Source organism: Streptomyces sp. NPDC056948 (assembly GCF_042674225.1).
Taxonomy (GTDB): Bacteria; Actinomycetota; Actinomycetes; order Streptomycetales; family Streptomycetaceae; genus Streptomyces; species Streptomyces purpurascens.
In genome coordinates this window covers 1-51,008 of the sequence record NZ_JBHUQX010000008.1, presented here as the reverse complement: position 1 = coordinate 51,008, position 51,008 = coordinate 1, and the positions used below count along the sequence as shown (strand labels likewise).

The window sequence follows — 51,008 nt, the reverse complement described above, 5'->3', positions numbered from 1 at the left end:
CGCCCGCGGCCGTACGGGGACCGAAGCCCCCAAGTCGCTACGCCCCCGGCGAACACTCCCATCTCCGGGATTCCCCGAAGGGACCCGCGCGTTAGGGTCCATGAATACGAGGGCAGTGGAGTCTGCGAACGGCTCCAGCCCCGCAGGGAAACGTGAGACGGCCCGGCGCCGTCGTAAGACGAGCAGGTGGATACGTGACGAATCTGATGCCCTCAGCCGCCGGCGACCCTTCCATCGGTGGTGGCCTCGGCGACCAGGTCTACAACCGGCTGCTCAACGAGCGGATCATCTTCCTCGGCCAGCCGGTCGACGACGACATCGCCAACAAGATCACCGCACAGCTGCTGCTCCTTGCCTCCGACCCGGAGAAGGACATCTACCTGTACATCAACAGCCCCGGCGGTTCGATCACGGCCGGCATGGCGATCTACGACACCATGCAGTACATCAAGAACGACGTGGTGACCATCGCCATGGGCCTCGCGGCCTCGATGGGCCAGTTCCTGCTCAGCGCGGGCACCCCCGGCAAGCGCTTCGCGCTGCCGAACGCCGAGATCCTGATCCACCAGCCCTCCGCCGGCCTCGCCGGCTCGGCCTCGGACATCAAGATCCACGCCGAGCGGCTGCTGCACACCAAGAAGCGCATGGCCGAGCTGACCTCGCAGCACACCGGCCAGACGATCGAGCAGATCACCCGCGACTCGGACCGCGACCGCTGGTTCGACGCCTTCGAGGCCAAGGAGTACGGCCTCATCGACGACGTGATGACGACGGCCGCAGGTATGCCGGGCGGCGGCGGCACCGGGGCCTGAGAGGTCCCCACGGGGCCTGTGGCGCCCCGTGAGGCCCACGGAGCCCTCCCGGGCCCCACAGCGACCCCAGACAGCCCCAGCCGACCGCCTCAGCCCTTCTCAGGAGACACCGTGAACCAGTTCCCCGGCAGCGGGATCTACGACCGTATGAACGCCGTGCAGGACATGAGCGCCTCTCAGGGCCGCTACACCGGCCCGCAGGCCGAGTCCCGCTACATCATTCCGCGCTTCGTCGAGCGCACCTCCCAGGGCATCCGCGAGTACGACCCGTACGCGAAGCTCTTCGAGGAGCGCGTGATCTTCCTCGGCGTCCAGATCGACGACGCCTCCGCCAACGACGTCATGGCGCAGCTGCTGTGCCTGGAGTCGATGGACCCCGACCGTGACATCTCGGTGTACATCAACAGCCCCGGCGGCTCCTTCACGGCGCTCACCGCGATCTACGACACGATGCAGTACGTGAAGCCGGACATCCAGACGGTCTGCATGGGCCAGGCCGCCTCCGCCGCCGCCGTCCTGCTGGCCGCCGGTACGCCGGGCAAGCGCATGGCCCTGCCGAACGCGCGCGTGCTGATCCACCAGCCGTACAGCGAGACCGGCCGCGGTCAGGTGTCCGACCTGGAGATCGCCGCGAACGAGATCCTCCGGATGCGCTCGCAGCTGGAGGACATGCTGGCCAAGCACTCCACCACGCCGGTCGAGAAGATCCGTGACGACATCGAGCGCGACAAGATCCTCACGGCCGAGGACGCGCTGAGCTACGGCCTGATCGACCAGGTCATCAGCACCCGGAAGATGGACAACTCGAGCCTGCGCTGAGGCGAGAGGCTGTATCGTCTGCCGCCCCTTGGCACGGTTTGGCACGGTCCACGTCAAAGTGAACCGCGCCAAGGGGGGCCCGAACGAGGGGCCCGGCAAGGTACCGTCGGACATAAGGCTGCACCAGGAGCCGCTGGACGTGGACGTCCAGTCGTCTCCCAGGCGAAGGGGAAGCACACCGTGGCACGCATCGGTGACGGCGGCGATCTGCTCAAGTGCTCGTTCTGTGGCAAGAGCCAGAAGCAGGTCAAGAAGCTCATCGCAGGGCCTGGTGTGTACATCTGCGACGAGTGCATCGACCTCTGCAACGAGATCATCGAGGAAGAGCTGGCGGAGACCAGCGAGGTCCGCTGGGAGGAACTCCCGAAGCCCCGCGAGATCTACGAGTTCCTCGAGGGGTACGTGGTCGGCCAGGAAGCCGCCAAGAAGGCGCTCTCCGTAGCGGTGTACAACCACTACAAGCGCGTCCAGGCCGGTGAGAACGGCGGGGCGAACGGCCGTGACGACGCCATCGAGTTGGCGAAGTCCAACATCCTTCTCCTCGGCCCCACGGGCTCCGGGAAGACCCTCCTCGCGCAGACCCTCGCGCGCATGCTGAACGTCCCCTTCGCGATCGCCGACGCCACGGCGCTGACGGAGGCGGGATACGTCGGCGAGGACGTCGAGAACATTCTCCTCAAGCTGATCCAGGCCGCCGACTACGACGTCAAGAAGGCCGAGACCGGGATCATCTACATCGACGAGATCGACAAGGTCGCGAGGAAGAGTGAAAACCCGTCGATCACGCGCGACGTGAGCGGCGAGGGCGTCCAGCAGGCCCTGCTGAAGATCCTGGAGGGCACCACGGCCTCGGTCCCGCCGCAGGGCGGCCGCAAGCACCCCCACCAGGAGTTCATCCAGATCGACACGACGAACGTGCTGTTCATCGTGGGCGGTGCCTTCTCCGGCCTGGAGAAGATCATCGAGTCCCGGGCGGGTGCCAAGGGCATCGGCTTCGGCGCGCAGATCCGCTCCAAGCGCGAGATGGAGTCCAAGGACCAGTTCCAGGAGGTCATGCCGGAGGACCTGGTCAAGTTCGGCATGATCCCCGAGTTCATCGGCCGGCTCCCGGTCATCACCTCGGTCCACAACCTCGACCGCGAGGCCCTGCTGCAGATCCTCGTCGAGCCGCGCAACGCGCTCGTCAAGCAGTACGAGCGCCTCTTCGAACTCGACGGTGTGGAGCTGGACTTCGAGCGCGAGGCCCTCGAGGCCATCGCCGACCAGGCGATCCTCCGCCAGACCGGCGCGCGTGGCCTGCGGGCCATCATGGAGGAGGTCCTCCAGGGCGTGATGTACGAGGTCCCGTCCCGCAAGGACGTGGCCCGGGTCGTCATCACGGCGGACGTCGTCCAGTCGAACGTCAACCCGACGCTGATCCCGCGGGATGCGCGGGGGCGCGGGCCGGGCGAGCAGAAGACCGCCTAGTCACCCACTGCACGCGAAAGGCGCCCAGCACTGCTGCCGGGCGCCTTCGTCGTGGTCCGGGTCAGGCCGGGACGCGGACTTCCTTGCGGGCCTTGGTGGTGAGGTCGATCGCCACGTCCTTGGTGACGCCCTGCGCCGCCTCACCCGGCGACACGAGGGCGATCGTGCTGTAGTCGGCCCACGCGCAGAACCAGTTGGTCTTCTCCTTCTTGGTCAGCTCGTCCTGAGCCTTGACCGACTGGCACTTCATGACGGCGCCGTCGAGATCCGCCTCCTCGGGCTCGCCGATCAGCTCGGGCTTTGCGGACCCGGAGGCGGATTCCTTCTCGGAGGACTTCTTGAAGTTGGCGAGGAACAGGTCCAGGGTCGCCTCCGGGTCGGAGATCTCACCGTAGGCACCGGCCACCGTGAGCGTCTTGGCCGACGCCATCTTCGCCGCGGACGACGGATCGTCGGGGTCGTATTCGCTCAGGTCCACGTTGGAGTAGAGGGCCGCCGAGGTCTTGGCGTTCTTCACGCCGCTCTTCTCCAGCTCCGACTTCTCGTCGTCACCGGTGGTCTGCCCGTCCTTCGTGGTGCGCTTGTACTCGCTGAGCACGGTCGACGGTGTCGACAGCTTGTGCGGCCCGTCGTCCTCCAGACCGCCACCACCCCCGCCGATCACGAAGTACGCGCCCACGCCGATGGCCGCGACGACCGCGACCGCGCCGAGGATGATGCCCGTCTTCTTCTTGCCGCCGCCCGGTGCCGGGGGCTGCGGGACGCCGTAGGGGGCCTGGCCGTAGGGCGGCTGCTGGCCGTACGGGGGCTGCTGTCCGTAGGGGGCGCCCTGCTGCGGCGGGACGCCCTGCGGGGCCTGCTGCGGGTAGCCGTAACCGGGCTGGGGCGGAGGGGCCTGCTGGGGGTAGCCGTAGCCGGGCTGGGGCGCCTGCGGCGGCTGGCCGTACGGACCGGGCTGGCCGTACGGTCCGGGCTGCTGGGGCTGCCCGCCGTACGGGCCCGGCTGGTTGTAGCTCATGTTCTGGGTTCCCCTCCAGATGCTTATGTGTTCCAGACATCCTGGCGCAGACCCGTCGTGTGCATGGCATCGGGGCCCCCACCGTTACAAAGCAAACGCGTTTCGGGACAGGGGAGTGACACCTCTAAACTGACCCCCGTGACCGAGAACGCTCAGCAGCAGCCACCAGCGCCCAGCACCGACCTGCCGACCCAGTACGCGCCGGCCGACGTAGAGGGGCCGCTGTACGAGCGCTGGGTAGAGCGGGGTTACTTCGAGGCGGACGAGAAGAGCGACAAGCCGCCGTACACCGTCGTCATCCCGCCGCCGAACGTCACGGGCAGCCTGCACCTCGGGCACGCCTTCGAGCACACCCTCATCGATGCCCTGACGCGTCGTAAGCGCATGCAGGGCTTCGAGACGCTCTGGCAGCCCGGCATGGACCACGCCGGTATCGCCACGCAGAACGTCGTGGAGCGGGAGCTCGCCAAGGAGGGCAAGTCCCGGCACGACCTGGGCCGTGAGGCCTTCGTCGAGCGGGTCTGGCAGTGGAAGGGCGAGTCCGGCGGCCAGATCAGCGGCCAGATGCGCCGCCTCGGCGACGCCGTCGCCTGGTCCCGTGAGCGCTTCACCATGGACGAGGGCCTGTCCCAGGCCGTCCAGACCATCTTCAAGCGGCTCTACGACGACGAGCTCATCTACCGCGCCGAGCGCATCATCAACTGGTGTCCGCGCTGTCTGACGGCCATCTCGGACATCGAGGTGGAGTACCAGGACGACGACGGCGAGCTCGTCTCCATGAAGTACGGCGACGGGGACGACACCATCGTCGTCGCCACCACCCGCGCCGAGACCATGCTCGGTGACACGGCCGTCGCCGTTCACCCCGGGGACGAGCGGTACAAGCACCTGATCGGCAAGCTGGTCAAGCTGCCGCTGACCGACCGCTCCATCCCGGTCGTCGCCGACGAGCACGTCGACCCGGAGTTCGGCACGGGCGCCGTCAAGGTGACCCCGGCGCACGACCCGAACGACTTCGAGATCGGCCAGCGCCACGACCTCCCGGCCCTGACGATCATGGACGAGCACGCGGTCATCACGGCCCACGGCCCCTTCCAGGGCCTGGACCGCCTGGAGGCCCGCTCGGCCATCGTCGCCGCGCTGCGCGCCGAGGGCCGGATCGTCGCCGAGAAGCGGCCCTACGTCCACTCGGTCGGCCACTGCTCACGCTGCAAGACCACCATCGAGCCGCGGCTGTCCATGCAGTGGTGGGTCAAGGTCGGTCCGCTCGCGAAGGCAGCCGGTGACGCCGTCCGCGACGGGCGCGTCAAGATCCATCCGCAGGAGATGGAGAAGCGCTACTTCGACTGGGTCGACAACCTCCACGACTGGTGCATCTCGCGGCAGTTGTGGTGGGGCCACCGCATCCCGGTCTTCTACGGGCCGAATGGCGAGGTCGTCTGTGTCGGCCCCGACGAGGAGCCGCCCGGGACCGAGGCCGAGGGCTGGCGTCAGGACACCGACGTCCTCGACACCTGGTTCTCCTCCGGCCTGTGGCCCTTCTCGACTCTCGGCTGGCCCGAACAGACCGAGTCGCTCGCGAAGTTCTACCCGAACTCCGTCCTGGTCACCGGCTACGACATCCTCTTCTTCTGGGTCGCCCGGATGATGATGTTCGGCCTGTACGCGATGGACGGCACCCCGCCGTTCCACACCATCGCCCTGCACGGCATGGTCCGCGACCAGTTCGGCAAGAAGATGTCGAAGTCCTTCGGCAACGCGGTCAACCCGCTGGACTGGATGGACAAGTACGGCAGCGACGCCCTGCGCTTCACCCTCGCGCGCGGTGCCAACCCTGGCGTCGACGTCCCGATCGGCGAGGACTGGGTCCAGGGGTCCCGCAACTTCGCCAACAAGATCTGGAACGCCACGCGCTTCGCGATGATGAACGGCGCGACGGTGGACGGCCCGCTGCCGGACCCGGCGAAGATGTCGTCGACCGACCGCTGGATCCTCTCCCGCCTCAACTCGGTCGTCGCCGAAGTCGACGCGTTCTACGAGGACTACCAGTTCGCGAAGCTGTCCGACTCCCTGTTCCACTTCGCGTGGGACGAGGTCTTCGACTGGTACGTCGAGCTGTCCAAGACGACGTTCCAGGCGGGCGGCGAGGCGGCCGAGGTCAGCAAGCGGGTCCTCGGCGAGGTCCTCGACGTCACGCTGAAGCTGCTGCACCCGGTGGTTCCCTTCGTCACCGAGACCCTGTGGACCACGCTCACCGGCGGCGAGTCGGTCGTCATCGCCGAGTGGCCGAGCGACAGCGGTTTCCGTGACAAGGGCGCCGAGCAGGAGATCGAGTCGCTCCAGTCGGTCATCACCGAGGTCCGCCGCTTCCGCGCCGACCAGGGCCTCCAGCCCGGCCAGCGGGTTCCGGCCCGGCTGACGCTGGACGGCACGCCGTTCGCGCCCCACGAGGCGGCCATCCGGCAACTGCTCCGGCTCCAGCCTGAGGGCGACGCCTTCACGGCCACGGCGACCCTCCCGGTCGCCGGCGCCGAGGTCGCCCTCGACCTCTCCGGCACGATCGATGTCGCGGCGGAGCGCAAGCGCCTCGCGAAGGACCTCGCGGCGGCGGAGAAGGAGAAGGCCCAGGCGACAGGGAAGCTCGGCAACGAGGCGTTCCTGGCGAAGGCCCCCGACCACGTCGTGGAGAAGATCCGCACCCGCCTCGCCAAGGCGGAGGAGGACATCGCCCGCATCCAGGCACAGCTGGACCGCCTGCCGCAGGCGTAAGGGTTCGTACGGTGTGTGAGGCCCCCGGTGCCGTCAGGCCCGGGGGCCTCAGGCGTAGCTCAGGGGCACGGACTCAGGGGCGCGGGGAACTGCGCGACAAGCCACGACGAACCCGCACAAACACGACGACACAAACCACCCCCGACCATTGTCACTGCCCCTCCGTAGACTGGGCCCCGTGAGCGAGCTCCCTCCAGACCACAGCGACGACCAGCCCGACCCCCTCGACGACTTCGACGAGATCATCGCGGAGGAGACCACCCGCGACCCCGACCTCGCGGTCATCGAAGCCGGCAGCCGAACCCTCCGCACCCAGGGCGGCCCGCCCGAGGCCGACATCCCGGCCCGGCCCGCCGACCCCGAGGTGGACAAGGCCCTGCGCGAGGTCGAGGCGGAGCTCGCCTCGCGCTGGGGCGAGACCAAGCTGGAGCCCTCCGTCAGCCGCATCGCCGCGCTGATGGACATCCTGGGCGAGCCGCAGCGGTCGTACCCGTCGATCCACATCACGGGGACCAACGGCAAGACCTCCACCGCCCGCATGATCGAGGCCCTGCTCGGTGCCTTCGAGCTGCGCACCGGCCGCTACACCTCGCCCCACGTGCAGTCGATCACAGAGCGCATCAGCCTCGACGGCGCCCCCATCTCCGCCGAGCGGTTCATCGAGACGTACCAGGACATCAAGCCGTACATCGAGATGGTCGACGCGCAGCAGGAGTACCGGCTGTCCTTCTTCGAGGTGCTCACCGGCATGGCCTACGCGGCCTTCGCCGACGCGCCCGCGGACGTCGCCGTCGTCGAGGTCGGCATGGGCGGCTCCTGGGACGCCACGAACGTGATCGACGGTGACGTCGCCGTCGTCACGCCCATAGACCTCGACCACACCGACCGGCTCGGCACCACACACGCCGAGATCGCCACGGAGAAGGCCGGCATCGTCAAGCAGGACGCGACCGTCATCCTGGCGCAGCAGCCGGTCGAGGCGGCGCAGGTGCTGCTGAAGAAGGCCGTCGAGGTGGACGCGACCGTGGCCCGGGAGGGGCTGGAGTTCGGCGTCGTCGACCGGCAGGTGGCCGTCGGCGGGCAGCTCGTGACGCTGCGTGGGCTGGGCGGTGAGTACCCGGAGGTGTATCTGCCGCTCCACGGCGCGCACCAGGCACACAACGCGGCCGTCGCGCTCGCCGCCGTCGAGGCGTTCTTCGGGGTCGGCGCGCAGCGGGCCGAGCCGCTGGACCTGGACGTGGTCCGCAAGGCGTTCGCGGCCGTGGCCTCGCCGGGGCGGCTCGAGGTCGTGCGGAAGTCGCCGACCGTCGTGCTCGACGCCGCCCACAACCCGGCGGGCGCCCGGGCGGCGGCCGAGGCGATCGGAGAGGCCTTCCAGTTCAGCCGCCTCATCGGGGTCGTCGGCGCGAGCGGCGACAAGAACGTACGGGGGCTGCTGGAGGCCTTCGAGCCGGTGTTCGCCGAGGTCGTGGTCACCCAGAACTCCAGCCACCGCGCGATGGACGCCGACGAGCTGGCCGGTATCGCCGTCGAGGTGTTCGGCGACGACCGTGTGCAGGTCGAGCCGCGGCTGCCCGACGCGCTGGAGGCCGCCATCACGCTCGCCGAGGAGGAGGGCGAGTTCGCGGGCGGCGGTGTGCTCGTCACCGGTTCCGTCATCACGGTCGGCGAGGCCCGGCTGCTCCTGGGGAAGGGCTGAGACCCGTGCGTACGCTCTGTTCTTCGACCCTGATCGGCGAGTTCTTCGTCATCGGCTTCGCCGGTCTGGTCGCCATGAAGGATCCCGATCTGTCCATGACGACGGTGTGGACGGTCAGCGGTGTCGCGATGTTCCTGTGCCTGGTGCTGTGCGGACTGGTGACGCGCCCCGGCGGGGTCGTGCTCGGCTGGGCGCTGCAGCTCGCGCTCATCGCGTCGGGCTTCGTCGTGCCGATCATGTTCTTCCTGGGCGCGATCTTCGCGGCCCTGTGGTGGGCGTCCGTGCACTACGGGCGGAAGGTGGACGAGGCGAAGGCGAGATTCGCGGCCCAGGCGGGCTCCTCCACACCTGACGCTGCGTAACGAGCGCCCCGACACGCCGGGTAATCTCGTCTTTCCGTAAAACCTTGACGCATAAGGAGCCCGTCGTGACCCAGCGCACCCTCGTCCTGCTCAAGCCCGACGCCGTCCGGCGTGGCCTGACCGGCGAGATCATCGGCCGCATCGAGCGCAAGGCGGGCTGGCGGATCACCGCGCTGGAACTGCGCACCCTGGACCAGGACACGCTGGAGCAGCACTACGGCGAGCACAAGGGCAAGCCCTTCTACGAGCCGCTGGTGGAGTTCATGGCCTCCGGTCCGGTGGTGGCGCTGATCGTGGAGGGCGAGCGGGTCATCGAGGGGCTGCGCGCGCTCGCCGGCCCGACCGACCCGATCGCCGCAGCGCCCGGTTCCATCCGCGGCGACTACGGCGTCATCGTCCGCGAGAACCTGATCCACGCCTCGGACTCGGAGGAGTCCGCCGATCGTGAAGTGAAGATCTTCTTCCCGGGTCGCGCCTAAAGCGCGAAGGGCGATCAAAGTCCGGGAGCGGCGCTCCCGGACTTTCCTGGCATATACGTGCCGATCGAGGGAACGATCGCCCCCGAACGCCCGTCTCCACAAGCGAACCCGCACAGCATCTGCTGACATTGGCGGAGACCCTCCCGCAGTGTTCGCGAAGGCGCGTCTACGATGGAAGCCTTCACGTCACAGCACCCACCTTTGCCTACCTGAAAAGCCCTCAAAAGCTAGTGGGAAGGCCAGACGAATCCTGATGGGGAACTCAATGTCGTTCATCGGCCGTGACATGGCTGTCGACCTCGGGACCGCCAACACGCTGGTGTACGTCAGGGGTCGCGGGATCGTACTCAACGAACCGTCCGTCGTCGCGATCAACACCAACACCGGTGGCATCCTCGCGGTCGGGGCCGAAGCGAAGAAGATGATCGGGCGCACGCCCGGCAACATCGTTGCCGTACGTCCTTTGAAGGACGGCGTGATCGCCGACTTCGAGATCACCGAGCGGATGCTCCGCTACTTCATCCTGAAGATCCACAAGCGGAGGTATCTGGCTCGTCCGCGGGTCGTCGTCTGTGTGCCCTCGGGCATCACGGGCGTCGAGCGCCGCGCCGTCATCGAGGCGTCGTCCCAGGCCGGCGCCCGTCAGGTGCACATCATCGAGGAGCCCATGGCCGCGGCCATCGGCTCCGGCCTGCCGGTCCACGAGGCCACGGGCAACATGGTGGTCGACATCGGCGGCGGCACCACGGAGGTCGCGGTCATCTCCCTCGGCGGCATCGTCACCGCCCAGTCCATCCGCGTGGCGGGCGACGAACTGGACAACGCGATCATCCAGCACATCAAGAAGGAGTACTCCCTCCTGCTGGGTGAGCGGACGGCCGAGCAGATCAAGATCACGATCGGTTCGGCGTACGACCTCGACTCCGACGAGCACACCGAAATCCGTGGCCGGGACCTGGTGTCCGGGCTGCCGAAGACCGTCGTCATCTCCGCCGGCGAAGTCCGCAAGGCGATCGAGGAACCGGTCAACGCGATCGTCGACGCGGTCAAGACGACCCTCGACAAGTGCCCGCCGGAGCTGTCCGGCGACATCATGGACCGAGGAATCGTTCTGACCGGCGGCGGGGCGTTGCTGCGGGGCCTGGACGAGCGGCTGCGCCGGGAGACCGGCATGCCGATCCATATCGCCGAGGATCCGCTGGACAGCGTGGCGCTCGGTTCCGGTAAGTGTGTCGAGGAGTTCGAGGCGCTCCAGCAGGTTCTGGACGCCCAGCCGCGCAGATGACATAACTCTTCGATTCCGCCGTACGGGACGATCTCCTCTCGTGCGGCGGATCGTTGATATAGAGGCATAAGCTCCCACAAAGCAGCCCCTTGGGTTTCCCTGGGGCTCCCCGAATTCCTATGAGGAAGGGCACGGCCGCCGCACGTGAGGGACACACGAGAGAGTCGGCTGCTCCTGGTGCTGCTGATCGCCATCGCGTTCGCTTTGATCACGGTGGACATCCGCGGTGGGGAGGACTCGCCCGTCGACGGTGCCCGGCAGGGCGCGGCGACGGTCTTCGGCCCGATCGAGAGCGGTGTCTCGGCCGCGGTCGACCCGGTCGGCAACGCGGTCTCCGCCATCCGTGAATCCGGCGAACGGCACGATCGGCTCGCGGTGCTGGAAGAGGAGAACGCGGCCCTGAAGGCGAGGCTCGGCAGCGACGACCGCAGCCGCAGCCGCCTCAAGCAGCTCGACAAGATGCTGAAGGTCGCAGGCACCGGCCAGTACGGCATCAAGGGCGCCCAGGTCATCGCCATAGGGGCCGCGCAGGGCTTCTCCTGGACCATCACCGTCGACGTCGGCGCCAACGACGGCATCAAACGCGACATGACCGTCCTGAACGGGGACGGGCTGGTCGGCCGGGTCACCACCGTCGGGCCCAACACCGCCACGGTCCTGCTCGCCAGCGACCCCGACTTCACGGTCGGCACCCGGATGGAGGCCGGCGACGAGCTCGGCTTCGCCTCCGGGCAGGGCGACCGCCCGCTGCGCGTGGAACTCCTCAACGGCAAGGCGGAGGTGAAGAAGGGCGACCGTCTGGTCACCTTCGGCTCGCAGGCCGACCGGCCGTTCGTGCCCGGTGTGCCCGTCGGCGTGGTCTCGCGTGTCGACCCGTCCGGCGGCGGCCTGACCCGCACGCTCTATGTCACGCCGTACGCGAGCTTCACCAAGCTCGACATCGTCGGTGTCGTCGTCGACGTCCCGAAGAAGGACCCACGCGACACGGTGCTCCCGCCCAAACCCAAGCCCACCCCCAGGCCGACGGTGACGGTGACCGTGACGCCGTCCGCCGAGGCACCCGCAGACGGCCAGAACCAGCAAGAGCAGTAGGAGCTGTCACCTCATGCGCGTCAACCGGATCCTGCTCTCCTCCGCCCTGGTCGTCGTCGCCCTGGTGATCCAGGTGAGCGTCCTCGCCCGCCTGCACCTGCCGGGCGCGGTGCCCGACCTGATGCTCCTCACCGTCCTCGGCCTAGCCCTGGTGTACGGCCATGTGGGTGGCGCCCTCGTCGGCTTCGGCGCGGGCCTGCTGGCCGACCTCGCTCCACCCGCCGACCACGCCGCCGGGCGGTACGCCCTGGTGCTGTGTCTCATCGGCTATCTCGCCGGCCTGGTGAAGCCGGAGACGGGACGGCTGAAGTCCGCCACCGGCCCCATGGTCGTGGTGGTCGCCGCCGCCATCGGCACGACCCTGCTGTACGCCGGGGTCGGCGCCCTCGTCGGGGACACCGCCGCCCGCCATGTGGGCCTGGGCAGCCTGCTGTTCACGGCCGCCCTGTACGACCTGCTGCTCGCCCCGTTCGTCGTGCCGGGGATCATGGCCCTGGCCCGCCGCGCCGAGAACGATCCGCTCGCCGACAACGGCTCCGGCGCCAAGGCCACCGACATCTCCTCCGGCTGGCTCTCCGGCGGCACGGGCCTGAAGATCGGCAGCCAGCGGAACGGGCTGCGGGTGAAGGCGGCCCGGGCCCGGATGGCGCGTGCCGGGCGCATCAAGGGGGTCAAGCGGCTGTGAACGCAGGGGACTTCATCCCGTCATCACAGACTCGTACGCGTAGGGAGAGGGGGAGGCAGCACCCGTGACCAACATTCCCGAGACCGGTCGGAACACCCGGGTCCAGATCCGGCTCGTCGTCATCCAGGTTCTCGTCCTCTCTCTCCTGCTCACGCTCGGCGGACGCCTGTGGTACCTCCAGATCCGTGAGGGCGCGGCCTACGCCAAGGAGGCGTCCGGGAACCACGTCCAGCAGGTCGTCCAGCCCGCCGTCCGGGGTTCGATCCTGGACGCGCGCGGTGTGGCCCTCGCCGACAACGAGACCCGGCTGGTCGTCTCCGCCTCGCGCACCGACCTGCTGAAGATGCCGGACGACGGCAAGGACGTCCTCGCCAAGCTCGCCAAGGTCCTGGGCATGAAGCCCAAGGAGGTCATGGCGAAGGTCCGGCTGTGCGACTCCGAGACGCCCCAGCCCTGCTGGAACGGCTCGCCGTACCAGCCCATCCCCATCACGGACGAGGCCACCCCCAAGCAGGCCCTGCAGATCCGCGAGCGCGCCGAGGACTTCCCCGGCATCACCGCGGAGCCGGAGGCCATGCGCCGCTACCCCAGCCCGGGCAAGGCCAACACCGCCCAGGTCCTCGGCTACCTCTCGCCGGTCACCGACGGGGAGATCAAGCAGGCGCAGAACACCAACTCGCCGTATCTGCGCTCCGACCAGGTCGGCCGCTCGGGTCTTGAACGCCAGTACGACAAGCAGTTGCGCGGCAAGGCCGGCGTCACGCGCTACGAGGTCGACAACCTCGGCCGCGTCATCGGCCAGGCCGAGGCCGACCCCACCCACCCGGGCGACAACCTCGTCACCAGCATCGACTCGCGCGTCCAGCGGATCGCCGAGTACCAGCTCAACGAGGCCATGAAGGAAGCCCGCAAGCAGAACGACCGGAACACCGGCACCAACTACAAGGCCGACTCCGGTGCCGTCGTGGTGATGGAGGCCAAGACCGGCCGGGTCGTCGCCATGGCGTCCAACCCGAACTACGACCCGAACGCCTGGGTCGGCGGCATCTCCGCCAAGGACTACGCGCGGCTCACCGGCAAGAGCTCCAACTACCCGCTGCTCAACCGCGCGATCCAGGGCCAGTCGGCGCCCGGCTCGATCTTCAAGGTCGTCCCGACCGCCGCCGCGATCAACGCCGGCTACTCCTTCGACGGCCCCTATCAGTGCTCCAGTTCGTTCTCCCTCGGCGGCCAGGTCTTCAAGAACTTCGAGTCCAAGGGATACGGCCCGATCAGCCTCGGCCGAGCCCTGGAGGTCTCCTGCGACACCGTCTTCTACCGGCTCTCCCACGAGGAGTGGAAGCGCGACGGCGGCGCCAAGCCGAAGAAGAAGACCAACGACTGGTTCTACAAGACCGCCCACCAGTTCGGCCTCGGCAAGGAGACCGGCATCGACCTGCCCAACGAGGTCACCGGCCGCATCCCCGACCGCCAGTGGAAGCAGGACTACTGGAAGGCCAACAAGGACGTCTGGTGCCGTACCGGCAAGCGCAACGGCAGCTACGCCGAGAAGATCGCCTACGAGAACTGCCTCGAAGGCAACCGCCTGCGCGCCGGTGACTCCGTCAACTACTCCATCGGCCAGGGCGACACCCTCGTCACGCCGATCCAGATGGCCACCATCTACGGGGCCATCTCCAACGGCGGCACCCTCTACGACCCCTCCGTCGGCAAGGCCGTCATCAGCGCGGACGGCAAGACCGTCACGCCGATCAAGCCCCAGTCGCACGGCAAGCTGCCGATGACGAAGACGACGCGCGACCGGATAGACGATGCCCTCGCGGGAGTCGCCACCCGCGGTACGGCCGCCTGGAGGTTCGGCGGCTGGCCGCAGGACAAGATCCCGATGCACGCCAAGACGGGTACGGCCGAGGTCTACGGCAAGCAGACGACCTCGTGGTTCGCCACCTACACCAAGGACTACACGGTCGTCATGACGATCGCCCAGGGTGGTACGGGCTCCGGCGCCTCGGGCCCCGCCGTCCGCAACATCTACAACGCGCTCTACGGCGTCTCCGAGGAAGGCGAGATCAACAAGAAGAAGGCCCTGCTGCCCACCCCGCAGGAGGCCCTGCCGAAGGTCAGGACCGACGGCACCATCTCCTCCCCGAAGGTCTCCAAGGACCCGGCCAAGGACCAGAAGGCCGAGAAGAAGGACCCGAACGCCCCGGCCGGCCCGCTCCAGCCGGCGACGGCGGCCCCGCCGACGCCGGAGAACCGTGACACCCGAAGGCGGCGGCGCCGGAAGGGAAGCCGGAGGGTGGCGACATGACCGGCGGTGTGAACAGCTTCCAGGTCTCCGGCTACGGGCCCGAGCGCTCCGGCTGGACCCGGCTCCTCGCCCGTGACTCGGTCGTGCGGCGGCTCGACTGGCCGATCCTGCTGTCGGCGCTGGCCCTTTCGCTGCTCGGCACGCTCCTCGTCTACTCGGCGACCCGCAACCGCACGGAGCTCAACCAGGGCGACCCGTACTACTTCCTCATCCGGCACCTGCTGAACACCGGCATCGGCCTCGCTCTGATGGCCGGCACGATCTGGCTCGGCCACCGCGCCCTGCGCACGGCCGTGCCGATCCTGTACGGCCTCTCGGTCCTGCTGATCCTGCTGGTGCTCACCCCGCTCGGCTCCACCATCAACGGCGCCCACTCGTGGATCAAGCTCCCCGGCGGCTTCTCCCTGCAGCCCTCGGAGTTCGTGAAGGTCACGATCATCCTGGGCATGGCGATGCTGCTGGCGGCCCGGGTCGACGCGGGCGACAAGCAGTTTCCCGATCACCGCACGGTCGTGCAGGCCCTGGGCCTGGCCACCGTGCCCATGCTGATCGTGATGCTCATGCCCGACCTCGGGTCGGTCATGGTCATGGTCATCATCGTGCTCGGCGTGCTGCTCGCCTCCGGGTCGTCCAACCGGTGGGTGTTCGGACTGATCAGTGCGGGCGCCATCGGCGCGATCGCCGTCTGGCAGCTCGGGGTGCTCGACGACTACCAGATCAACCGCTTCGCCGCCTTCGCCAACCCCGAGCTCGACCCGGCGGGCGTCGGCTACAACACCAACCAGGCCCGGATCGCCATCGGCTCCGGCGGACTGACCGGCTCCGGCCTCTTCCACGGCTCGCAGACCACCGGCCAGTTCGTGCCGGAGCAGCAGACGGACTTCGTCTTCACCGTGGCGGGAGAGGAACTGGGCTTCCTCGGCGGCGGCCTGATCATCCTGCTGCTCGGCATCGTCCTGTGGCGGGCCTGCGCCATCGCCCGGGACACCAGCGACCTGTACGGCACGATCGTGGCCGCGGGCATCGTCGCCTGGTTCGGCTTCCAGACGTTCGAGAACGTCGGCATGACGCTCGGCATCATGCCGGTCACCGGCCTGCCGCTGCCCTTCGTGTCGTACGGCGGTTCGTCGATGTTCGCCGTGTGGATAGCGGTCGGGTTGTTGCAGTCGATCCGGGTGCAGCGGCCGATGTCGGCCTAGCGGCCTGAACGGGGGAGCGGAATGTCCGGGGAGTATGTGGCCCACTGTCCGGTTACCGAGGAGTTGGCGGGTCATCTTCTCGCGCTGGCGGAGCTGGACCTGACCGACGATGACGCCATCGAGGCGAGGACGCGCGAGGCCGGCTGGCCCGACTGGTCGCGGGCGGTGCGTGGACCGGCGTACGAGGACATACCCGATGTCCCCGAAGCGACCCACGTCACCCCGCAGGGCCACTTCGTCACCTGCGACGGCGACGGCTCGCTCTACCTGCCGTTCGCCTACCTCTACTCGGTCGACGGCGGTCTGCTCGACGAGGACTGCTGGGGCCCCCTGCCCGGCTGGACCAGCGAGGAGGGTGCCTGGCGGCCGGAGTTCGACGCCCACCTCGGCACCGTGGTGCGGCGCTTCACCGAGCGGCTGGGCCTGCCGGACCACGACATCCGGCAGCCCAGGTACGACACCCGGTACGTCAGCTGGCGCCTGGAGCACAACGTGCTGATCCTCGGACAGGGCCCGGAGCCGCTGTCGTACCACCAGTTCGAGGACGCCCATGTGTACCTCGTCTCCCGGACGGTGAAGGACGCGCCGTTCCCGGACGGCGAGGAGATGCGGGCCCTGCTGACGACCTGAACGTGACGAGCCTTTCGGGGGCGTCCACCACTGCTGTCCCGGCCGGTCAGCCACTAGATTTGATTCATGGCGGAGACGAAACGCGAGATCGAGCGCAAGTACGAATCCGATGAGAGCGGGCTTCCCGACCTGACCGGCGCCGCCGGGGTCGCGGCCGTTGTCGACAAGGGTGTCGCCCACCTCGACGCCACCTACTACGACACAGTCGACGAACGCCTCGCCGCGTCGTCCGTCACCCTGCGCCGCCGCACCGGCGGCTCCGACGCGGGCTGGCACCTGAAGTTCCCGATCGCCCCGGGCGTCCGCGACGAGCTGCACGCCCCGCTCTCCGACACCCTCCCCGACGACCTCGCCGGGCTCGTCCGCTCCCGCGTCCGCGACAGCGAGCTGCTGCCCGTGGTCCGGCTGCGCTGCGAACGTGACGTACGCCACCTCGTCGACGCCGACGGCGGACTGCTCGCCGAGGTCGCGGTCGACGCCGTACACGCCGAGCGGCTCACGCCCGGCGGCGGCGAGACACAGTGGACCGAGATCGAGGTGGAACTCGCCGACGGGGGCGACCCGGCCTTGCTCGACAAGGTGGAGAAGCGGCTGCGCAAGGCGGGCGTACGGCCCTCGGCGTCGGCCTCGAAGCTGGCCCGCGCCCTCGCGGAGACGGCGCCGGCCAAGAAGCGCCCGTCCGCCTCCGCCGGGAAGCCGGTCACCGCAGGGGACCATGTGCTCGCCTATGTGCGCACCCAGCGCGACGCGATCGTCGAGCTCGACCCGGCCGTCCGCCGGGACGCCGAGGACTCCGTGCACAGCATGCGCGTGGCCACCCGACGGCTGCGCAGCACCTTCAAGTCGTACGGCAAGGTCCTCGACCGGGCCGCCACCGACCCGGTCGGCGACGAGCTGAAGTGGCTGGCCGGCGAGCTGGGCCGGGACCGGGACCGCGAGGTGCTGACCGAACGGCTGACGGCGGCCCTCGACGGGGTACCCGCCGACCTGGTCCGCGGCCCGGTGTCCGAGCGGCTGCACACCTGGTCGAGCGCCGAGCACGGCGGCGCCCGCGGCCGGCTCCTCGGCGTCCTGGACTCCCGCCGCTATCTCGCCCTGCTCGACACCCTGGACGCGCTGATCGCCGACCCGCCACTGCGCAAGGCGGCCGGAAAGAAGCCCCGCAAGGTGATCGCCAAGGCCGTGAAGAAGGACTTCCGCAAGGTCACCGGGCTGGTCCAGCAGGCACGGGAACTGGAGCCCGGCACCGACCGGGACGTCGCGATCCACGAGGCCCGCAAGAAGACCAAGCGCACCCGCTACGCGGCGGAGGCGGGCGGACCGGCCCTCGGCAAGCCGGCCAAGAACCTGGTCAAGTCCATGAAGGCGCTGCAGAACCTGCTCGGCGAGCACCAGGACAGCGTGATGGCCCGGCAGACGATCCGCGAGATGTCGGCGGTCGCCCACGCGGCGGGGGAGAGCGCCTTCACCTACGGCCTGCTCCACGAGCGGGAGGAGCAGCGGGCCGCGCGCGTGGAGGCCGAACTGCCCGGGTTCTGGGACGGGATCAAGGACGGGGCGGCGAGCCTCTGAGCCTCGGGCGTACGGAGACGCCCCGCGGTCACGTTAGGCTGGATGGTCACCCCTGTCAGTACAGTCCAGCTCACGAAGGTGCGCGACATGCCTGCCGAAGTCGCTGCGTCGGTCTTCCCGCAGCTCGAAGCTCTGCTCCCGCATGTGCAGAAGCCGATCCAGTACGTCGGCGGGGAGCTCAACTCCACGGTCAAGGAGTGGGACTCCTGTGACGTCCGCTGGGCGCTCATGTACCCGGACGCCTACGAGGTCGGTCTGCCCAACCAGGGCGTCATGATCCTCTACGAGGTCCTGAACGAGCAGCAGGGCGTCCTCGCCGAGCGCACCTACAGCGTGTGGCCGGACCTGGAGGAGCTGATGCGGGAGCACCACGTCCCGCAGTTCACGGTCGACAGCCACCGGCCGGTCAAGGCCTTCGACGTGTTCGGCCTGTCCTTCTCCACGGAGCTGGGCTACACGAACATGCTGGCGGCCCTGGACCTGTCCGGCATCCCGCTGGAGTCCAAGGACCGCGGCCTGGACGACCCGATCGTCATGGCCGGCGGGCACGCCGCGTTCAACCCCGAGCCGATCGCGGACTTCATCGACTGCGCGGTGATCGGCGACGGCGAGCAGGCGGTCCTCGAGGTCACCGCGATCATCCGCGCCTGGAAGGCGGAAGGCCGCCCCGGCGGCCGCGAGGAACTCCTCTTCCGTCTCGCCCGCACGGGCGGGGTGTACGTCCCCGGCTTCTACGACGTCGAGTACCTGCCGGACGGCCGGATCGCCCGTGTCGTGCCGAAGCGCAGCGGTGTCCCGTGGCGGGTCTCCAAGCACACCGTCATGGACCTGGACGAGTGGCCGTACCCCAAGCAGCCCCTGGTCCCGCTGGCCGAGACGGTCCACGAGCGCATGTCGGTGGAGATCTTCCGCGGCTGCACCCGCGGCTGCCGTTTCTGCCAGGCCGGCATGATCACCCGCCCGGTCCGCGAACGCTCCATCACGGGCATCGGCGACATGGTCGACAAGGGCCTGAAGGCGACGGGCTTCGAGGAGGTGGGCCTGCTGTCCCTCTCCTCGGCGGACCACACGGAGATCGCCGACGTCGCCAAGGGCCTGGCGGACCGCTACGAGGAGGACAAGATCGGTCTGTCCCTCCCCTCCACCCGCGTGGACGCCTTCAACATCGACCTGGCGAACGAACTGACGAGGAACGGCCGCCGCTCCGGCCTCACCTTCGCCCCCGAGGGCGGCTCGGAACGCATCCGCAAGGTCATCAACAAGATGGTCTCGGAAGAGGACCTGATCCGCACGGTCTCCACCGCGTACGGCAACGGCTGGCGCCAGGTGAAGCTGTACTTCATGTGCGGCCTGCCCACGGAGACCGACGACGACGTCCTCCAGATCGCCGACATGGCCACCAAGGTCATCGCCAAGGGCCGCGAGGTCTCCCGCTCCAACGACATCCGCGCCACGGTCTCGATCGGCGGCTTCGTCCCCAAGCCCCACACGCCCTTCCAGTGGGCCCCGCAGCTCTCCGCCGAGGAGACGGACGCCCGGCTGCAGAAGCTGCGGGACAAGATCCGCGGCGACAAGAAGTACGGCCGCTCCATCGGCTTCCGCTACCACGACGGCAAGCCCGGCATCGTCGAAGGCCTGCTGTCCCGTGGCGACCGCCGCATCGGCGCGGTCATCCGCGCGGTCTACGACGACGGCGGCCGCTTCGACGGCTGGCGCGAGCACTTCTCGTACGACCGCTGGATGGCGTGCGCCGACAAGGCCCTGGAGCCGTTCGGCGTCGACGTCGACTGGTACACCACCCGCGAGCGCACCTACGAGGAAGTCCTCCCCTGGGACCACCTCGACTCCGGCCTGGACAAGGACTGGCTCTGGGAGGACTGGCAGGACTCCCTCGACGAGACCGAGGTCGAGGACTGCCGGTGGACGCCGTGCTTCGACTGCGGGGTGTGCCCGCAGATGGACACGGCCATACAAATCGGCCCGACCGGGAAGAAGCTGCTGCCTCTGACGGTCAACAACGCTGCGCCGGCGCCGAGCGGTCACACGCACTGAGGTGAGTGACGCACTCGTTCGGGTGACGGATGCCCTGGCGGGGGCGAGTGAGGACGAGGTGGCCGCTGCGTTGGCTGCTGTCGGGGCTTCGAGCCGTCGGCAGCCCGCGCAGCAGAGCGGGCCTTGTACGCCTTTGCCTGGCCCGGGGGGGACCTCGGCCATCCATTCTGAGGTGGAGTGGGTCTGAGCCTCGCTGAAGCTTTCTGGCGGGCCAACTGCCTCTCTCGAACCGACGAGGGCTGGGTCGTGTTGACGCTGCGATGCCCTCTACGCACGGGCGAGGCTTCGCTATGAGGCACGTGAGTGAGGTGACCTGCGCGAACGATGATTGCTGAGTGCAGTCGGTTTGCCTAGTCATAGAGGCATCCTGTGCCTGGTCTGCTGTGCTAACGACATGGGGAGGGCCTTGCGAGCGGCAAGCACTTCCGACGCATCAAGTGTTCGGCCCATGCGGAGCGCTCAGGTTCAGCCACTCATACGTACACCCTTCGGTACCCCACTCCAAGCCCGTCGCACAGCATCTTCAACGTCGGGGACCGCCAGCCCCAACGCCGAAAGCCTCTGCGCAACATCGCGAACAGACCAGCCTAGCCTGTGGGCAGCAAGCAGAAGGTGTTCAAGCTCTACTGGTTCAGCGACCGGCACATAGTCGCCTCCCACCGAAGCCTTGACTCTCAGCATGATCAGATCAGTGTGGTTCGGCCGGTCGCTGGGATACTCAAAGTCCTGAACTGTGAAACCAGCAGCCTGGAGTCTCAACGAGACTTCGAGCGGGCTGCATGCGCAATGATCTGACACCACCATGACCAAAGCCGCTGGTACGAAGTCGAGCGACCACTTGATCTGTTTGAAAAGTTCACCATCGGCATGATGGGAAGAATGCATACTCCCCGGAAGCGAGATCTGAGCGCCCAGTTCCACGAGACGCTGACGGGCAGCAATAATCGAAACGCCTGCCCCTTCGGCAGCATCGACTACTGCCTCAGTAGATATCCGATCCCTAAAAGAAAGTGCATAGGATTTCTCTAGAAGAGCAACGTCGAGCTCATCGACCTGCTCAAGATCTTCCGGGACATTTGGAACGATGTATCCCCTCTGTTTCAAGTACTGGACGGCTGCGGGAATTGAACCACCCCGCCATATGGAGCACCGCATGACTACACCCAGGGGCATTGAACGGCGGCCCCCGTAGGGGATCCACTCTCGAAGAACTCTGTACTCCTGGAAGTTGCTGCTCGTTCGAGGCAGATCATCGAGGATGTCGGGAACTTTCATCCCGAGTGTGGCAAGTCGATCTCTGACGGCATGAGGACTCATGCTGAAGGAATCAGCGGCTAGCAGTACGTGTGCAAGCGGCACCTCGGCAGTAGGGTCAAGCCAGCCAGTGCTTCGATATTCGCTCGTATCGAGCCCTTCGGCCAAGAGAGAGATATCCTGATCCGTCAGAGATTCAGGGTACTCTTCAAAAGGAACCTCGAGCCCCATTTCGCACAATTGGTGAGCCGCCATTTCCAAGGTCACGCCTTTGCGCGCAGCCAGGAAGTTGAGTTCAGGAAGCGAAACTGGATGCGAGGGATCTACGTTCCGGTAAATCCCTCCAGATAGGTTAAGAAGATCTGCACCTTCGGGAAGAATGTGTGGGACCTCTCCCTCCACCGATATCCCGAAAGCCCTGATCCTCTTAGCGATAATAAGGGCGGATTCTCCGGTTGCATGGGCAGCTCGGATCACATCCGCGACACTTGCCCTGCCGGAACGGACACAACTGCGGCCCAAAGCGCGGTGCAACTTGTAGTCAGAGCCGATGTAAGTGTCGTGAGGAGGCTTGAATCCCAGCTCTTCATATGCGGCCGCAGCCTGCTCAATATGCAAACGGAGCTTTTCGGATGCGGCTAGGATCCTCCGGGTGTCGAATGTTCCAGTGAACCACGGGGATCGCCCGTCGAACCTGTCACTGAGCAAGTTCATTGCCAGCTTTGACTTCGCGCTGCCTTCCTCTTCCAGTGGGATGCAGCGAGATACGTCGTAGCCAAGATTAGCCAGAATGCCGATTGCCTCTGGGACCGTCAACTTGGCGCTATGGCAGGCTTGCAACAACGATACCGGTGAAATAGGCGACCTTTGGGAAAATGGTCGGAAATCACGCTTCTCTGCCTGCGCTCCTAGCAAGGAGTGAAGGGCTTGCCGCGGCATCGAAAGAGCCTTGGTCGCGAACGGCACAGACTGACCTAGAGCCTCAAGCTGTTCTATCACGGAGGCTAGATCCCTGTGTAGCTTCAGAGAGGAATGAAGGGCTCTCGCCAAACTACTGTGAGAGTCCCACCGCTGTGCGGCAAGCGCACTTAGGCCGCCGCCAAGTAGGAGTGAATCAGAAGGCATTGCCGGCCTCATGACTGCAACATCCCAGTCTGAAGGACACAGATCACCGAGGCATTTCTTGACTTCATCTGGGAAGTGGGCAGCATATCGCCACAGAGACAGGTGCGGCGGAAGATAAGGGACCGAAGGTAGGTCGGGCAAGGAATTCAGTGAGCTCGGGTCTCGCTCAACGAAGTTTGCACTCTGCCAGTCAGTGCGAAATACCTCGTCGCCGGGAAAGTACCCTGTACGCCCCATCTGAGCGAACCCATCATCAAAAGCCAGCCTGGCATCAAGGTCGACGAGTCCCTCGACTATGACATCAGCAAGTCGTGGTTCTACGCTAACCGCTTTCTCTAGCCAAAAGCTCGTAAAGAAATCGGCAGACAGCAAGCTGGCGGTCGCCGCACGCAGCTTCCTCGTTACTGGGTCGGAGACATCGTCGATGATCTGGTTGCGGTCAACCGTAAGGCGTGGAACCCTTTTCCTTTGTCCCTCAGATACGATTACTGCGCCTGTGAGATTAACGACAGCCCCCGGTATCTTCATGACATTAGTCCGGTCCGTCATTCTGGATCGGTCCCCAGGAATAGCCCAACTTCCCTCGACCGAGATTCCATCGACTAGTAGGGCCCCGCCATGTTCACACCAGAAAACCTCGCCACCCGGGTCAGCTACGACACTGCCTGAAGCATCGATGCGTCCTTGGTCGAAGGCAGCAGTTCGACTAACGTAGGTGTTCGGTTCCCAAGTTTCCCGCTCGCCTTCAAACTCGGCGGCGGTGGTGTACACAGCTACGCCAAGGACAGGTCGAAGAGCCGCCACACATGAAAAATCGCTTACGTCATTGCGTAGATAGAGTCTTACGCGTGTACCACAGGCCTCGCTCAGGAAATCGACGTCGTCTGTGCTCTCCTCAACATGAAATAGGTTGTCTGGGCCTGTTATAGCGACCTTCAGTACCCGTCCCTTCGCTCGGTCCCTGTGGAACTTACAGGTAACCACCTCAATTTCATCGGCGAGCATGAAATAGCTGAGTACGCCAATTCCGAAGCGACTGTTCTCGTGAAATGGAATTCCTTTCCTGCGCCACTGAAGTTTCTCCTCTTGGAACTCCATCAAGTGAGAAAGTCGCACTCCACCTTGAGCGAAAGCATGGAGCAATTCACCCCGCCCCATGCCTGAGCCGTTATCAATGCATTCAATGAATTGCGCACTTCCCGCTGAGCCCTGACGAATCTCGATTTGACCCTGCCACGTGGCTTCGCTCTCGCCGGGCCTAAATATTTCCCGCGCCTTGCGCACATTGCAGGCGTCAAGGGCATTTTGATAGAGTTCACGTATGGCCAGAGACCTATCAGAATACAATTGCTCGCCCGCCAAGAGGTCTCGGACCCGTGTTCCGTCCAGCCCAAACCGAGTTGCAACCGGCAGAAACTTCAAGCGGCCCGTTTGCATATCCTCTTCGGGGCTTACCGCGTCTCCAGAGGCTCGATTCGGGAGTCTTTCCAAACCTCTTACACTGGTTGCTGTGTAGAGTAGGCCGTCTAGAAAATCTGCTCGCTCTTGAAGCGCCACCATCACGGCTTGGTGCGGGCAGCGTGCCTCAAGGCGGAGGGTCCGACCAGCCGCCTGCCACCGCGCATTCTTTACAGTTTCTCTGATCTGCAGGAACGTTATGCAGTCTTTCCCTCCTGAATGCTCTACGAGTACAGGCGGCAGTTCAGCGATATCTAGCGCCATCGCTTGAGCCGCAGCAAGAATGTAACCAATAAGCTGATAGCGTATTTCCCCCCGTCCTGGGTAGAAGTCAGGCTCCTCCGCCAGCGTGCTTCCTCCGTAGAACATGGCTCGAAACAGCCATGAAACCGTATCGATTGTCAGGATTTCTGTCAGTTCATCGGTGCCGGCTAGCGCTATATCAAGGTAGCGCAGCAACTCATCTTCGTGCTTATGGGCATCGCCCGGCCGAGCTAAATACTGGTGCAGAACCCAGGCATCTGCCGTCTTCCGGTCGCGACGTCCTCTTGTAGTGCCGAGTCTGGATTCCGTCTGGCGCTGCAGGCGAGAATATGGCGACCACGCCTCATGCGAGCCGGCGAGTGCTTCGAAGGACCGGTTAAGAATCTGATCGACTTGCCGCGCCAACCGAATTCGGAAGCCGTGATACAAGTGAGGAAGGAGCACCAACAGGGCTACCTCGGCTGTCGCAAATTGGAAGCCCGTTGGCAGGTAGCCGATTACCTTCTCTAGGTTTTGAGATGTACGCCCATGTGCATGCCAGTCAATCCAGGGGTCAGATGAAAGTAGCCGCTGCTCTTCACGGACATTTTCATCTAGGCGAGAGCATACTAGCCCCACCTCATGCTGGGCACGGCTCTTCTGATGGCCGGAAGAAGCCATTTCCCAGACAGTGTTCTCGGAAGCTAGCTTCTTAGTGCTTATGGGACATTGACTAGGCAGGACTGGAAACCTTAGGGCGCCCTCTTCCCCGCTTAGTCGAGGCACCTGGGCGGGCGCGCTGCTGCAGTGGTGCGAATGCAGGTCGCCCATCACCTCTTCCATCACCCTGCGCAGTGAATCTACCGGAAGGTTACCGCCGACGTCTGACAGGACTTCCCGGAAAGCTTGCGTGAACAAGCTGAACGTCCCGCCCGCAGTTGAATTAGTAGATACGAAAACAGCTGGCTGCTCGGGGGCGCATGCCATGAGGTAGGTGAGCCGTTCAGATCCTTCCGGTGGCGACACGGCCGGCAGGTGAGAAGGGTGACTTGAGTCAACGAGCCGATCTCGACAGGCGTCAACCACAAATAGGACCTGTTCTACCTTGCTTGCTTCTACGAGATCCGCCCAGCCTCCATCCAGTTTTACGTTCGTTACATTCATGGTCTGCTGGCCCGTCAGCTTGGAATCATGTGCAGCAAACCAGTGTGTGCGATCGAAATGATATCCATGGCCACTGAGATAGACGACTAGATGATCCCTCCGATGCCCCGCCTGGATGAAGGATTCGATCCGTTCGTTCAGCGTAGACGCATCAAGATCTCCGCAGGCGCTCCGCTGGTCGATGTCGTAGCCGTGAGCCGACAAGGAGTCTCGGACTCCCTCGTACTCTTTGGAAAGGAACAGCAGGTCCGGCCAGTCCGTTGACTCATATTGGTTCACGAAGAGCAAGAGAGCCCTGTGCATTTTCTTATATCCTTATTCCTTCGAGTCGCGCGTGCCAAAAATCAGTGTCATACCTCCCTTTCCCTCCACTTCGCTTGTGCCGATTAGTCGAATCCCTCCCTTAGCGGAAATCTCAAATGAAAGCTGCACCTCTTTGAGCGGAAAACGCCCTGGGGCGTCTGCAACACGCTCGAATACATCGCGTAGGGCGCCGACTGTGCTCTCGATGCTTTCCCGTAGGTGTTCTGACGTGAAAGTCACTGCTGCGAACTCGGAGGCGCTGCCTGGTCGGCGGAGCCCTTTTGTACCTGCGGAGCGGTTCGCTTCCGCGACCGCCTCCTCGGAGTCGAGCCTCACCACGACTTCAAGGCCCTTGGTCTGAGCCTGGTTGCCCAATGACACCTACATCCCCCTACCTTGACGGTCCTCCTGTAGAGCGTAGCCACGAGCTACGCCTCTTACAGGGTTTACGTAAGAACTGGCGATACGTGGGGCTGCTCGATGTGTCTCCCCCCTCCGGTATCAATGGATACGGTCCATGGCGGCACTACGACGCACCAACATGGCGGAGGCGCGATCTACGGGTCGAAGGCACGACAAGTCCTCGATACGGTCATGGTTGTGTCCGGTGCACGGCGGGTTGGTCACCCGTGGGCGTGCGCCGGTTGATCGCGCGCGACTAGGGGAGCTGGTACGGGCATGGCGGTTGACGCTGCTCGGACGGACGAGGGGTTCACGTCGGCGAGGGCTACGCGGGTGATGAGTGCCGCGTGCCAGGCGGCGGGACTGGATGACAGGGGTGCGGAGCTGATTCGGCTCGGCGAGAACGCGCTGTTTCGGCTGGCTTCGGCGCCGGTGATCGTGCGTGTGGCCCGTGGAGAGGCTTGGTTGCCCAAAGCCCGTACGGAGGTGGCCGTCTCGCGGTGGTTGGAGGGGGAAGGGTTCCCGGCCGCCCGTCTGGTTGAAGACTTGGAACAGCCGCTCTTGATCGACGGATACCCGGTGACGTTCTGGCACCTGATCGTCGAGGGCGAGCGGAAGGCCTCGTACGGGGAGTTGGGTGGCATCCTCAGGGATCTGCACGCCATGACGCTGCCGGCCGGGTTGGAGTTGCCTCGGTTCGATCCCTTCGGCAAGCAAGAGCTGCGGATCAACCGGGCCATGGTCCCGGAGGATGACAGGGCCTTTCTGAGGAAGCGCTGGCATGAGCTGCGGGCTCAGTATGAGGAGTTGCAGTTTGAGAGCCCGAAGGGGCCGGTGCACGGCGACGCTCATGTACAGAACCTCATGGTGAACGACCAAGGAGAAGTCATCCTGATCGACTTCGAGGCCTTCTGTTTCGATCACCCTGAGTGGGACCTGATGGTCACAGCCACGGAGCATCACAGTCTTGGTTGGCAGACGGACGAGCAGTACTCCGACTTCGTGCGGGCGTACGGGCGGGACCTGCACGACTGGCCCGGCTACGACACGCTCCGACGGCTTCAAGAGTTCGGCATGACCACGTGGCTCATGCAGAACGTGCAGGAGAACGAAGGGACGGCGGCCGAGTACCGCCGGCGTATCGCTGGCTTGCGGAACGACGATGCGCCGCGGGATTGGCGCCCCTGGTAGCCGCTACTCGTCTTCGTATAGGCGGGCGAGCGCTTCGTTCACCTGCTCGTTGAAGGCGACGACTGCGGGGTTGGCTGCGTACGCACTGACCTCTGCCTGGAAGTCGGTCACGTAGCGCTGGAAGCGGGAGGACTGGAGGGAGTCGCCGCCGTCCACGGCAAGGCTGGCTGTGGTGACGGCGGCTTCCAGCTCTCCGTTCAGCAACTGGCTCTGCGCGAGCACCATGCGACAGAAACCGAGGGTGCGGGCGTACTGCGGATCGGTGCTGTCCACAGCGCGCTGTGCGTGCTCGACCGCCTCACGGCGCATCTTCAGATCGCGGAAGCAGTGGCAGAACTCACCCAAGAGTTCTGCGTCGTCGAAGTAGCTCAACCAGGCCGGGTCCTCGGCGCCGCCGGCGCGCTCAAAGTGGCGCTCCGATTGGTTCATGGCGAGAGCCGCCCCGGTCCGTTCGCCTGCGTTGGAGAGTGCCCGGGCTTCCATCGCCCAGTAGTTCGCCATGGCACGCGGGGTCGCCCGCCCCTTGGCGCCCTCGACGGCGGCGCGGGCTAGCTGGATGGCCTGGACGTGGTTGCCGAGATAGTTCGCCTGGTGGCTGAGGTTGCCGAGAATGCGGGCGCCGAACATGCGGTCGTCGATGACCTGGGACAGTCGCAGTGTGGACGTGAGATAGCGGTGGGCGAGCCGGTGGTTTCCGGAGTCGTATGCGGTCCATGCGAGTAACTGGGACACTTCGGCGGCTGCGCCGAATAGGGCCGTGCCCACCTTCTCGCTGTAGCTGGCGCTGAGTAGAGGCAGGACCTCGTGGCGGAAGTAGTGGCGTAGCGCCTTATGGCCGTGGCCTCCGCCGTACTTGAAGTCGAGTTGCATGAAGGTGGCGGCAGCGTCCCTGATCGCACGTACGTCGCGCATGCCGACCCGTTGATGGGCGGGACTGTCGGCCTGGATGCCGTCCGGGCGCGCGATCATCCACGACAGGACGGCGGAGCTGAGGTCTGAGTCCGCAACGATCAGTGGCTCGGGTGTGACGGTGTCGGCGCGTTCTTGGGCGAGCCCGTCCAGCATCGACAGCACGTCGGGGACCGTACTGGGATACCCGATCGGTTCCGGAGCGGCGGACTGTGTGTGATCGAAGAAGCCGAGATCCCCGGGATTGATCCTGCGGCCGAGTTTGGCGCTCAGCACGTCCGCCATGAGTGCCGCAGTCTGAGGCTGGATGCCCGCGCCGTCCCGCCATCGCTGTACGGAGACGTGCGTAGTCCCCAGACTGATGCCGCGCTGGGCGGCGGCATCCTTCATGCGCTTCGCCAGGCCCTTGTTCGAGACCTGCGCCTCGTCCATGACGGCGACTAAGTGCGCGTTCGGCTCCCGGCTCATGCTCCCCTGCCCAACCCGAGAATGACGGCGAGTGCTCATCTTGTCACAGCAGTATCACCCCGGGGGTTCATTCGCGAACCCCCCTTGGCTTTGCAGGTGTTCACGTGAACCCCCCGATGAACGCTCCCGATCGCACTCCCGGCGCCGTGTACTGGCCTGCGTGAAGCAAACGGCGACATGAGAGCCGTCGGAGGCTCGGAAGGGGATGTGATGGACGCGGGGAAAGCCGAGTACGTGGCGAGGGAGCTGGAAGCGTATGCCCACTGGTTCGCTGCACCGGACCCGTCCGCAAACGCGCACTTCCTGGCACTGACGCTCTTCGACGAGTGCGGCGACGCCGCCCGAATCGCGCGTGACACGACGTCGGCGTTTCTGCGGGGCGTCGTCACGGGTGAAGTGGTGCATGACGCCCGGCTGGCCGTTTCAGAGCTGGTGGGAAACGTGGTGAACCACGTGGTGCCGGACCGTACCCGTTCCCGGCCCGGCGGACGTCGGCGCATCGACGTGATCTTCAAGCTGTACCCCGCGTGGTTCTTCATCGGAGTCAAGGACGAAGACTCGACGCCGCCGATTCTCCCCATGGGCGATGCCCTCTGTCCCGAGTTGGTGGGGGAGCTGAGCGAGGCGGTTCTTCCGGATAGCGGCCGCGGGTTGATGATCACGCAACGGATGGCGGCGGCGGTGTGGTGGACGCCGGACGAGGGCGGCGGCAAGACGGTCTGGTGTCGCTTCGACCTGGACGGTTACAAACCGCGTCAATGATCTCCGGGCCGCCGCCTCCTCGTCACTCCCACGCGATCGGGAGCAGGGCGGTGGCTCGGAAACCGGCCGGAGTCTGACCCCTCCGGCCAGCGGAGCGCGGCCTCTTGCGATAGGGCCACTGGACTCCCCCGCCCTGGAGCAGGGGGCCGCGCTTCACAACCACATACCGAGGCCGGGCCACCCCATCAGCCCTGGAAAGCGAAGGGTGGCCCGGCTGGGAACACGGCGGTTCCCGGTGCCTGATGGTACCGGGGCCGCCGTGCTGCTTTCGGCCCTGGTCTAAAGGAAGTTGATGACCAGTTATGTGGATCAGGGCTGAGGTGGGCAAGGTGACTGGCGCAAGTGAGGACTGGCTCGGCGATGGGCTCGACGGCATCGCGGGCGTGGAGACCGGCCTCTGGGTGCCGGGAGTCGACTACTTGGCGGGCTGGCGTGAGGGGCGTGAGGTCGCTGATCGCCTGAACAGGGCGCTCCTGAGCGCGGGCTTCGAGTTGTCCGTCGTGCGGGCCGTCGCCTCGACGAATGAGGACGGGCGCGGCGTCGTTCGCCTGGCGGGCAGGCCTGCTGACATGGACCGGCTCGCTGTGCTTCTGGAGGCGGGGGACGATGGCGACGGTGGTGCAGCATGAGGCGTCCATCCGCTGGTGAGCGCGGCACGTGGGCACGTCGCCGGCCGCAGAGACTTTGGGCAGTAGCTGCCATGGGGCGAGAGAACAGGGGGCCTTACGCTCGCCCGCGAACCGGGCTGGCTGTTGGCCTGCCCGCAATGGCCCGGTCGGCCCCCTGTTCTTCGAGGCTCGCCCCATGGGAGCTGCCTAAAGTCTCGGAGGCCGTCGACCCCCAGCCCACCCCGCCCCTGCTCACGACGGCCGGTCGACTCCTCGACGTCTCGGGCGTGCTGCGGTCTGGGGCGGCCGGCGACTGGCCGGGACCGGCGGTCACGCCGCACGCCCGGCCGGGGCGGCCGGGCGGCCCGGCGCGCCGCAGGCGCGCCCTTGAGGAAGTGAAGGCTGTTTCGACCGATCGCCGCTGGCACTCAGGCGCGGGCGCGTCGTGCGGGCTGCTTGTCGGCGGTGATCCGGAAAGCGAGTTCGGCACGGTCGGCGCCGATTCGGAGTTCTTCGAGGATCAGGGGACGGTCGTCGGTGCCGTGCGTAACGCGGGCGAGGTGCAGGATGGGGGTCGCGTCGGGGAGCTGGAGCGTAGCGCGCTCGTCGGGCAGCGGCATGCGGGCGCGGACCGTCTCCGACCACCACAGCTTGTGGCCGTCCGTGGTGAGCACCCAGTAGATCGCTGCCGGTCGCTTCCACGGTTCTTCCGCGAGCAGCGGCACCGCCTCGGCGACTTCGAACGGGATCAGAGTGCGATGCATCGCGCGGGTGCCGGTGGCAGTGTCGATCAGGAGCCGGTCACAGCCGAACACGGCTTCCTCCTCGGCCAGTTGGAGAAGCTGACCGGTGGCTTTCGTGGTGCGCGCGCGGTACGTGGTGGGCTCTTCGGCCTCCTCCCAGATGTCAGCATCGGGCATGGCGAACTGGCCGTCTGTGGTGCGGCTGATACGTCGTTCGAGGGTGAGCGTGGGCTGGCCGTCGGAGCGTACGAAGCTGCCCTTGCCGTGGCGGACGTCGATCAGGCCTTCGGCGCGCAATGCGGCGATCGCGTTTCGGACCGTGGGGCGGGAGACGCCGTAGCGGCTCATGAGCTGGGCTTCGGACGGCAACAGGGAGTCAGGGGCGAACTCGCCCGACAAGATCGCCTCGCGGATTGCGGCGGCGACTTGCTGGTAGAGGGCTCCGGGGCGCTGGATCTCCGACATCTCGGCATCTCCGGTGTGAGGTCGTAGGCACGTCGCACGCGCGACATCACTCGTCAGCATAAGTAGTTGCGCTCTCGCCGTACAGAACCTCATAGTCATAACTCGTTAGGACAAGTGACGTCAGTATCTCTCTGATGTCCCGACTGGCCAGGGAGGCCAACACCAATGCAGTCCATTCCCGTGGACACGGCGCGGCTCGGCGTACTGCGGTGTGCCAGCGCGCCCGAAGTGAAGCTCAGCAACACCGAGACACAGGAGGTGAAGAAGGACCGGGACGGCAACACGGTCTACACCGTGGCCGTCACCGTGCGGCCGGACGGACGGCGTATCTCCGTGATCGAGATCGCCGTCAGCGGTGAGCCCAAGGGCATCGAACCGGGTCAGGTCGTCAAGGTCACCGGCCTGACGGCGTTCGCCTGGTCGATGGGCGACCGCAGCGGCGTCAGCTTCCGCGTGGACGCTGTCTCGCCCGCGCACGGAACGGCCGGGCAGGGCAAGGGCGGTGACGCGTGATGGGCGCGATCCTGCTCGCCTTCGCCCTAGCCGTGCTGGCCTGGGTGCTCGTCGTCGGCGACCTGGTCCGCCGCCACCGGCCGGCCTGGCACTGGTACCTCGTCGGCTACCCGGTGACTGCGTGCCGGGTGATGTTCACCTGGCGCCGGGTCGCCATGCTCAACGACCTGTCCGTATCCCGTCTTCCGGCGCGCACGCTGATCGGGCATCTGCTGGTCAAGGGTGATCCGGTGCGGCCAGTGGCCCCGCGGAGCTCCTTTCCGCGTGCTACGCGCACGGGGCTGACTGTGACCGTGAGGCTGCACGCGGGCCAGACCCCGGTGACCTACCTGAAGGCGGCCGATGCGCTCGTGCACGCGTGGAAGGTCCACGCAGTGCGGGTCACCTCGCCGGAACGCGGCCTCGTCCTGCTGACTGCGATGGCCAGTGATCCGCTGGAGCGGCCCGGCTTAGCGACCGCACCCGCCGAGCTGCTGTCCGCGCTCATCGGCGCGCTGGAGACCGGTCGGGCGTGGGTGATGAACCTGCGCCTGGTGCCGCACTGGCTCATCGTCGGGGCCACCCGGTCCGGCAAGTCCACCCTGCTGGCCCGGCTGATCACTCAGCTCGCACCGCAGCCGGTCGCCTTGGTCGGCATCGACTGCAAGGGTGGCATGGAACTCGGCTTGTTCTCCGGTCGGTTGAGCGCGCTGGCCACATGCCGACGCGAAGCGGTCGCCGTGCTCTCCGCGCTCGTCATCGACATGCAAGACCGGATGAGCGCCTGTCGGTCGGCCGGTGTGCGCTCGATATGGGAACTGCCGGACAAGCTCCGACCGGTTCCGGTCGTCGTGCTCGTCGACGAGATCGCAGAGCTGTACCTGTCCGACGGCACACGCGACAGCAAGGCAGAAGCCGAACAGTGCTCCACGCTGCTGCTGCGTCTGGCTCAGCTCGGGGCAGCCCTCGGCGTCCACCTGGTCGTGGCCGGACAGAGGGTCGGCTCCGACCTGGGGCCCGGTGTCACCGCCCTACGGGCCCAGCTCGGCGGCCGGATCTGCCACCGGGTCAACGACCCAGGCACGGCAGAGATGACCTTGGGCGACCTGAACAAAGACGCCGTGGCCGTCGCACAAGCGATCACGGCGGAGGAACGGGGCGTGGCCGTGTGCACCGGCCCGGATGGCGGGTGGAGTCGTGCCCGCTCCCACCTCACGCCCACAGAAGAGGCCGTGTCGACGACCCGCAGGCATGCGGCCCTCACCCCGGATCTGCCCGCCCTCGGCCGCGCTCTGGCAGCACTGGAAGGAGACGACAAGTGATCAGCGAAGGTACGGCGTTCACGTTCGCGGTGGTCTTCGGGATCATCACCGTCCTCCTCGTCCGCTCCCGCGATGTGCGCGCGTGGGAAGCGGTCTGCGTCGGCCTCTTCGGCCTGTACCTCGGCCAGACCCCTGTCATCTACACGGTGCACGGACTCGTCACCTGGGTGATCAGCGGCTTCTCCCACACCTGACCAGAGAAGGGAACGCAACGGCATGCCTATGCCCCGCGTGAGGTGCCCCCACTGCAAGGGCGACGGAGCCCGGAAGACATGGACCGGCCGGCTGCGGCGCTGCCGCGTCTGCCGGGGGACCGGCACCATCCGCTGAACCTCAGACTCCACCCGGGCACACACGGAAGGTGACCCCCATGACCAACACCGCCCCGCCACCCCTCCACCGTGCCGCTGCGGCGGCCCACCCCGGAAGGTCACCACCATCACCCCGGAGTACGCACCGGCTGACCGGCGCGCCGTCCTCGACCGCGCGGCGCGCCTGCGTCAGTTGCCCGAAGCAGACCGCGACGCAATCCGCCTCGCTCAAGACCCTAAATTTCCGCGCTGGCTGGACCAGGTCACCGCTACCGGTGGCTGCGCACACCCCGTCCACCTGTCCGGCTCGACCACGACCCTGGACGCCGAAACGGGGGAAGTCCTCCACCACTACGACACCCGCAACGAACCTGGCGAACGCCTCCTCGTCCGCTGCCGCAACCGACGCGCAACCGTCTGCCCGGCATGCTCCCGCCTCCACGCGGGCGACACTTTTCACCTTGTCCGCGCGGGCCTCCTCGGCGGCAAGAACGTCCCCGCCACGGTCCGGCACCGCCCTCGGCTCTTCGTGACCCTGACCGCCCCGTCCTTCGGCCCCGTGCACCGGGCCGGAGAGCAATGCAGGCCCCGCCGCGACCGTGAGGTGTGCGAACACGGCCGCTCCCTTGGCTGCGGCGCCATGCACGGCCCTGATGATGCCGCCGTCGGACTGCCGCTGTGCGCCGAGTGCTACGACTACACGGGCCACGTGCTGTGGCACGCGCACGCGTCCAAGCTGTGGGATCGGTTCGTCATCGACGTCCGGCGGCGTTTGGCCTCCTCGGTCGGCCTCGTGCAGTCCCGATTCGCCGAGCATGCCCGGCTGTCCTTCGCCCGCGTCGCCGAGTATCAAAAGCGGGCGGCCGTCCACGTGCACACCATCGTCCGCCTCGACGGCCCGGCCGGGCCCAGCGACGAACCCCCGGCTTGGGGCACCGTCGACCGCCTGACCGACGCCGTACGGGCATCGGCGCATCGGGTCCAGGTCGGAACGCCCTACAGTCCGGCCGTTGGTGAGGTGGTGCTGCGCTGGGGCGCCCAGCTTGATGTCCGTCGGCTGCGCGTCGACGGTGACGGGCCGGATGACGACGCGGTGGCCGCGTATGTCGCGAAATACGTCACCAAGGGAGCCAGCGAGACAGGCGCCGGCACCGACCATCCGCTCACGGCCTGGCACGACATCGGCATGATGCCCGTGAGCGAACACGTCCGCACCCTCATGCGGACCTGCTGGCGCCTCGGCGGCCTCCCTGAGTACGAACACCTCCGCCTCCGCGCCTGGGCTCACACCCTCGGCTACCGGGGGCACATCCTCACCAAGTCCCGTGCCTACTCCACCACCTATGCGGCCTTGCGTGCCGAACGCGCCCACCACATGGGCCACGGCAGCGGACGAGACGAGATCCCCAACCAGGTCACCGATCGGCACTGGCGTTACGTCGGCTCTGGCCATACCCCCGGTGCGGCGCTCATCGCGGCGGGAATCGCGGATGACCTTGCAGAGTCTCGACGGCTTGGCACCGAAGCGAAGCAAGAGGGGAGTGGCGCTTATAACCGCACTTCCCGAGCGTGAGCCGCAGCAGTCAGGGCGCCCGCTGCCGCCTCGGTGTGGCGACGGCAGGGCACCGAGTGTGATCGAAAGCGAGATCGTGATCGTTGACGATGATGGCACGGAAGAGCCGTTCGACCCCGCGTCGTGGTTCTCGTGAGTCGAGAAGCCACCTCCCCGTACGGCTCGAGAAGGCGGCTGCCCGCGTCAGTCGGACGGACCGTGCTAGAAGGCCTCCGCGAAGTCGTCCTCCTTGAGTATCAGCCGGTCCCGTACATCCTTGGGGATCATCAGCTTCATGTGGATGCGTGGGGCGCGTACGCCCTTCACCTTGGTCCGCTTGATCACGCACCTCACTCCGACCCGGAGAAGATCCGCGGCCATGGCCTCCATACCGCCTTCCTCCCAGTGGGTACGGAACGACTTGCCGTTGTGCACGGCCACCCACCGGTCCTTGGTCGACTCGGGGTCGATGGCCTCCAGTTGCTTGATGAGGTCGTCCAGTGTCTTCTCAGCCTGCTCTTTGGTGAAGCGCGTCTTCGTGAAGCGGCCTCCAGGCTCAAGCCCGGTCATGTAGTAGCTGATGGACTGTTCCAGGCGCAGTTGTTCCTTGCGGGCCTCGGCGCCCTGCCGGTACTCGCGTGTCATGACGGGTTCGTCCCCGAGAACCCTCAGAACGTCGCCGACGAGCTTGCCGTAGATCTCATCGGGGTTCGGAGCGCCGTGGCCTCCGGCCTTGCACTTGCCACACCGCAGGTACGAATAGGACCGATCCTTGACGCGGTTCTGCTGAACAGTCATGTTCGAGCCGCAGTCGTGGCAGATCAGGACTCCGAGGAACCTTGTTGCCCCCTCCGGGCGCCGGGTGGGCTGGTTCTTCCCTCGGCGGTCGAGTGCCTCTTGAAGGCTGTTGAACTCGTCCTCGGTGAAGATCGGGTCTGCCACGCGAATGGGCTTCGCGTCGCTACCCAGAACGATCTTCGAGCGGCGTACGCCCCCGTTCTTGTCCTCTTCTACGCGGTAGCCCATGAGTGCCGGGTTCCTGAGTCGGCGGAGCTGTGTCGACGCTGTCAGGCCTGATCCGCAGAGGCCGGCGCGCACCAGGACCTTGACCATGCGCCGGGCGGAAGCAGGCTTGTCCCGCATGGCGGCCTTGCGGCACCAGTGCAGTGCCCGGTGCGCGTCCTTGTCGATGGCGAGTACGACCCTGCCGTTCTCGTCCTCCGCCGTCTCGTACCCGTACCCCGGCTTGCCCACAAGCCAGTCGCTCTGTGTCTTGGTGTAGTCCCAGAGGCTCGCTACGCGCGTGCTGGTGTTGGCGGCCTCGATCTCGGCGATGCCGCCGACGATCGTGACCATGATCTTCCCGGCCGTTGTAGTCAGGTCGATCGAGTCGTTCTTGGAGACGAGGTTCTTCCCATACTTCAAGCACCAGTCGATCATGGTGCTGAGGTCCGAGAGGCGACGTACGAAACGGTCCAGTTTCCAGAAAAGGATCTCGTCGAACTCGGGCGCCCGGTTGTTCAGCCAGTCCCCGAGCTCCTTGCGCTTCCACGGCGGAACCTTCGTCGCCGAGACGTTGAGATCGCTCGCGACTCCGATCACTCGGCAGCCGCGCTCCCTGGCGAGCAGACGTAGATCGAGTTCCTGCCGGACGGGCGATGTCGTGTCGTCGGTGAGGACCGACAGACGCACGGACAAGAGTGCCCGCGGTGCGTCGTCCGGCAGGAGGGCTTCCGTCTTCTTCAGCTCCCGTAAGAGGGCTAAGTCAGCCTCGGACCATTCGGCATCAACTGAGTACAGCCCGCGGTCAGTTGCGGCGCGGGTCCTCGTTCGCTTCCCCATGACCTGCACGGTAGCGGTTTTGGGTCCGTTGGTGAATGGCCGCAGATGGACACGGAGATCCAGATCGGTCCGACGGGGAAGAAGCTGCTGCCCCTGTCGGTCAAGAACGCCGGCCCGGCGCCTGCTTCGAGCGGGCACGCGCACTGACACCGTCGTCGGCGGCTGCCTCCGCGAGGAGGAGGTAGCCGGCGGCGGTCCAGGTGTAGGCGCGGTCCCTCAGGCCCGTGCCGGTCAGGGCGTTGAAGTTCTCGGCGAAGCCGTGGGTTTCGCACAGGGTGCGGAAGCGGATGCTGATGTCGGCTGCCAGCCGGTGGTGGCCGGCGCGGCGCAGGCCGTCTTCGATGAGGACCGTGGCGGGGGCCCAGATCGGGCCGCGCCAGTAGCCGTCGGCGAGGTAGTGCGGTGAGGTCGGCAGCTCCGTGGCCAGGCCGTGGGGGGTCAGGTGGGCCGCGATGCGGTCGGCCAGCCGGGCGCTGATCCCGGGCGGGAGGTGCTCGCCCAGCACGATGGGCATCAGGTCGAGAAGGCTGGAGCCGGTCCAGGTGTTCCCGCTGTGGACGCCTCGGGTGGTGAAGCGGTCGCCGGTCCAGAGTTCGTCCAGCAGGGCCGCCTGGGTCGCCTCGGCGGCTCGTGTCCACCGCGTGGCGTCGTCAGGTCTGTCCAAGTGTGCTGCCAGGGCGGCGAGTTCGTGCTGCTGGAGGATGAGGAAGGCGGCCAGGTCCGCGGTGACGACCACGCGTTCGGGGTCGAACGTGGTGGCGTTGTCCCAGCCGCTGTCGTTGCCGTGGTGGTAGTGGGGGAGTGCCGCGCCGGGGGTGCGCCGGGCGGTGAGCCAGAAGGTCGTCCAGCGTTCCAGCCGGTCGTAGGCGCCTGCCAGTTCCGTGCGGTCGGGGGGTGTGGGCAGGCGGCGGCGCAGGTGGCCGAGGGCCCAGCCGTGGATGGGCGGTTTGACGAAGTTGTGCAGGACCTCGGAGTGGGTGACCGAATCGGGGAGCGCCCCGGTCTCGTCCTGGTGGTCGAAGGGAAGCTGGTACTGGTCCCAGGCCAGTTCGGGGCAGCCGGGGGCCAGGGCCAAGGCGTTGAAGCAGTGGTCCCAGCTCCAGACCTTGTCCATCCAGTGCTTGGACATCAGTACGGCGGGCCGGGGGACCAGCCCCGCCGGGCGTACGGTCGCGGACCACACGACGTAGGCGGCGAGTTCGGCGGCCGGGGTGGCCGAGGAGCGCCAAGGGGCCACCGCGTCGACGAAGTCCGCGAAGGCGTTCCGCGCCGTCTCGACGATCTTGCCGAAGAGTGAGGTCGACACGTACGGCGGGCGGGCCGTGTCGAGTTCCTCGACGGCGATCTCCCAGGAGTCGTCCGGGCCTGCGGTGACCGTGAGGCCGCGGTCGGCGGTGCCCAGGGTCTGGTCGCCGTGGGTGTGGGGCACCGTGCCGGACAGGACGGTGACGCGGTAGCGGCGGCCGGTCTCGTACGACGTGAAGACGTAGGCCTCGGTGGCCGCGTCGCGGAAGAAGTACGTGCCGCTGAAGGGGGTCAGCGTGCGGGCCGAGGCGCAGACGCGCAGCGACAGTGCCGTGCCGCGCAGGCGGACGGTGTCCGGCGACTCGTAGGCGAGGTCGACGCGGCCGGCCGTACTGATCCAGCTCAGCAGGCCCGGGGTGGCCTCCACCCGGGTCTCGGCCCGCTCGCCCGTCGCCCGGTCGAGGGGCGTCAGGCTCAGCACGGCGTGCATGCCGTTCTGGTGCGAGACGAGGTGGAGGTCTTCGGCGTACGTCTTCTCCGCCACCACGGGGGAGATGTCGAACCAGGATCCGGACGTGCTGAACGGGATGTCCTGGACGGAGAAGGCCGGGCCGGAGCGGTCGGCGGTCATGAAGGGGCACTCGTTTCTCGAGCAGGGATCGTGCGGAGGTCGGTCCTCGACCACACCCGGTCAGTCCTTGACCGCGCCGGCTGTCACGCCGGCGGCGACATAGCGCTGGGCCAGGACGAGGATGACCGCGGCCGGCAGCGAGGCCACGACGGCGGTGGCCATGATGGCGTTCCACTCCTGGTTGTTGTTGCCGATGTAGTGGTAGATGCCGAGGGTGATCGGCTCCCGCGCGCCGCCGTTGACGAGGGTGCTCGCGAAGACGAAGTCGGACCAGGACCACAGGAACGCGAACAGCGACACGGTGACGACGGCGTTGCGGCTCATCGGCAGGACGATCGAACGGAAGGTGCGCCAGGGGCCCGCACCGTCCGTCCGCGCCGCCTGGAGCAGTTCGTCGGGGATGCCGGACATGAACGCGGTGAAGATGAGTACCGCGAAGGGGACGGCCAGGGTGGAGTCGGCGACGATCAGGCCGGGGACGGACTGGAGCAGGCCGAGCTGGAGGTAGATGGCGTAGAAGCCCATCGCCATGATGATGCCGGGGATCATCTGGGCGGCGAGCAGGACGAAGCCGAGGATGCCGCCGCCGCGCGGGCGCAGCTTGGCCAGCGCGTAGCCGGCGGGGGCGGACAGGGCCACGGTCAGGGCGACGGTGCCCAGGCCGATGACGAGGCTCGTGCCGAGGTAGGGCAACTGCTCGTCGAGGACGCTGCGGTAGCCGGCCAGGGTGCCGTGGACGGGGAACAGGTCCGGTGGACTCTTGCGCAGGTCCTGGTCGCGGGTGAGGGACACGTTCAGCATCCAGTAGACCGGGAAGAGCATGATCCCGGTCAGCAGGACGCCGAGGGTCGTCTTTGCCCAGTCTCCCCACGTGCGCTTGCCGCTTCGGCTCATGAGAGCGCCTGCTTCCTCTGCACCCGGGCGTAGACCAGGCCGAACGCCAGGGCGGCCACCACCAGCAGGTTGCCCACGGCCGCGCCCGGGCCGAAGGCGGGCAGCAGGTTGCCGAAGCCGAGTTGGTAGGACCAGGTGGCGAGGGTCGTGGACGCTCCCGCCGGGCCGCCCTTGGTCATGATCCAGATGATGTCGAAGACCTTGAGCGTGTAGACCAGCCCGAGCAGCAGGGTGATCGCGGACACCGGCCGCAGCAGCGGGAAGGTGATGCTCCAGAACCGCCGCCAGGCACCCGCCCCGTCGAGGGCGGCGGCCTCGTACAGGCCGGCCGGGATGGACTGCAGGCCGCTGTGGAGCACGACCAGGTTGAACGGGATGCCGATCCAGATGTTGGCGATGATCACGGAGGTGAGCGACCAGGTCGGCGAGGTCAGCCAGTTCACCGGGTCGATGCCGACGGTGCTCAGCAGGGCGTTGACCAGCCCGGAGTCGCTGTTGAGCAGCCACGACCAGGTGGAGGCCGACACGATCAGCGGCAGCAGCCAGGGCACCAGGAACAGCGCCCGCAGGGTGGCGGAGAGCCGGAAGTGCTGGTTGAAGAAGACCGCGAGCGCCAGGCCGATGGCGTACTGGAAGGCCAGGCACACGGCGGTGAACACCACGGTGTGGAGCAGGGCGGGTGCGAAGGCCGGGTCGTCGAAGACGGTCCGGTAGTTGTGCAGGCCCGTGAAGGGCGCGTCACCCTGGACGAAGGAGCGGACGGTGTAGTCGCGCAGGCTCAGGTCGAGGTTGCGGTAGAGCGGATAGGCGTAGAAGAGGGCGAGGTACAGCGTCACCGGGGTGAGGAAGGCCCAGGCGGCCCACTGTCTCGTGTGGATCGTCTGTCTCGTGTGGGTCGTAGGAAGACCTCGGTCCATGGTCACTCGGCAGCGGACTGGGCGGTGGTGAGCGCGTCCTTCGGCGACTTCGAGCCGCTGAGCGCGGACTGCACGGCCTTCCACAACTGCTCGGAGATCTTGGGGTACTTCGTGCCGAGGTCGTCACTGGTACGGCCCTTGGCCGACTTGACCGCGTCCACCCATGGCTTGAGCGCAGGGTCGGCCGCCACCTGCTTGTCCTGGACCTCGCCGGTGGGTGCGACGTAGGAGAGGGTGGTGTCGGTGTCGTACAGGTTCTTGGTGCTGGTCAGGCAGGTCGCGAGCTTGCGCGTGGTGGCGTAGCGGCCGGTGTCGCTCTGCACCGGGACGGTGACGAACTCGCCGCCCGTCGGGGCCGCGGCGCTGCCTCCCTGGGCGGCGGGGACGGGCAGGACGCCGAAGTCGAAGCCGGCCTTCTTGGCGGCCGCGAGCTGCCAGGTGCCGTTCTCCGCGAAGGCGTAGTCGCCGGTCGCGAACTCCTGCCAGCTCGTGGTCTGGGTGTTGTTGAGCACCGAGTTGGGGGCGTAGCCCTTGTCCAGCCAGTCCTTCCAGAGGGAGAGCGCGGAGACGGCCGCGGGCGAGTCGACGTCGGTCAGCTCGGCTCCGGAGCCCCAGAACCACGGCAGGAACTGGAAGCTGCCCTCCTCGGTGCCGATCGCGGAGAAGGTGATGCCCTTCTTGCCGGCCTGCTCGACCTTCGCCAGCGCGGCCGTCAGCGACGTCCAGTCCTTGACGGTGGCTATGTCCACCCCGGCGTCCTTCAGGACCTTCTTGTTGTAGTAGAGGGCGAGGGTGTTGGCGCCGATCGGGGTGCCGTAGGTCTTGCCGCCCGACTGGCCGGCCGCGAGCAGGTTGGGGTCCACGCCCGAGGTGTCGAGTTTGCTGTCGTCGGTGGTGGTGAGCACGCCCGCCTCGGCCAGGGTCGACACCACGGGGTTGTCGACGATGAGGACGTCGGGGGAGTTGCCCTGCTGGGCGGCGAGCAGCGTCTTGTTGGCCAGGTCGCTGGTGTCGAAGCCGGTCCGCTTGATCTTCACTCCGGCCTCGCTGCCGCAGGCGTCCAGCAGCTTCACCCACGCGGAGCCCTTGGCGAACTGCGGGTACGGGTCCCAGATCGTGTACGTGCCGTCGTCCGCCGCCTTCGTCCCGGTGCCTGCCGAGCCGGATCCACAGGCGGTGGCGCTCGTGGCGACGGCCAGGGCGGTCAGGGCCGCGGCGGTCAGGCGGCGCCGTCTGGAGATGCTGTTCATCGCGGGGTCCTTTGTTTCGGGCATGCGGGTGCCGAGGCGAGGGCGCTGCTGGAAGTGGGCACGCCGAACAGCGCTGATGAGCCTTCGGGCGTGTGACGGGGTGAAGGAGGAGGCCAGGGGTCTCGGTCAGGGCGTCGTATCGGCCCTGGTGCCCCCGGCGGGCGTGACACCCGCGGGCCCGGTGCTGGCCCGCAGGGAGATGGGCGGGGTGAGGAGGTGGTGCCGGGGCGGGGCGCCGGGGTGGTCGAGCCGCTCCACCAGCAGCTCGACGGCGAGCCGGCCCAGGTCGGCCGCGGGTACGTCCGCCGCCGTGAGCCGCGGGGTCACCGTCTCCGCCCAGCGGGCGGCCACGACCCCGGTGACGGAGAAGTCGCGCGGGACATGGCGGCCGGCCTGGGCCAGCCCCCGGTACAGGCCGCCCAGCGCGGCCTCGTTCAGCGTGACCAGGCCGGTGGTGGCCGGGTCGTCGTGCAGGATCCGTTCCACACAGGCCTGGCCCGAGGCGGCGTCGTCCCCGCAGCAATAGGTGCGCACGGTCAGCCCGCGCTCGGCCGCGGCCTTGGTGAAACCGTCCAGGCCGCGGTGCGCGGACTCGTACCCGGCCCGCAGCAACTGCTCCGGACGGTTGACGAAGGCGATCCGGCGGTGGCCGAGATCCGCCAGGTGATGGACGCAGGCCTCCACGAGTGCGATGTGGTCCAGGCCCACCCACCAACTGCCCTCGGGGTGAGCGGTACGGCCGATGGCGACGGCCGGGAAGTCCAGGGCGGCCAGATGGTCGGCCCGGTCGTCCTCCAGCCTGATCTCCATCAGGATCGCGCCGTCGACCCGCCGCTCACCCAGCAGTCGCTGGAAGGAACGGTCGCTGTCCACGCCGCTGGGGGACAGCAGCACGTCGTAGTCGTAGACCGCGGCGGCCTCGACGACACTGCCGATGAAGTCGAGCTGCATTCCCGTGTAGTGGTTTCCGGCGGGCGGGAAGACCAGGCCGAGGGTGCTGGTCCGCCCGTTGGCCAGGGCGCGGGCACTGGCGCTGGGCCGGTACCCGAGTTCGTCGACGACCTGCTGGATCTTCCGGCGGGTGTCGTCCGACACGGGGCGCTTGCCGCTCAGTGCGTAGGACACGGTGCTCCGCGAGACACCGGCCCGGCGGGCGATCTCACCGATGTTCACGGCAACTCCTTGCTCGAAGACCGAACCGGTTCGACGTCGACCGGCCGTTGTCGAACCGGTTCGCATGGAGGGAACGTAGGAACTGCCCGGGCGCCTGTCAACACCCGGAACGAACTTCGCAGGCCGGGCGCCACGGCCGAGGAGATTCCCGTGTCGAAGGGATTGCTGGCCCGAGGTACCGGTGCTAGCTTCCCGAACCGGTTCGATGCGGCGATCCCGTTTCCCGGCCTGCCTCCCCTCCCCGAGCCCACCACCGTCACCCCAGCACCGTCACCCACCACCGTCACCCACATCGCGTCTCTGTGCGCAGCCTGAATCGAACCGGTTCGACGATCCCCGACGTTTTGACGACCCCGACGATGAGGACGCCATCCATGCCATCCGCTGACAGATCCACGCGGCGCCGCGCCCCGGCCGCCGTGGCGCTGACCCTCGGTGCGGGCCTGCTGGCCGCACCGGCAGTTCCCGCGCACGCGGCGGAGCCGCCCCGGCCCGCCGCCCGTTACACCTTCGACCAGGACGACATGGCCTCCGGGAAGATCGCCGACAGCTCCGGCAACGGCCTGACGGCAGACCTGGTGAACGCCTCCACCGCCCGGTCCGTCGAGGGCACGGCCGGGGGCAAGGCCCTCGCTCTGCCCGGCGGTGCCGCCGACTCCAGCGGTGCGTACGTCCGCCTGCCCCGTGAAGTGGTCGGTGACGCGGCCGACCTGACGGTCTCCGCGCGCGTGAAGTGGAGCGGCGGCAAGTCGCCCTGGCAGCGGATCTTCGACCTGGGCACCGACACCACCAAGTACCTCTTCAGCACCCCGTACAACGGCAGCGGTCTGTTCCAGACCTCCGTGACCACCGGCGGAGGGGGCGCGGAGGCACAGGTGCGCGGCTACGCGCCGCTCCCCGCGGACCAGTGGCGGACGGTGACCGTCACCCTCGACACCTCCGCCGGCCGGCTCACCACCTACCTCGACGGCGTGCCGGTCTCCTCCGCCGAGACCGGCATCAAGGCCAAGGACCTGCTGGAGAGTTCGGCCACCGCCGCCGGTTACATCGGCAAGTCCCTCTACCCGGACCCGCTGCTCAAGGGCGCGATCGACGACTTCACCGTGTGGCACGCGGCGCTGAGCGCCGAGCAGGTGGCCGGTACGGTCGGTGCCGTGCCGACCGTCCAGGAGCTCTCGAAGACGTCCTTCGAGGTCCGTACCACCACCGGGACCGCCCCGTCCCTCCCGGCCGCCGCCCGCGCCTCCTTCACCGACGGCTACGACCGTGACATACCGGTCACCTGGGACGCCGTACCGTCCGAGAAGTACGCCAAGCCCGGGACGTTCACCGTCGCCGGGACCGCGGCCGGACGCGCGGTGAAGGCGACCGTCACCGTGGTCCGCGAGGGGCAGCTCACCGTCGACCTCGGCTCGGACACCGGCGCTTTCCACGGCGGTGCCTCCGGCACCCTCTACGGCGTCTACGGACCGGACGTCCCCACCAACAACCTCATGGAGGGCATGGGCCTGCGCACGGTCTCCACCAAGGCGCAGGACGGCCCGCAGCATCCCGGTGCCGACGCGCTGGAGGTGGTCAAGCCGCTGGCCGACTCCACCGACGGCGATGTGTACATCTACATGACCGACATCCACCGCGGCTTCCCGTACCAGTGGCCGGGCGACACCCCCGAGGAGAAGCTCAAGCTCTACCGGGAGAAGGTCGCCCAGCAGGTCGACCAGGTCCTGAAGCTGCCGAAGCAGTACCAGGACAACATCGTCTTCGTGCCGTTCAACGAGCCCGAGGGCAACATGTTCGGCACCGGCGAGTGGAGCTACGACAAGGTCAGCTGGCTCGACGACCCCGACGCCTACTTCGCCGCCTGGGACGACTTCTACAAGCTCATCAAGGGCAAGATGCCCGAGGCCCGCATCGCCGGCCCCAACACCAGCGTCCTGTACGACCAGGTGAAGGGCTTCCTCACGCACACCCTGGCCGCCGGCACCCTCCCGGACGTCATCACCTGGCACGAGCTGAGCCACCCGGAGGCGGTGCGCGCGAGCGTCGCCAAGTACCGGGCGTGGGAGAAGGACCTGTTCAAGGGCACCGACAAGGCGGGCACCGAACTGCCCGTCAACATCAACGAGTACGCCTTCAACTACCACACCTCGGTGCCCGGCCAGATGATCCAGTGGGTGTCCGCGATCGAGGAGTCCAAGGTCGACGCCGACATCGCGTACTGGAACATCGACGGCAACCTCTCCGACTCCGCGGTGCAGTCGAACCGTGGCAACGGCCAGTGGTGGCTGCTGAACTCGTACGCGTCGATGAGCGGCCACACCCTGAAGGTCACTCCGCCCTTCCCGGGCGAGAACTACACCATGCAGGGCGTCGGCACGCTCGACGAGAAGAGGAAGCAGGCCCGGCTGCTCTTCGGCGGCTCCACCGGCAAGGGCCACATCACCTTCGCGGGCGTCCCGAAGAAGCTGTTCGGCGACCGTGTGCACGCCTGGGTGAAGGAGATCGAGTGGAGCGGTCAGGTCGGCGACAACTCCGGCCCGAAGCTGCTCACCGAGCGGAACCTCGAGGTCGGTGACGACGGCACGGTCGTCGTCGACTTTGGCGACGGCGGGCTGCCGGCGCTGAAGGAGTCCTCGGCCTACGAGATCGTCCTCAGCCCGGCCGGGAAGGCGAAGAGCACCCAGTCCCCGCCCGTGCGCTGGCAGGGTTCGTACGAGGCGGAGGACGCCGCCCACACCGGATCCGGCTGGTCGAAGAACGGCCCGGAGGGCTCGCCCCGCGACGTGTCGAAGTTCTACACCTCCGGCGGCTACGACGTGGGCGGTCTGCGCACCGGCTCGGACGTCACGCTGGACTTCACCGTGGACGTGCCCGAGGACGGCACCTACGACCTGAGCGTCTTCGCCAACTCCCTCAACACCTTCGACAAGGTGAAGGAGCAGGGCCCGGCCAATGTCTACCTGCGCGTGGACGGCAAGGCGGACAGCGAGCGGGAGTTGCACCTGCCGCTCGGCTACAAATGGGTGGTCTGGGACCACACCGACACCCAGGTGAAGCTCACCAAGGGCAGGCACACCCTGACGCTCGCCGCGAAGAGCCTCGACGGCAAGCGCGCCACCAAGGGTGACGCCATCGTCGACCGCCTCACCCTGTCCCTGCCGGACGCCTCGGCCGGCACCCAGGTGTACGAGGGCGAGCTGGCCTGGCCGGCCGGCGGGGCACGGACCGTCTACGACCTGCCGAAGCAGTCGGGTTCGGGCGCGGTCCGGCTCGCGAAGGGCCAGACGGCCACGTTCTGGGTCTACTCACCCGCCGACCGCGAGGCCACCCTCGGGGTCGACACCCTCGGCGGCACCGGCGCCCGGCTCGCCGTCAACGGGCACGACGTTCTGCGCCTGGCCAAGAACCGGAGCAGCGTGGCCGTGTCCCTCTCGGGCGGCGTCAACAAGGTGACCGTGACCGGCGGCCCGGCCACGACCCTCGTCGACCGTCTGACGGTCACATCGACCGAGGGCAAGCTGCCGACGCGTACGTATGAGGCCGGCGACGCCGAGCTCGCGGGCTCGGCCACACTCGCCCCGCTCTCGCTGGCCACCGACGGCACGGCGATCACGGGCATCGGCGGCGCCCCCGGCAACGGCAACACCGCGACGTTCACCGTCACGGCCGACCGGCCCGGCCTGTACGCGCTGCGCGTCCGCTACTCCAACCCGGAGCAGTCCGAGGCCACGCACTACAACCCGGACCCGCTCGCCCGCCACGCCGACATCAGCGTCAACGGCGGCGAGCCGCGGCGCGTCGGCTTCCCGCACAGCTTCCACCAGAACAACTTCTGGGAGCTGACCGTCCCGGTCCAGCTCAGGAAGGGGAAGAACACGATCGGCTTCCGCTCCGAGGAGCTGCCGAACTACGACGGCACCACCTACGCCTCGGACACCTTCCCCGGGGTGCTGCTCCGCTCCCGCTACGCTCCGCTGATCGACCGGATCACCGTCGTGCCGTACGCGAGAGAAGACTGAGAAGACCGAGGGGTGAGGTCGGTCCTCAGGGGGACCCGCTGAGAAGGGCGGGGTCGGTAGCGCTCCCCCGGGGGACCGGCCCGGCCCAGGTTCCCCCGGTTCAGCCACGAGCTGGGGGAGCCGTCAGCTCAGGCGGCCCTGTTCGCAGACCCGCCGGGCGACCTCGCGGAGCTTGATGTTCCGCTCCTGGGAGAAGCGGCGCAGCACGTCGAAGGCCTCCTTCTCGTTGAGGCGGTGGCTGCCCATGAGGATGCCCATGGCCTCGCCGATGAGATGACGTGTGGCGACGGCCTGCTCAAGCTGGGCGTGACTGCGGGCACTGGCGAAGGCGATGGCGGCGTGCGAGGCCAGCAGCCAGCCGGCGGTCTCGCTGTCATCCGTGAAGGAGCCCGATCGGTAGGAGTAGAGATCGAGCGCGCCGAGTTCCTCGTCCTCGGTGTACAGCAGAAAACCCATCATGCTGCCCACGCCCAGTTCACGGGCCTGCTTCGCGTACGCGGGCCAGCGCGGCTGCTCGTCGTTGAAGTCGGGGATGCGGAACACCCGCTCCGATGTGCCCCTGCGGGCCGCGTCGAAGCAGGGGCCCTCCGCCAGGCGCTCCTGCAACTGGTCGCTCTTGACGACCAGGTCGGACGTGGGAGCGAGCGTCTCCACCCGGTTGCCGTGCAGGAGGAGGATGCCGGACGCGTCGCATCCCGCCACGAGCCTCGTGGCCGAGTCGGTGATGTGCGCGAGGGTGGCATCGACCGACTCCTGGGCCAGCAGGTCGCGTGCCATGGAGGCCATCTGCTGCGCGAACACGCGCCATTCCACTGTGATTCTCCCTCGGTCGTCGCCTCGGTGTCCTCTCTGCCCACGTTGCCACGTTTCCCCAGGGAAGGCCGCCCCATTGCGTCATCTATCGAGTTTCGATAGATTTCCATCGTGGCTCGATCGGAGGAGTGGTGATGGGGAAGCCGGCCGTGGCGGCGTTGCGTGGGGTGCTCCTGGTGCTGATCGCCGGGTCGCTGTTCGTGCAGGCGGTGATGGTGCCGCTGTTGGCCGTCGATCTGAACGGCCTGAACCCGCACTACGCGTACCTCCGTACCCCGATCCTCGTGATCACGATCCTCGGTATCGTGACGGCCCAGGTCGTTGTGGTCTGTGTGTGGCGGCTGGTGACGATGGTGCGCTGCGGGACGGTGTTCTCCACCGCCGCCTTCCGGTACGTGCACATCGTGATCGGCGCGTTCGTGGCGGCCGCCCTGCTGGTCTTCGCCCTCGCGATCGTGCTCGCGCCCGGCGAGGCCGTCGCTCCCGGGGTGGTCCTGCTGCTGTGCGGGGTCGTCGTCGCGGTGCTGGGCGTCGCGCTGGTCGTGCTCGTGCTGCGCATGCTGCTCGCGCAGGCCGTCGCACGCGACATCGAGGCGACCCGGATGCGGGCCGAGTTGGAAGAGGTCATCTGATGGCGATCGCCGTCGACATCGACGTGATGCTGGCCAAGCGGAAGATGTCCGTGGGCGAGCTCGCGGAACGCGTCGGCATCACCCCCGCCAACCTGGCGGTCCTCAAGAACGGCCGCGCCAAGGCGGTCCGTTTCTCCACGCTCGCCGCGCTCTGCGAAGTACTGGAGTGCCAGCCGGGGGACCTGCTGCGCTGGGAGTCCGACGGTGTGGACGGCTGAGGCCGCCGGTCCGGGAAAGGGCCGGACTGTGCGGTGCTGCATCCGGACGGGGCGCTGAGGCGTCTTGGACGGTATGGATGTGGAGAAGCCGGCCCGCGAGGGTTCCGAGGCGCGGGTCGATCTGCGCAAAAGGGTGCCCGAACCGACCGCGCCGCCTGTACGTGAGGGCGTCGCGCCCGAGGGATGTCTCGCCGTCGCGATCCGGATCCCCGTGCGGATCGTCGTGCTCGTGCTGGTCGTCCCCGTGCGGATGGTGTGGGACGCGCTCGTGGTGGCCGGACGGTTCCTGAACGACGTGCTGTTCCGGCCGGTGGGGCGGGCGCTGCTGTGGCTCGGTCGGGCGGTGTTCGTCTGGCCGTTCGTGGGGCTGTGGCGGTACGGCGTCGTGCCGGTGGGCAAGGCCCTCGGGTGGCTCGGGTACGTACTCGTGGTCGTGCCCCTGGTGTGGCTGTACCGGCAAGTGCTGACGCCCGTGGGGCACGCGATCGCGTGGGCCGCCACGTGGATCGCCAGGGGTGTCGGGGCCGCGCTCGGCTGGATCTACGCCCACCTGCTCACGCCCGTCGGGCATGCCGTGGTCTGGCTGCTCAGGGGGCTCGTCGTCGTACCCGCCCGGTGGCTGTACACCTGGGTGATCGCACCCGTCGGGCGCGCGATCGCCTGGTGCGCCAAGGGGCTGGTGTGGCTGGTGAGCGCGATCGTCACCGGCATCGGAGCGGTCCTCTACTGGATCACCCGGATCCTGCTCGTCCTGCCCGCGCTCGCCCTCTGGCGCTGGGTTCTCGCCCCCGTCGGGCGGGTCCTCGCCGTCATCGGACGGGAGGTGTGGGACGCCCTCGGGCACGCGTGGCGCGTCGCCGGGCACATCTCGCTCGCCGTCGGGCGGTTCCTCGGCACCCTCTTCCGGTGGGTCTTCGTCGAGCCGGTGCGGTGGGTGTACCGCAGTGTCCTGACGCCGGTCGGACACGTCGTGCGGGACAGCGTCCTGCGGCCCGTCGCCGAAGCCGCCCGCGGCGTGGGGCGCGCCACCCGGCAGGCCCTGGCCTCCGCCCGGGATTCCGTACGGCAGGCGCGTGCCGACGTCCGGCGGATGCTCTTCGGCGTGCCGCGGCAGCCGCGGCCGGTCGACCGCGGGGAACCTTCGGGGCGCGAGACACGTACTCTTGGTAGCAGTACGACCGCTCTCACGAAGGACTGAACGACACTGGGCAAGCGACAGCCCGAAGGCCCGCCGCCCGCACCCGCGGCGCAGCGCATCCGACTGCGCTACACCAAGCGCGGCCGCCTCCGGTTCACCAGCCACCGTGACTTCCAGCGCGCCTTCGAGCGTGCGTTGCGCCGTGCCGAGGTGCCGATGGCCTACTCGGCGGGCTTCACACCGCACCCGAAGGTGTCGTACGCCAATGCCGCACCCACCGGCACGGGCAGTGAGGCGGAATACCTGGAGATCGCGCTCACCGCACCGCGCGATCCGGACCAGCTCAGGGCCCTTCTCGACGCGTCGATGCCCACCGGGCTCGACATCGTCGAGGCGGTCGAGGTCCGCACCTCGGGACTCGCCGACCGGCTGACGGCTTCCGTATGGGAGCTGCGGCTGGACGGTGTGCCGCAGGAGGAGGCCCGCCGCGCGGTGGACACCTTCACCGCGGCCGAGACCGTCGAGGTCCAGCGCCAAGCCAAGAACGGCGTCCGCACCTTCGACGCCCGCGCCGCCGTGGTGAGCCTGGAGATCCCAGACCTCACGGAAACGCACAGTTCGCAGGCTGATAGGCCGACCGACCAGCCCTGTGCGATACTGCGGCTGGTTGTTCGGCACGTGACGCCTGCCGTACGACCCGACGACGTCCTGTCCGGTCTTCGCGCCGTGGCCGACCTGGCGCCGCCGGTCCCCGCAGCGGTGACCAGGCTGGCGCAGGGGCTGTTCGATGAAGAGACCGGCACGGTGACCGACCCGCTCGCGCCCGACCGCGAGGCAGCGGAGGCCCTTTCAACGGCCGAACCGACTGCCGCCGCGACGGCGCCGGCGTAAGGAAGGTTCCGCGAAGGGACGGACGTCGTAGCGCCGCCCTCGGACTCGGGAGCCACCTGGGTCGGGCAGCGTACCGACCAGCAGACTTTCGCCAGGCCGTACGCATTCGGCATACGGAACCGGCGAGACAGGACACAGAGAGCTCCCGTGCGGCGCCCGCGCCCCGGACGGCGGCGAACGCGCAAGAGCGCGCGCCGCGGACGTCACCGGCATCGCCGGACCAGGCGCGGCGCCCGGGAGCCTGACGGGAGAAAAGCCCGCATGCTCGAACCGACCGAACCCGCAGAGTCCTCAACGGGCTCCGAACAGAACACCCCCAGCG

The 51,008-nt window shown here is 67.5% G+C and carries 38 protein-coding genes; 27 read left to right on the top strand and 11 right to left on the bottom strand.

Translation table 11 applies throughout. The annotated features are described in order from the left end of the window. The first annotated feature begins 206 nt into the window (after nucleotides 1-206). The 3 genes from ACFTZL_RS02295 (at nucleotide 207) to clpX (ending at nucleotide 3,098) form a co-directional block, all read left to right on the top strand. The gene (locus ACFTZL_RS02295; RefSeq protein WP_179879105.1) at nucleotides 207-812 is read left to right on the top strand and encodes an ATP-dependent Clp protease proteolytic subunit; all 606 of its coding nucleotides are present in this window, start codon (nucleotides 207-209) and stop codon (nucleotides 810-812) included. A 111-nt stretch (nucleotides 813-923) separates the two neighbouring features. Continuing rightward, entirely contained in the window at nucleotides 924-1,631 is a 708-nt protein-coding gene (locus ACFTZL_RS02290; RefSeq protein ID WP_382577174.1) for an ATP-dependent Clp protease proteolytic subunit, read from the top strand. 180 nt (nucleotides 1,632-1,811) lie between these two features. Beyond that, complete coding sequence (gene clpX, locus ACFTZL_RS02285; RefSeq protein ID WP_062926847.1) at nucleotides 1,812-3,098, top strand: ATP-dependent Clp protease ATP-binding subunit ClpX; 1,287 nt, start codon at nucleotides 1,812-1,814, stop codon at nucleotides 3,096-3,098. Nucleotides 3,099-3,159: 61 nt separating this feature from the next. On the opposite strand, the gene ACFTZL_RS02280 is transcribed toward clpX, so the two are convergent. Then, nucleotides 3,160-4,116, bottom strand: a complete 957-nt coding sequence (locus tag ACFTZL_RS02280) for a hypothetical protein (RefSeq protein WP_382577172.1) — start codon at nucleotides 4,114-4,116, stop codon at nucleotides 3,160-3,162. A 138-nt stretch (nucleotides 4,117-4,254) separates the two neighbouring features. Here ACFTZL_RS02280 and ACFTZL_RS02275 point away from each other — a divergent pair, with 138 nt between their 5' ends. The 12 genes from ACFTZL_RS02275 (at nucleotide 4,255) to ACFTZL_RS02220 (ending at nucleotide 20,251) form a co-directional block, all read left to right on the top strand. Further along, entirely contained in the window at nucleotides 4,255-6,885 is a 2,631-nt protein-coding gene (locus ACFTZL_RS02275; protein ID WP_382577169.1) for a valine--tRNA ligase, read from the top strand. 178 nt (nucleotides 6,886-7,063) lie between these two features. Continuing rightward, nucleotides 7,064-8,584: a bifunctional folylpolyglutamate synthase/dihydrofolate synthase gene (locus tag ACFTZL_RS02270; protein ID WP_382577168.1), complete on the top strand. Its 1,521-nt coding sequence runs from the start codon at nucleotides 7,064-7,066 to the stop codon at nucleotides 8,582-8,584. A 5-nt stretch (nucleotides 8,585-8,589) separates the two neighbouring features. Continuing rightward, nucleotides 8,590-8,946 (top strand): DUF4233 domain-containing protein, encoded by a 357-nt coding sequence (locus ACFTZL_RS02265; protein WP_382577166.1) that lies wholly within the window; start codon nucleotides 8,590-8,592, stop codon nucleotides 8,944-8,946. A gap of 65 nt (nucleotides 8,947-9,011) precedes the next feature. Then, entirely contained in the window at nucleotides 9,012-9,425 is a 414-nt protein-coding gene (gene ndk, locus ACFTZL_RS02260; protein ID WP_382577164.1) for a nucleoside-diphosphate kinase, read from the top strand. Nucleotides 9,426-9,690: 265 nt separating this feature from the next. Further along, complete coding sequence (locus ACFTZL_RS02255; RefSeq protein ID WP_121888712.1) at nucleotides 9,691-10,710, top strand: rod shape-determining protein; 1,020 nt, start codon at nucleotides 9,691-9,693, stop codon at nucleotides 10,708-10,710. Between the two features lie 144 nt (nucleotides 10,711-10,854). Next, nucleotides 10,855-11,802 (top strand): rod shape-determining protein MreC, encoded by a 948-nt coding sequence (mreC, locus tag ACFTZL_RS02250; RefSeq protein ID WP_382493702.1) that lies wholly within the window; start codon nucleotides 10,855-10,857, stop codon nucleotides 11,800-11,802. Nucleotides 11,803-11,815: 13 nt separating this feature from the next. Continuing rightward, nucleotides 11,816-12,487 carry a rod shape-determining protein MreD gene (gene mreD, locus ACFTZL_RS02245; protein WP_382577161.1) on the top strand — a complete coding sequence of 224 codons (672 nt, stop codon included), beginning with the start codon at nucleotides 11,816-11,818 and terminating at the stop codon, nucleotides 12,485-12,487. Nucleotides 12,488-12,551: 64 nt separating this feature from the next. Next, the gene (gene mrdA, locus ACFTZL_RS02240) at nucleotides 12,552-14,798 is read left to right on the top strand and encodes a penicillin-binding protein 2 (protein WP_382577160.1); all 2,247 of its coding nucleotides are present in this window, start codon (nucleotides 12,552-12,554) and stop codon (nucleotides 14,796-14,798) included. After that, a complete protein-coding gene (gene rodA, locus ACFTZL_RS02235) occupies nucleotides 14,795-15,997 on the top strand; it encodes a rod shape-determining protein RodA (RefSeq protein WP_382577157.1) in 1,203 nt (400 codons plus the stop codon). Before mrdA ends, rodA begins: the two co-directional genes overlap by 4 nt. 63 nt (nucleotides 15,998-16,060) lie before the next feature. Beyond that, nucleotides 16,061-16,627, top strand: a complete 567-nt coding sequence (locus ACFTZL_RS02230) for a hypothetical protein (protein WP_382577154.1) — start codon at nucleotides 16,061-16,063, stop codon at nucleotides 16,625-16,627. 66 nt (nucleotides 16,628-16,693) lie between these two features. Next, entirely contained in the window at nucleotides 16,694-18,199 is a 1,506-nt protein-coding gene (locus tag ACFTZL_RS02225) for a CHAD domain-containing protein (RefSeq protein ID WP_382577151.1), read from the top strand. A gap of 87 nt (nucleotides 18,200-18,286) precedes the next feature. Further along, nucleotides 18,287-20,251 (top strand): TIGR03960 family B12-binding radical SAM protein, encoded by a 1,965-nt coding sequence (locus ACFTZL_RS02220; protein ID WP_382577148.1) that lies wholly within the window; start codon nucleotides 18,287-18,289, stop codon nucleotides 20,249-20,251. A gap of 465 nt (nucleotides 20,252-20,716) precedes the next feature. Here ACFTZL_RS02220 and ACFTZL_RS02215 read toward each other — a convergent pair whose 3' ends face one another. Continuing rightward, nucleotides 20,717-25,798: a hypothetical protein gene (locus tag ACFTZL_RS02215; RefSeq protein WP_382577146.1), complete on the bottom strand. Its 5,082-nt coding sequence runs from the start codon at nucleotides 25,796-25,798 to the stop codon at nucleotides 20,717-20,719. Between the two features lie 678 nt (nucleotides 25,799-26,476). Between ACFTZL_RS02215 and ACFTZL_RS02210 the strand changes: the two genes are divergently transcribed. Further along, a complete protein-coding gene (locus ACFTZL_RS02210; protein WP_382577143.1) occupies nucleotides 26,477-27,391 on the top strand; it encodes a phosphotransferase enzyme family protein in 915 nt (304 codons plus the stop codon). Between the two features lie 3 nt (nucleotides 27,392-27,394). On the opposite strand, the gene ACFTZL_RS02205 is transcribed toward ACFTZL_RS02210, so the two are convergent. Then, nucleotides 27,395-28,768, bottom strand: a complete 1,374-nt coding sequence (locus tag ACFTZL_RS02205) for a sporulation protein (RefSeq protein ID WP_382577142.1) — start codon at nucleotides 28,766-28,768, stop codon at nucleotides 27,395-27,397. 210 nt (nucleotides 28,769-28,978) lie between these two features. On the opposite strand from ACFTZL_RS02205, the gene ACFTZL_RS02200 reads away from it, so the two are divergent. Then, nucleotides 28,979-29,530, top strand: a complete 552-nt coding sequence (locus ACFTZL_RS02200) for an ATP-binding protein (RefSeq protein ID WP_382577140.1) — start codon at nucleotides 28,979-28,981, stop codon at nucleotides 29,528-29,530. A 329-nt stretch (nucleotides 29,531-29,859) separates the two neighbouring features. Next, nucleotides 29,860-30,159, top strand: a complete 300-nt coding sequence (locus ACFTZL_RS02195; RefSeq protein ID WP_382577137.1) for a hypothetical protein — start codon at nucleotides 29,860-29,862, stop codon at nucleotides 30,157-30,159. Nucleotides 30,160-30,566: 407 nt separating this feature from the next. On the opposite strand, the gene ACFTZL_RS02190 is transcribed toward ACFTZL_RS02195, so the two are convergent. Continuing rightward, a complete protein-coding gene (locus ACFTZL_RS02190) occupies nucleotides 30,567-31,346 on the bottom strand; it encodes a GntR family transcriptional regulator (protein WP_382577135.1) in 780 nt (259 codons plus the stop codon). A 165-nt stretch (nucleotides 31,347-31,511) separates the two neighbouring features. Between ACFTZL_RS02190 and ACFTZL_RS02185 the strand changes: the two genes are divergently transcribed. The 4 genes from ACFTZL_RS02185 to ACFTZL_RS02170 all read left to right on the top strand — a co-directional run bounded on the left by ACFTZL_RS02185 (nucleotide 31,512) and on the right by ACFTZL_RS02170 (nucleotide 35,044). Beyond that, nucleotides 31,512-31,859 carry a hypothetical protein gene (locus ACFTZL_RS02185; protein WP_382577132.1) on the top strand — a complete coding sequence of 116 codons (348 nt, stop codon included), beginning with the start codon at nucleotides 31,512-31,514 and terminating at the stop codon, nucleotides 31,857-31,859. Next, complete coding sequence (locus ACFTZL_RS02180) at nucleotides 31,859-33,160, top strand: FtsK/SpoIIIE domain-containing protein (RefSeq protein ID WP_382577130.1); 1,302 nt, start codon at nucleotides 31,859-31,861, stop codon at nucleotides 33,158-33,160. The genes ACFTZL_RS02185 and ACFTZL_RS02180 overlap by 1 nt, the downstream gene beginning before the upstream one ends. Next, nucleotides 33,157-33,354, top strand: coding sequence for a hypothetical protein (locus ACFTZL_RS02175; protein ID WP_382577129.1), 198 nt, complete (start codon nucleotides 33,157-33,159; stop codon nucleotides 33,352-33,354). Before ACFTZL_RS02180 ends, ACFTZL_RS02175 begins: the two co-directional genes overlap by 4 nt. A gap of 301 nt (nucleotides 33,355-33,655) precedes the next feature. Beyond that, the gene (locus ACFTZL_RS02170) at nucleotides 33,656-35,044 is read left to right on the top strand and encodes a replication initiator (protein ID WP_382577181.1); all 1,389 of its coding nucleotides are present in this window, start codon (nucleotides 33,656-33,658) and stop codon (nucleotides 35,042-35,044) included. Between the two features lie 201 nt (nucleotides 35,045-35,245). Here the strand turns inward: ACFTZL_RS02170 and ACFTZL_RS02165 are convergent, their stop codons facing one another. The 6 genes from ACFTZL_RS02165 to ACFTZL_RS02140 all read right to left on the bottom strand — a co-directional run bounded on the left by ACFTZL_RS02165 (nucleotide 35,246) and on the right by ACFTZL_RS02140 (nucleotide 42,975). After that, on the bottom strand, nucleotides 35,246-36,865 hold the full coding sequence (locus ACFTZL_RS02165) for a recombinase family protein (RefSeq protein ID WP_382577179.1): 1,620 nt from the start codon (nucleotides 36,863-36,865) through the stop codon (nucleotides 35,246-35,248). A 100-nt stretch (nucleotides 36,866-36,965) separates the two neighbouring features. Continuing rightward, a complete protein-coding gene (locus tag ACFTZL_RS02160; protein ID WP_382577126.1) occupies nucleotides 36,966-38,741 on the bottom strand; it encodes an amylo-alpha-1,6-glucosidase in 1,776 nt (591 codons plus the stop codon). Nucleotides 38,742-38,801: 60 nt separating this feature from the next. Continuing rightward, nucleotides 38,802-39,635: a carbohydrate ABC transporter permease gene (locus tag ACFTZL_RS02155; RefSeq protein WP_382577124.1), complete on the bottom strand. Its 834-nt coding sequence runs from the start codon at nucleotides 39,633-39,635 to the stop codon at nucleotides 38,802-38,804. Further along, the gene (locus ACFTZL_RS02150; protein WP_382577121.1) at nucleotides 39,632-40,552 is read right to left on the bottom strand and encodes a carbohydrate ABC transporter permease; all 921 of its coding nucleotides are present in this window, start codon (nucleotides 40,550-40,552) and stop codon (nucleotides 39,632-39,634) included. The genes ACFTZL_RS02155 and ACFTZL_RS02150 overlap by 4 nt, the downstream gene beginning before the upstream one ends. A 2-nt stretch (nucleotides 40,553-40,554) precedes the next feature. Then, on the bottom strand, nucleotides 40,555-41,802 hold the full coding sequence (locus tag ACFTZL_RS02145; protein ID WP_382577119.1) for an extracellular solute-binding protein: 1,248 nt from the start codon (nucleotides 41,800-41,802) through the stop codon (nucleotides 40,555-40,557). Between the two features lie 126 nt (nucleotides 41,803-41,928). Then, complete coding sequence (locus ACFTZL_RS02140) at nucleotides 41,929-42,975, bottom strand: LacI family DNA-binding transcriptional regulator (RefSeq protein ID WP_382577117.1); 1,047 nt, start codon at nucleotides 42,973-42,975, stop codon at nucleotides 41,929-41,931. Nucleotides 42,976-43,349: 374 nt separating this feature from the next. Between ACFTZL_RS02140 and ACFTZL_RS02135 the strand changes: the two genes are divergently transcribed. Then, nucleotides 43,350-46,994, top strand: a complete 3,645-nt coding sequence (locus ACFTZL_RS02135; protein ID WP_382577115.1) for a LamG-like jellyroll fold domain-containing protein — start codon at nucleotides 43,350-43,352, stop codon at nucleotides 46,992-46,994. A gap of 123 nt (nucleotides 46,995-47,117) precedes the next feature. Here the strand turns inward: ACFTZL_RS02135 and ACFTZL_RS02130 are convergent, their stop codons facing one another. Beyond that, on the bottom strand, nucleotides 47,118-47,807 hold the full coding sequence (locus tag ACFTZL_RS02130) for a GAF and ANTAR domain-containing protein (RefSeq protein ID WP_382577113.1): 690 nt from the start codon (nucleotides 47,805-47,807) through the stop codon (nucleotides 47,118-47,120). Nucleotides 47,808-47,941: 134 nt separating this feature from the next. On the opposite strand from ACFTZL_RS02130, the gene ACFTZL_RS02125 reads away from it, so the two are divergent. From ACFTZL_RS02125 to ACFTZL_RS02110, 4 genes are all read left to right on the top strand, one after another. Then, nucleotides 47,942-48,439, top strand: a complete 498-nt coding sequence (locus tag ACFTZL_RS02125; protein ID WP_382577112.1) for a DUF2975 domain-containing protein — start codon at nucleotides 47,942-47,944, stop codon at nucleotides 48,437-48,439. Next, the gene (locus ACFTZL_RS02120; RefSeq protein ID WP_382493662.1) at nucleotides 48,439-48,657 is read left to right on the top strand and encodes a helix-turn-helix domain-containing protein; all 219 of its coding nucleotides are present in this window, start codon (nucleotides 48,439-48,441) and stop codon (nucleotides 48,655-48,657) included. Before ACFTZL_RS02125 ends, ACFTZL_RS02120 begins: the two co-directional genes overlap by 1 nt. Before the next feature lie 73 nt (nucleotides 48,658-48,730). Continuing rightward, nucleotides 48,731-49,855: a hypothetical protein gene (locus tag ACFTZL_RS02115; protein WP_382577110.1), complete on the top strand. Its 1,125-nt coding sequence runs from the start codon at nucleotides 48,731-48,733 to the stop codon at nucleotides 49,853-49,855. Between the two features lie 6 nt (nucleotides 49,856-49,861). After that, entirely contained in the window at nucleotides 49,862-50,686 is an 825-nt protein-coding gene (locus ACFTZL_RS02110; protein ID WP_382577176.1) for a TIGR03936 family radical SAM-associated protein, read from the top strand. Nucleotides 50,687-51,008 lie beyond the last annotated feature (322 nt).

Bases quoted from the DNA above. Each gene is read 5' to 3' on its own strand.
- ACFTZL_RS02295 (WP_179879105.1), top strand. From the start codon at position 207: ATGCCCTCAGCCGCCGGCGACCCTTCCATCGGTGGTGGCCTCGGCGAC.
- ACFTZL_RS02280 (WP_382577172.1), bottom strand. From the start codon at position 4,116: ATGAGCTACAACCAGCCGGGCCCGTACGGCGGGCAGCCCCAGCAGCCC.
- ACFTZL_RS02255 (WP_121888712.1), top strand. From the start codon at position 9,691: ATGTCGTTCATCGGCCGTGACATGGCTGTCGACCTCGGGACCGCCAAC.
- mreD (WP_382577161.1), top strand. From the start codon at position 11,816: ATGCGCGTCAACCGGATCCTGCTCTCCTCCGCCCTGGTCGTCGTCGCC.
- rodA (WP_382577157.1), top strand. From the start codon at position 14,795: ATGACCGGCGGTGTGAACAGCTTCCAGGTCTCCGGCTACGGGCCCGAG.
- ACFTZL_RS02225 (WP_382577151.1), top strand. From the start codon at position 16,694: ATGGCGGAGACGAAACGCGAGATCGAGCGCAAGTACGAATCCGATGAG.
- ACFTZL_RS02220 (WP_382577148.1), top strand. From the start codon at position 18,287: ATGCCTGCCGAAGTCGCTGCGTCGGTCTTCCCGCAGCTCGAAGCTCTG.
- ACFTZL_RS02215 (WP_382577146.1), bottom strand. From the start codon at position 25,798: ATGCACAGGGCTCTCTTGCTCTTCGTGAACCAATATGAGTCAACGGAC.
- ACFTZL_RS02210 (WP_382577143.1), top strand. From the start codon at position 26,477: ATGGCGGTTGACGCTGCTCGGACGGACGAGGGGTTCACGTCGGCGAGG.
- ACFTZL_RS02205 (WP_382577142.1), bottom strand. From the start codon at position 28,768: ATGAGCCGGGAGCCGAACGCGCACTTAGTCGCCGTCATGGACGAGGCG.
- ACFTZL_RS02200 (WP_382577140.1), top strand. From the start codon at position 28,979: ATGGACGCGGGGAAAGCCGAGTACGTGGCGAGGGAGCTGGAAGCGTAT.
- ACFTZL_RS02190 (WP_382577135.1), bottom strand. From the start codon at position 31,346: ATGTCGGAGATCCAGCGCCCCGGAGCCCTCTACCAGCAAGTCGCCGCC.
- ACFTZL_RS02185 (WP_382577132.1), top strand. From the start codon at position 31,512: ATGCAGTCCATTCCCGTGGACACGGCGCGGCTCGGCGTACTGCGGTGT.
- ACFTZL_RS02180 (WP_382577130.1), top strand. From the start codon at position 31,859: ATGGGCGCGATCCTGCTCGCCTTCGCCCTAGCCGTGCTGGCCTGGGTG.
- ACFTZL_RS02165 (WP_382577179.1), bottom strand. From the start codon at position 36,865: ATGGGGAAGCGAACGAGGACCCGCGCCGCAACTGACCGCGGGCTGTAC.
- ACFTZL_RS02160 (WP_382577126.1), bottom strand. From the start codon at position 38,741: ATGACCGCCGACCGCTCCGGCCCGGCCTTCTCCGTCCAGGACATCCCG.
- ACFTZL_RS02155 (WP_382577124.1), bottom strand. From the start codon at position 39,635: ATGAGCCGAAGCGGCAAGCGCACGTGGGGAGACTGGGCAAAGACGACC.
- ACFTZL_RS02150 (WP_382577121.1), bottom strand. From the start codon at position 40,552: ATGGACCGAGGTCTTCCTACGACCCACACGAGACAGACGATCCACACG.
- ACFTZL_RS02145 (WP_382577119.1), bottom strand. From the start codon at position 41,802: ATGAACAGCATCTCCAGACGGCGCCGCCTGACCGCCGCGGCCCTGACC.
- ACFTZL_RS02135 (WP_382577115.1), top strand. From the start codon at position 43,350: ATGCCATCCGCTGACAGATCCACGCGGCGCCGCGCCCCGGCCGCCGTG.
- ACFTZL_RS02125 (WP_382577112.1), top strand. From the start codon at position 47,942: ATGGGGAAGCCGGCCGTGGCGGCGTTGCGTGGGGTGCTCCTGGTGCTG.
- ACFTZL_RS02120 (WP_382493662.1), top strand. From the start codon at position 48,439: ATGGCGATCGCCGTCGACATCGACGTGATGCTGGCCAAGCGGAAGATG.
- ACFTZL_RS02115 (WP_382577110.1), top strand. From the start codon at position 48,731: ATGGATGTGGAGAAGCCGGCCCGCGAGGGTTCCGAGGCGCGGGTCGAT.